Raw genomic sequence first — 57,671 nt, forward strand, 5'->3', positions numbered from 1 at the left:
ACTTTATTTTATCAGATTTTTGCCTATCTCTCTTTTCTTTTTTCTTAATTTTGTCCAATATCTATTGTAGCACTACACATAGGAATATTATTCTTTTCCAAATCAGTTGACAATCTTTTGTTAATATGATATAATTATTTTGTTAATTTTTTGTCGATTTATCAGTTAATCTGAGGTGTATTAATAAATGGATAATCTTTCTAATATAAGTGTGATAAAAGATGTTCTCGCAAGACATAATTTCACTTTCTCCAAGGCTCTCGGTCAGAATTTCTTAGTGAATCCTTCCGTTTGCCCCAAGATAGCCGAAATGGGCAATGCAAAAAAAGGCTTCGGCATAATCGAGATAGGCACAGGCATAGGCGTTCTCACAAACGAGCTTGCCAAACGTGCCGACAAGGTGGTGGCTATCGAAATTGACGACAGGCTTATGCCGGTCCTTGCAGAAACTCTTGCAGAATATGACAATGTGAAGATAATAAACGCCGACGTCATGGAAACTGACCTCCATAAGCTTATTGCCGAGGAATTTCAGGGCATGGACGTTGCCGTTTGTGCAAATCTGCCTTACTATATAACCTCGCCTATATTAATGATGCTCCTTGAAGAACGTCTGCCCATAAAGTCTGTTACTGTCATGGTGCAGAAAGAAGCAGGCACACGTCTTTGTGCCCCTATGGGTACAAGAGATATGGGAGCAGTCACAGTGGCAATAAATTATTTTTCTGTACCGAAACTGCTTTTCAACGTATCACGAGGAAGCTTCATGCCCTCGCCTAACGTTGACAGCTGCGTGGTGCGATTCGATATCCGTGATAAGACCCCCGAGGGCGTGACGGACGAAAAGTTCTTTTTTAAAGTCGCTAGGGGAGCATTTTCACAGCGAAGAAAGACCCTCTCAAATTCCGTATCATCATCAATGGGCATAGATAAATCTATAGTAAATCAGGCGATAGAGCAAAGCGACCTGCCTGCCTCCGTCCGTCCTGAAGCTCTTTCCATGGAACAATTCATAACCTTTTCCGAAGCCCTTAGAAAGCTTGTCTAATTATACATATTTTTGTACAATTAGACTTCGTTACTTGTAGGGGAGCGGCTCAGTTTCTGCAAGCAGAAATGCGACGTCCCGTTTCGTTCGCCAGTTGCTCGGCAACTATCCCGAATTTCAACAGCAGATTTTCATGACGTTGAAAGTTATGAGATCTGTCCGTAAATTTGGTCAGTATTTCAATTTCAAGCCCATATTGCGACACCTTTCGCTTGATAGTCCTGCTAAAATGTAATTATTACATTTTGGAAACATAGGACGTGATAAGCAATGGAAAAAATACGGCATACAGCAAAATTTCATACCTCAGGCAAAACGAATGTACTTATGGCTGTTTTATCGGCGGCAGCAGCGTTTGCGGCAAGCTTCGGAAAAATCTTAGGCTTCCCCTCGTCAATGAACGTGGCGGTGGCGGTGCTTTCGGGAACTAATGTGATACCTGCTTTTTTAGGCTCTGCACTTGCATATTTTGTAAGCGGAACATTCTCAGAGGGTATCGTTCAGCTTTGTGCGATACTTGTTATAGGTGCGGTAAGGCTTGTGATGCCCTCTGCTGACCATAAGGACGACCCTGTTTTTGTGTCGCTCCTCACAACAGGAGCAATGCTTCTTTTCAGCTGTGTAATGTCGGTGGCAATGCCGTCGGATACATATACGGCTTCACTGCGAATGATAAGCTCGCTCATGTGTGGCTGTGTTGTTTTTATTGCATTGACCGTAAAACGTCAAAGAAACCGAAGCGGTGTTTTTGACCTCACAGGAATAAACGGAGTTTTCACAGCTATACTTTATATTATGTTTATCTCGACCATTACTGCCGCACCGCTCCATGTGGTGAACCTGGGCAGGATAGCAGGCACTTTGTTTATGCTTATGGCAGTGCGAAAGTATAGAAATATAGGCGGTGCAGTTGTTGGTGCATTGACCACCTGCGGTGTACTCCTTTGTACTCCGTCACTTGCGAGAAATACACTTTTGCTTGCCACGTCAGGACTTATCTGCGGAGCTTTCCTGCAATTCGGCTCTCTTGTGATAGTGCTTGTTTTCCTTGCAGTTTCACTTGTTAGCCTTGTGGCAATGGGCGTGAACGGTGATACATTTTCAATGTTTGCTGATTTGCTTATAGGCTCTGTGCTTTTTATCGCCCTGCCTGTTCCTGTGATAAAAAGGGTGGCAAAAAAAGTGGTGGGAGTGAAAAATTCCGTTGACCTTGTAGGACAGACCACTTCTTCAAAGCTAAATATGGCTTCGAGAACTCTGGGCGGTATCAGAGGTCAGCTTACAATGGTCACTGCGGCGATAGATAAACGCTCAAAGGAAGCTACACTGTCAAAGCGTGTACGATCTGTTGTTTGTACCGATTGCGATATGTACTCAGTGTGCAGTAAGCGTTGTGTACAGCTTGATGACAGCTTTTCAAAGCTTGAAAGCATAGTTTGTACATATAATAACCTCAGCCTTGACGACGTTGAAAAGCATTTGGGTGGCTGTGTGAGAAAGTCGCTTCTTTGCAAAAGCTTTAATGAATTGTATACCGACTTTGTGGCAGAACGTGCCGACAGCATGAGAGTTCGTGAAATGCGTGAGTTTTTAAGCGAACAGCTTTCCTCCATGGAGGATATCTTATCCGACCTTTCTTTCAGGGCAGGTCAGGTGAGAAGCGTTGATCCTCAGCTTTCAGCAAGAGTAAGGGAGCATTTCTCTAACCTTGGCTATCCAAATGTGAAAGCCTGCGTTTACATAGACGAAAACCTTTGTCAGCGTGTGGACGTTTTTATAACTGCGCAGTTCAGGGGTGATCTTGTAAGGCTCACAGCAACGCTTTCAGAAATGATAGACTATGACCTTGATATGCCTGTGATAGTCAAGGTGGATAATATAACCAGAATGTCCTTTGCGGAAATACCGAAATTCACAGTTGATATAAAAAGCTTTTCAGCTTCGTCAAGCGGAGAATATTCGGGGGACAGCTTTGAAGTCTTCGATTCAAGCGTCAACGAAAAGTATATCGTCCTTTCAGACGGCATGGGAACAGGAAAAAGAGCAAGACTGGATTCATTGTTTTCCGTAAGTCTTGTTACAAGGCTCATACGATCGGGAATGTCTATGCAGACAGCCCATAGGCTTATAAATTCCATGCTCAGAGTTAAGGGCTGGGAGGAATCTTTTGCGACTCTTGATATAATGCGGCTGGAACTTAATGGCGGAACGGTGCAGTTTCTGAAATCGGGTGCGGCGCAAAGCTTTCTTTTCCGTGACGGCGGTCTTAAAGCTATCGGCGGACAGGCTTTTCCTGCTGGGATACTTGCGGAGTGTACTCCTGATGTGAGCGAGCTTAAGCTCTTTGACGGGGACGTTCTGCTTATGACCTCAGACGGTGTCGAGGACGCTACAGCACGAGAGATACTCCGCTGTAACGGAATGAACGCTCAGGAGATAGTCACGGCGCTTGGCACAAAGGCGCTTGCTCAGCGAACAGGAGGCAGGCGTGACGATATAACTATTATTGCCGCAAAAATTTTCCTTCGTGACGAGAATGAAAAATGAATGTAAATGACTTGGCCGACTTTTGCCTGTGATTTTTACTTTTGTATACTTTGACTTTACTTTTTCTATGTTATCATATAAAATCTATTGTGCAAAATATATAAAAACGTCTGTTGAAATATGTGCGAATACGAGAATAACTACTAAAACTATTGCAAATTTGTTCAAAAAAGATTAAAATATAAATATGAAACACCGAAATTATTCAGCGGTTTTCACAAAAAGACAAGGGAGGCTGAATTATGATAGATATTATTCCAAAGGATTATGAACTGCCGCTCTATCTTTTCCACAATGGCACAAACTGCGAAACATATAAGTTTCTTGGCTGCCATAAGGGAGAGAAAGACGGCTTAGAAGGATATTATTTCAGAGTCTGGGCAGCACACGCTGAGGGCATTTCTGTTGTGGGAGATTTCAATGACTGGGACGAAAATGCCACTCCAATGGAGAAGATAGACGACTCAGAGGTGTGGGAGGCTTTTGTTACAGGGCTTCAGACTTATGATACATATAAATACTGTATACACGGCTGTGACGGCAAGACCCATTATAAGGCTGATCCGTACGGCACACACATGGAGGTCGCTCCGAACACCGGCTCAAAGGTTTTCGATATAGACGATTATCTTTGGAGCGATAAAAAGTGGATGACCGAGAAGAAGTCTAAGGATATCTACAATTGTCCTATGAATATCTATGAGGTACACCTCAATTCATGGAAGGCTTGTCCTGACGGAAAATATTTCTCATATGTTAGATTTGCAGATACTATAATCCCTTATATAAAGGAAATGGGCTATACTCATATTGAGCTTATGCCGTTGGCGGAATATCCTTTTGACGGCTCTTGGGGCTATCAGGGTATCGGCTATTTTGCGCCGACTTCACGTTTCGGCACGCCTTATGACTTCATGAAAATGATAGACCTTTTCCATTTGGCGGGAATAGGCGTTATCCTTGATTGGGTGCCTGCGCATTTTCCTAGAGATGAAGCTGGACTGTTCGAGTTTGACGGAGGTCCGTCATATGAATACTCTGACCCGAAAAAGGCAGATCACCTCACTTGGGGAACGAGAGTTTTCGATTATTCAAAGGGCGAGGTAAAGTCATTTCTTATCTCAAACGCTCTTTACTGGATAGAAAAATATCACGTTGACGGTCTGAGAGTTGACGCTGTTGCGTCTATGCTTTATCTTGACTATGACAGACGTGACGGAGAGTGGACGCCTAACAAGTTCGGTGGCAAGGAAAATCTTGAAGCTGTTCAGTTCTTCAAGGATCTCAATACCGCTGTGTTCGGAAGAAACCCTAATACCCTTATGATAGCCGAAGAGTCAACTTCATGGCCTATGGTAACAAAGCCTGCGAGCGACGGCGGTCTTGGCTTCAACTTCAAGTGGAACATGGGCTGGATGAACGATATGCTCAAATATATGGCTCTTGACCCTATTGACAGAGCTTTTCATCATGATATGCTCACGTTCTCATTCTTCTATGCTTTCTCTGAAAACTTTATTTTGCCTATCTCTCATGACGAGGTGGTGCATGGTAAGGCTTCATTGGTAAATAAAATGTATGGTGGAGATATCGACAATAAGTTCAAGCAGTGCAAGCTGTTCATGGCTTATATGATGGCTCACCCAGGTAAGAAGCTTCTGTTCATGGGTGCTGATTTTGCTCAGTTCAGAGAGTGGGATTACGAGAATGGTCTGGAATGGTTCATGGTGGACGAATATGAGAACCACCGCAATTATCTGAACTACTCCAAGAACCTCAATCATTTCTATCTTGACCACCCTCAGTTCTGGGAGAGAGATTTCTCTTGGGAGGGCTTTAGCTGGATATCAAATGACGATTTCAAGCAGAGTATCATCATCTTCAGACGTTTTGACAAAAACGGCGGAGAGGTCATCGTGGTTTGCAACTTCGTTCCTGTGGAAAGAAAGTCATACTGCTTTGGCGTTCCTTACTGGGGCAGCTATACAGAGGTGTTCAACTCGTCTTCTGTTGACGGATCCCCTTGCACTAACGGCACTGTAAAGGCTGTTGATGAGAAGATGCACGGCTTCGATCAGTCTGTTTGTATCGACATTCCTGCGTTCTCCTGTATGTATTTCACGGTGAAGAAAGAGGAAAGACCTGTGCCTGAGAAAAAGGCAGAGAATAAGAAAAAGACAAAGACGGCGGCTAAGAAAACTGCTGTCAAGAAAGCCGCTAAGGCGAAAACAACTAAGAAGTCCACAGCTAAAAAGGCTGAGTAATATAGACTTAATAAAAATTGGTGGGTGAATTAATTATGTTCAACAAAAAAGAATGTGTTGCAATGCTGCTGGCAGGCGGTCAGGGAAGCAGATTGTATGCCCTGACACAGAGCGTTGCAAAACCGGCAGTACCTTTCGGTGCTAAGTATCGTATCATTGATTTCCCTCTCTCGAACTGTATCAATTCAGGTATCGACACAGTGGGCGTGCTGACACAGTATCAGCCATTGGTACTCAATGAGTACATTGGAAACGGTCAGCCTTGGGATCTTGACAGAATACACGGAGGCGTTCATGTGCTTCCTCCTTATCAGACAGCTTCAGGCGCTGACTGGTATTCGGGTACTGCAAACGCTATTTATCAGAATATCGCTTTTGTAGACAGATATGACCCTGAGTATGTTGTTGTTCTTTCAGGCGACCATATCTACAAAATGGATTACAACAAGATGCTGGAATATCACAAGGCTAAGAACGCTGACGCTACTATCGCTGTTCTGGACGTTCCAAAGGAAGAGGCTTCACGTTTCGGCATCATGATAACCGACGAGGACGACAACATCATCGACTTCGAGGAGAAGCCAAAGAACCCTCGTTCAACTCTTGCTTCAATGGGTATTTACATATTCACTTGGAAGAAGCTGAAAGCTTATCTTATCGCTAATGAGAACGACAAGGAAGCTTCAAAGGACTTCGGCAAGAACATTATCCCTGACATGAGAGAAGCAGGCGAGAAGCTTGTGGCTTATCGTTTTGACGGCTACTGGAAGGACGTTGGAACTATCGACTCTCTTTGGGAAGCAAATATGGACCTTATCAATCCTAACATTCCTATCGATCTTTATGACACAAGCTGGAAGATATACTCAAGAAACCCTGTTATGCCTCCGCAGAGCATAGGCAAGAACGCTCAGGTACAGAACTCTATGGTAACAGAGGGCTGTGTTATCGACGGCTCTGTAGAGTTCTCAATGATCTCTGACGGCGTTACTGTTGAGGAAGGCGCTGAGATACTTGACTCTATCCTTATGCCTGGCGCAGTTGTCAAGAAGGGTGCAAAGGTCGAGTATGCTATCGTTGGCGAGAACACTGTTATCGGTGAGAACGCTCAGATCGGTGCAAGACCTGAAACTATCGAGGACAAGGACTCATGGGGCGTTGCTGTAGTGGGCAATAATCTGACCGTTTCTGACGGCAGTGTTGTTGCACCAAAGGCAATAATTTACGAGAATATCTAAGAAAGGACCGAGTAAACATGGATGTAAATATGGGTAACGTACTGGGTCTTGTTTTCGCTAATATGCACGACACGACTCTTGGCGACATGACAAAGAACAGAACTATGGGTTCTGTAATGTTCGGCGGAAGATACCGCCTTATCGACTTCCCACTGTCTAACATGGTAAACAGCGGCATAAGCGAGGTCGGTGTTATAACAAAATCTAACTATCAGTCACTTCTGGATCACCTCGGCTCTGCAAGAGAGTGGGATCTGGCAAGAAAAAAGGGTGGACTTTACATTCTGCCTCCATTCGGCAACGTTGAAAGCACTCTTTACAGAGGCAGGATCGAGGCTCTTTATGGTGCGATGAGCTTTATCAAGCATTCAAGAGCTAAATATGTTATCCTTTCAGACTGCGACGTTGTAACTAATATTGATTACAAGCCTATCGTTGCGGCTCACATCGAGAGCGGTGCTGATATTACTGCTGTTGCACATACTGGCGTTTACAGCTCTGATGATATAAAGACTTCAACAGTATTCAACGTTGACGCTGACAAGAACGTAACCTCTGTTCTTATCAATCCTGACATCAGCGGCACTTGCACGACTAGCCTTAATGTGTTCGTTATGTCAATGGATTTCCTTATTGAAACCGTTAATGACGCAATGGCTAGAGGAAATGTAAGCTTTGAGAGAAATATTCTTCAGGAGAAGTGCAGAGAGCTTAAGATAAAGATCTACGAGTACGATAACTATTTCAGCAAGCTCAACAGCCCTGAAAGCTACTTTAAGTCAAACATGGCTCTGCTTGAACCTGAGAATGCACGCAAGCTGTTCGTTCCAAAGCGTTCTATCTACACAAAGGTAAGCGACAACGCTCCTGTTAAGTACGATCTGGACAGCAAGGTATCAAATTCTCTTATTGCTGACGGCTGTATCATAGAGGGCGAGGTAGAGAACTCTGTACTGTTCAGAGGCGTTAAGGTAGGCAAGGGTGCAAAGGTCAAGAACTGTATCCTTATGCAGGGTACTGTTGTTGGTGACAATGCTGAGCTTAGCTATCTTATCACAGACAAGAACGTTTCTATCTGTGAAAACCATATCCTTACAAGCTCGCCACAGTATCCTATGTATGTAGGAAAGGGAGCTTCTGTATAAAAAGGTCGCAATGACTTAGGAAAGAGGGTTCGGATATGAACATACTTTATACTGCAAGTGAGGCTTTGCCTTTTATTGCTTCAGGTGGATTGGCTGATGTTGCAGGCTCACTGCCTGCGGCTATCAATGCCGAGGGTCACGATTGCAGAGTCGTGATACCTTATTACAGCTCTATCAGGCAGGAGCTTAAGGACAAGCTGACATATGTTACGAATTTCACTGTGCCGGTGGCATGGAGAAATCAATACTGCGGCGTTTTTACAGGCGTTGTGAACGGAGTGACTTATTATCTTTTGGATAATGAGTATTACTTCCAGAGAAACGGCTTGTATGGCTTTTATGATGATGCTGAGAGATTTATATTCTTCTCAAGGGCAGTTCTCGAGCTGCTGAGATACATCGACTTTAAGCCGAATGTTATAAACGCCAATGACTGGCAGACGGCACTTGTTCCTGTTTATTATGATATTTTCTACCGCTATCAGCAGGGTTATGAGGATATCAAGACGGTATTTACCATACACAATATTCAGTATCAGGGACAATATGGCTTAGAACTTATCAACGATATTATGGGCATTCCGCTTTATCATACGGATCTGCTTTCATATGACGGTGATGTGAACTTTATGAAGGCTGCTATTGAAACGGCTGACAAGGTGACGACAGTTTCGCCAAGCTATGCTTGGGAGATACTTGATCCATGGTATTCACATGGTCTTGACAGAGAGCTTGTGAACAAGCAATACAAGCTTTGCGGAATACTTAATGGTATAGATCAGAAGATCTATGATCCTGCAACTGATCCTGTTATTGCTAAGAATTATAGTTTGAATGACAAGACGGGCAAGGCTGTTTGCAAGCACGCTTTGCTCAGCGAGCTTGGCATGGCACATGGAAAAGAGCCTGTTATCGGTATCGTAACGAGATTTGTTTCACACAAGGGTCTTGACCTTATCAAGTATGTGTTTGAGGACATCATCAGACTTGGCTGCAAGTTTGCTATTCTTGGTTCGGGCGAGAAGATATATGAGGACTTTTTCAGCGAAATGCATTATCGTTATCCTGACAGAGTGGGTCTGACCATTGGTTTTGTGCCTGAGCTGTCCAAGAAGATATACGCTGGTGCGGATATGTTCCTTATGCCGTCGCAGAGCGAGCCTTGCGGTTTGGCTCAGATGATCGCTCTGAGATATGGTACTATACCTATCGTAAGAGAGACAGGCGGTTTGAGAGACAGTATCCATGATGCAGGCGACAAGAATGGAAACGGCTTTACTTTCAAGTCCTACAACGCACATGATATGCTTGACGCTGTTGTTAGAGCCAGGGCATACTATGATGACAAGATGAAGTGGGGCAGGCTTGTGAACACTGCGCTCAAGCAGAATTTCAGTTGGACAAAGTCCGCCAAGGATTACATTGCACTTTACAACGACATTCACTAAACACCAATATCCGTTTATTTTGCCTGATAAACGGGAAAGACCGTCCCTTATCTTAGGGGCGGTCTTTTTGCATTTATATAAGTGTACGATCAATTGTACATTTATTTAGGAATTTGTCAACAAACTGAAAGCGGACAGGTGTGTGCCTGTCCGCTTTGGTTTAATGCTGTTTTGTTCGCATTGCTTTCGCTTTTTCTTTCATTTTCTGACCCAAATAAGAGCCTATTTCCAACATTGCGGTGTATTTGTCGATACACACGATAACGTAAGATTCAGCGTATTTAGGGAATTTCAGGGTCAGCGGCCACATATGCTTGACTATCATATCCTCCTCACGTTTGCCTATCTCAAAATGCTGTTTCGCATTGTTGAGTGCGACCTTTGGGTGGGTCATTCCGTGAGGCATTTCGCCTTTTTTCTTCTCACGATCCCGCCAATCATAAAGAAACAGATCGTGAAGCAGACCTGCTCTTGCTGCGGATCTTGAATTTAGTCCCAATTTTCTGCAAACGAGATAGTTATAGTAGGATACATTGATGCAATGCTGATAGCAAGTCGTACTATAGTGATGACGAAAATTTTTCATTTCGTTTACAACATCGCTGTCAAGCAGGTCCTTTACAAACTCAAAATACTCCTTTGCTTCCTCGGAATTTTCAATGGAATATCTTGAACCGAAAGCCTTTGACATTTGCATGACCTCTTTTCGATAACTTATATGCAGGCGGCAATTTTGCTGCCCTTTTTACGGTTGGTGACTAATGTTTACCCCATAAGTTACCCCATTCAAGTTTGTTTTACCAAACTTACATTAACATTATAAACTTTTTTGTTCAAAATGTCAATAGGGAATGTATAACAATTTTATTACAAAAATATCGGGCTGTCTGTGTTAGCATGGCAGTCCGATAAAAAATTGGATATCAGTAGTATTTTTCGTCATAAAATTTGGGGATAAAATCTTTGGCGGCGGATGTGCGGCTTTGGACAAAACCTTCAAAACCGTATTTGTTCACGGCGTCAATGACGGTGTTATACTCGAAAGTTGATGTCTTACGGCAAAGCTCTTTGTAGTCAAAGGCTTTATACACTGGGGTGAACTGGCTCATAAGACTTATCATTATTTCGTTTTTGGCAAAATTTTTGCCTAGCCACTCCATAAGCTTTATGGAGTCTTTACGGTGGGTAGGGAGGACAAGGTGGCGGACTATTGTGCCGCTCTGCATCATGCCCTTTTCGTCAAAGGTTGGCTTGCCTGAAAGCTCTGCCATTTTATGTATTGAAGCAGCGGCGTTTTCAAAATAGTCTGCGGCTTTGGAATATTTATCCGAAAGTGTAGGATCAAAATATTTAAGGTCGGGTAGAAATATCTGCACATAGCCACGAAGAAGCTCCAGCGTTTGGGGCTTTTCATAACCGCCGCTGTTATAGACCACGGGGATAGTGAGCTTATCTTTACAGAGGTCGAGCGCTTTGATTATTTGCGGAACGAAATGGGTGGGATTGACGAGGTTTATGTTGTTTGCGCCCATTGATTGAAGCCGCAGAAAAGTGTCTGCAAGCTCTTGCTCGGTAAGCTCAAAGCCTTTGCTTTGAGCGGATATTTCGTAGTTTTGGCAGAAACAGCATTTCAGACAGCAGCCTGAGAAAAACACTGTGCCTGAGCCTTCTGTGCCACTGATACAAGGTTCTTCCCACATATGAAGCTCGGCTCGGGCTATCCTTACTTTGGCAGTTTCACCGCAGAAGCCTTTATGCTCGTATCTGTTCACTTTGCACTCTCTTGGGCAGAGGGTACAGCTTTTAAGGATATCGTTCATGCCGCTGTGTCAGCTCCGCCTATTTTGGTGTAGGAGTCAGAGGATAGGTCGCCTGATGAGTCTGTGTTTTCGTCAAGGGGGATATTGAACTGGAATGAATCTGTTATAAAATCGTCATTCTGGAAGCAGGCTGTGAACGTGGTGCGCTTTGAATCGGCTGGGACAAGGAACTTGATCGTATAGGTCATATCGTCTTCGTAGTCGCTTTCACCGGGGAAGAAGTTGTTTGAGAAAAACGAATTATCGTTTTCGTCATAGGCGGTGTTGTAGGCAAAGGTGAATTTTACCTGTCTGTTGCTATCGCTGATATTAACATCAAGGTCGAGGTCTATTTCCCATACTGTGTCACCGCTTATAATACCGCCTGAAAGGGAGTTTCTTTCCTCATCGGTCAGGTCGCTTACTTTGCGTTCGGTGAGGGTATAGCCTTGATACTGAACGCTGTAGGTACCGTCCTCAGCGTCTTGCGCTACATAGAGGTTGGAATGGTCGGTGTAGTCATCTTCGGCTTCACTATAGGTATCGTCATAATCGTAGTCATAGTTATAGTCGTCATATTTGCTTGAAATTATTTTTGATGAGACAAAGCCTATGATAGTTGGGAGGATAGCCATAAGGATTATTATGACCACAACGGCGGTGGCACAGCCTTTGCCGCCATTCTTTTTGTTAGAGTGGTTTATGTTAGTGGCGTTGAAGCTATAGGAGCTGTTGTTTGGGCGGTTATAGCTTGTACGCTGTTGGCTGTAGTTATTGAGGGCGGCAAGCTTTTCGGCTCTTGAATTTGAATAGCTTGGGGGAGGGGTCGGGTTTTTAGGTGGGGTATAGGTGCTTTGGAAATTCTCGTCCCTTGCTTCCTCTTTACGTTCCTCGGAAACGAAATCGTTCTTTTCTTCTTTGAAGGTGTCATTTTCAGACTGACCGAACCAGCCGTCCTGCTCGTTATCGGCACGGAGATCATGAGAGTGCAGGTCATCTGAAAGGCTGTTACAGCTTATATCCTCGTCACGGGCTGTGAAGCACTCAGGACAAATTATCTCATCATCGCTTTTAAAGTGGTATCCGCAAATTCTGCATTTATTTCTGCTCAATTATTTCACCTCATTAATATACAAATTCCCAGCCCTGTTTTACAGGCTGACAAACGCACTTATAGCTCCAGCCTGACAGCTTTTCTGCGGCTGTTTGTGCGGAAGCGATATCGGGGAAAATTCCAAAAACGGCTGAGCCGCTTCCTGTCATAAGGGCGGAGAGAGCTCCGCTGTTTTTAAGCTCCTGCACTGCATGAGTTATCTCCTCACGGTCGGCGGCATATTCCAGCACATTGAAAAGGTTTGAGCATATGCCGAAAAGCTTTCCGCCGCCGATATATCTCAGCAGGACGTCCATATTACAGCGTTTTGGGTTTGAAATGCTGTCATATTTTTTGAAAGCTTCGGGGGTGGAGATACCCACGTCTGGTTTTATTATGACGAAAGCGCAGTCGGGTGAGGGCAGGTTGCTCATTATTTCGCCAACGCCCTGACAGAGCCTTGTGCCGCCTGTAATACAGAAAGGCACGTCTGCACCCAGAGCCACGCCTATGGAGCAGAGCTGTTCATCGGTGAGCCTTGTATCAAACATGAAGTCCAAGGCTCTAAGGGTAGCGGCGGCGTCTGCACTTCCTCCGCCCATGCCGGCTTGTGAGGGGAGGTTTTTCTCCACATTCACTGTTATTTTACAGCCGAAGTCAACATGGGTGAAGTCGGCAAAGGCATGGTAGGCTTTTGTGATGATATTATCCTCGCCCTTTGGAAAGCTGTCAAGTTTGCAGGTAAGCTCTATGCCCTCGCCCTCTGAGAGGGTAAAGTCCAGGAGGTCGAAGCAGGACACTGACTGCATGACAGTATTTAGCATATGGTAGCCGTCATCACGTTTACCAACGATATCCAATGCAAGATTTATTTTTCCGTAGGCTTTTATTTTTAAATTACTGCACGTTACCATTTTTGATATCCTCTAAAAATTCTCCGATACGTTTGATAGCCTCTCTCAGGTGGTTAAGGGAATAGGCGTAGGAGACACGCACATAGCCCTCTCCGCACTCGCCGAAAGCATCTCCCGGCACGACGGCTACCTTTTTGGTGTACACAAGTTTTTCGCAGAAGTCGGTGCTTGTCATGCCTGTGCTTTTGATACAAGGGAAAACATAGAATGCGCCTTGTGGTGCAAAGCATTTAAGACCAAGCTTATTGAAAGAATCCACCACAAAGCGACGGCGGATATTATACTCGTTACGCATGGCATCTATATCCTTCTGACAACTGTGCATGGCGACGATAGCGGCATACTGGCTGACAGTAGGGGAGGACATGATAGCATACTGATGAAGCTTGAGCATTTGGGACACTATCTCTTTTGGTCCGCCAAGGAAGCCAAGCCGCCAGCCTGTCATTGCAAAGCTTTTGGAAAAGCCGTTTATGACGATAGTACGCTCACGCATACCCTCTATTTCTGCGATAGAGCAATGCTTGCCTGAATATGTAAGCTCGGAATATATCTCGTCTGAGGCTATCATGATATTGGTATCTTTAAGCACCTTTGCGACAGCTTCGAGATCTTCACGGCGCATTATCGCACCCGTTGGGTTATTAGGATAAGGCAGGACGAGGAGCTTGGTTTTGTCGGTTATTTTTTCACGAAGCTCGTCTGCTGTGAGTCGGAACTCGTTTTCTTCCTTTGTTTCTATGACCACTGGAACGCCGCCGCACAGGGAGACGATAGGACGATAACAGACAAAGGACGGTTCGACTATAAGGACTTCATCGCCGGGTTGGACAAGGCATCTTATGGTAAGGTCGATAGCTTCAGAGCCGCCAACAGTGACGATTATTTCCTTATTAGGGTCATAGCTTGTGTGGATAGTACGCTGAAAATACTTGGCTATCTCTTCACGGAGAGCGATCAGACCTGCGTTTGCGGTATAGCAGGTCTTGCCTTTTTCAAGGGTAGAGATAGCCTCCTGACGTATTAGCCACGGAGTTTTGAAGTCAGGCTCGCCAACGCCAAGGGAGATAACGCCCTCCAGCTGCTGTGCGATATCGAAAAATTTTCTGATACCTGAGGGCTTCATTTCCTTTATGGCAGGGCAAAGCACTTTATTATAATCTATCATGGGGAGATCAAACCTCTTTCGTCTTTATCATCTGAGCTTATCATGATGCCGTTGTCTTTATAGACCTTTAGCACGAAGTGTGTGGCGGTGGACTGGACAGCGTCGATAGTTGCAAGTCTTTGGGAAACAAACTGTGAGATATCCCTGATGTTTGCACCGTTCACGGCAACGATTATATCATAAGCACCTGACATAAGGCGGACGGATTCCACCTGCTCATAGCTTGCGATCTGGTTTGCTATCTCGTCAAAGCCTGACTGTGACTGTGGGGTGACTTTAAGTTCTATAAGAGCGAAAACTGAATTAGGGTCATAGGCACTTTCGTCAACGATCGCGGAATAGCCCTTTATTACGCCGTCTGCTTCAAGCTTGGCGATATCCGCTGCAACCTGCTCTTCCGACTTATCGAGAAGAACGGCAAGCTCGCTGTTTGTGATACGGGCGTTGTTTTTCAGTAATTTTATAAGCTGATCCATAAATAAGCCTCCTTTAGATTTATAAATATACATTATATATTATAACATATTATCTGTATGAACGCAAGTATTGTGATGTAAGAAATGAGTAATTTATCTGTCAGAATAGACAAAGGAGAGGGCGAGAAAGCTTTGGGCGTGGGGGTCGTGGTATATCTGAGATGTTGTGGGGGTGGACAGGCGAATGTTGTTCGCCACTACAGATAAATTGCGGTCATGAGAGATTGTAGGGGCTGGAGTCCTCGACGGCACATTTATCTTGGGTATTTATTCTATGAGCTGTACAGTTATTTGGACTGTGCAGCTTTTTATGTGTGAGGGGTGTGAAAATTGGGGCGGCGGTATTGAAATTATTATTTTGTTGTGATATAATTGTACTAACTAGAACTGTGTAAATTCAGGAAGGATCTTTATGAGTATAAACAGCAATGAGGGCAATGATTTTTGCAACAGATATAATGAGGTGCTGAAAAGCGATAAGAAAAAAATGATCGCTGCGGCTGCAGCTTGCACTATCGTTATGGGAGCAGGCTTTGGCGGATATTTATACTACGGCGCTTATTATGCTTCGGGCTGGCACACCCATGACGGCTCGACTTATTATATTGTCAAGGAGACGGGCGAAAAGGCGCTTGGCTATCAGATAATAGACAACACCTGCTATCTTTTTGACGACAAGGGCAACGCTATGGCTGACGGCTGGCATAAGTATCGTGGGGACACTTACTATGTCAAGGACGGTGTTGTTCAGCGTGGAAAAATGAAAATAAAGGGAGAGGAATACTATTTCTCTGAGGAGTCTGGCATTTTCAGGACGGGCCTTTGCGAGATAAACGGCGGTGAATACTACTTTGACGATCACGGCTTCCCTGACACGGGTTTTGACAGCGACGGCGGTTATTACTATGACGAGAGTGGCAAGCGTGTGACAGGCTGGGCAAAGATAAACAATGTTCAGTATTATTTTCTCAAGAGCGGTGAGATGGCTAAGGGCTTTGTTGAGATAGAGGGCAAGATATACTATTTTGATGATGACGACGGTCACATGGCCACAGGCTGGCAGGACATTGACGGAAAAAAGTATTATTTTTCTGAGAGCGGTGCTGTTCACAAGGGCTGGATGGAGCTTGAAAAGAAGTATTATTATTCTGATGAAGCTACAGGGGCTTGCGCTCAGGGCTTTGCGGAGATAGACGGTGAGAGCTATTATTTCAATGATAGCTGTGAAATGGTCAAGGGCTGGATAACAATTGACAAGAACAGATATCATTTTGCTGATGACGGTAAAATGACTAAGGGCTGGTATGAAGAACCGCCTGAGAAGTATTATTTCAAGGGCGACGGCTCTGCAGGCAAGGGCTTTACCAAGATCAAGGACAAGTATTATTACTTTGATAAGAAAAATAGACTCCTCTCCGGCTGGAACGAGATAGGCGGAAATGTTTATTACTTCGGCAGAGGCGGCGTTGTGGCTGACGGCTGGGAGGATATTGACGAAGATACTTACTATTTTGACAAAACGACCCATGTGGCGGCAACAGGTTGGACGAATACGGATCAGTACACTGATGATGAAAAAAAGAAAATAAAAGAGTTCAAATCCAATGTATCAAAGCTTGTGAAGTTTGAGAAGGACGATTACAAAAAGGACGAGAAGCCTGACGAAAAAGAGACCCAAAAGCTTGAGGAGCTTGCGGACAAATTCGGTGAAAAGACATTCAATGCTTATGACAGAAAGGTTTATGAAAAGTTCGGCGGGGCGGTGTTCTATCAGTATTATTTCTACTCTGATCACACTCTTTGCACTGGATTTCATAAAATAAACGGCTATTACTTCTACTTTGATGAGGAAACCGGCAAGAAGGCTACAGGCTGGAAGACCATTGACGGAAAGAGATATTATTTTGGTCTGACAGGTGCGGCGGCTGTTGGCGAATTTGAGGAGGACGGGGACAAGAAATACACCTTCTCAAACGAGGGCGTACTTGCAGACGGGATCGTTAAAATAGACGCTGAATGGAAGTTCAAGAAAGAGGACGGCTCTTGGGCTAAGTCGGAGTTTGTTACTTCAAAGGGAAAAATTTACTACATTGGTGAGGACGAGGCTGCACTTACAGGTTGGCACACTATTGAAGACAAGCTGTATCATTTTGACAATGACGGCAAGCTTTCAAAGGGGCTGTTCAGTGATGATTCGGGGCTTTACTACATTGACAAGAACGGCGCTCAGAAAGACAAGTGGGTAACAGCCGGTGACAAGACCTATTATTTTGACGGCGATGGCAAGGCAGTTTCAGGCTGGAGAGAAATAGACGGAACGGAGTTTTATTTTGACAGCGATCATGTTTTGCAGAATGAATGGACGACTATTGCAGGAAAGAAATATTTCTTGCAGAATGGTGTTGCGTTGAGAGGTCCTGTGTACATTGACTACAAGTATTACAACTTCGGTGAGGACGGATATCTAAAGTCCGGCTGGGTAAGCTGGCGTGGGCAGAAGTTCTACAACAACAAGAACGGCACTGTTGTGACAGGTTGGAAGAAGATAGGCGGAAAGCGATATTATTTCAATGATTACGGCATGATGCTCATAAACACTACTGTTGACGGATATAACATTGACAATGACGGAGTTGCGCATAAGGCAAAGTAGCAATAAAAAGGACTGCTGTGGTTTAAGACAGCAGTCCTTTTGGTTTTGTATCAAATTTTTTCAAGCAGGCAGACCGCGGTGGCGGATATGCCTAGTTCCTCGCCTGTGAAGCCTAGTTTTTCTTCGGTGGTGGCTTTAACTGATATCTGTGAAATATCGCAGCCGCAGGCTTCTGCTATACGCTCCCGCATGGAGGTGATATAGGTGGCAAGCTTCGGCTTCTGTGCGCAGATGGTGGAGTCTATATTGCCTATTTTCCAGCCTTTTTCGGTCATAACGCTTATGACTTTTTCCATGAGCTTCATACTGTCTGCACCCTCATAGTCGGGGTCATTATCGGGGAAAAGCTTGCCGATATCTCCCAGTGCCAATGCACCAAGTATGGAATCCATTATGGCATGGGCAAGGACGTCTGCATCGGAATGTCCTAAAAGTCCTTTTTCATATGGTATATCCACGCCGCCGAGAATGAGCTTTCTGCCCTCGGTCAGTCTGTGGACGTCATAGCCGTGTCCTATACGCATTTTTGTTCCTCCTGTCCTAAAAATCGTACTGTTATATTTCCTCGTAGTTACCTAAAAATTTGAAATATGAAAGCTCTGAATTAAGCTCGCTCATGAGCTTTGCCACGTCCGGAGAGGTTATTGCTCCCTCAAAATCGAGATAGAAAACAACGTCAAAATCGGTGTTTGCGATAGGGCGGCTCTCTATCATGGAAAGGTTAAGGCCTGCCACGGAGAATTTGGTGAGAAGTCTGTAAAGTGCAGATGAGGTATGTGGCAATGCCAAGGACACTGACACGATGTCAGCATTTTCCGAGCAGAGAGTCTCCTTTGAAATGAGAATAAATTTTGTGTAATTCTCGGCGGCGTTGGCTATATTATGCCTGAGTATCTCAAGATCGTTCTGCTGTGCGCAGGCTTCTGAGCAGATAGCGGCATACGGTTCATTGCTTTCTTTTATGTAGCACGCCGCAAGGGCAGTATTTGCGTATTTATGGCTTTTAAGCCCGTTCTGAGAAAGAAACTCAGAACACTGGCTGAGTGCCTGCTCGTGGGAATAGACTATTTTGATATCCTCAAAGCGTGTGCCTTTTTTTACGGCAAGGCAGTGGGAGATCTTTACCTTAGTTGCTGCGCATATCTTGAAGTCATGCTTTTTCATAAGCTCGTAGGTCTGACCAACTGAGCCTGCGGTGGAATTTGCTATGGGAAGTATGCCGAAATCCGCTGAGCCGTTTTCAACTGATGAAAAAACGTCCTCAAAATCTTCAAAGAACATTGGCTCAAAGTCGCTGAATATCTGCTTGCAGGCTATATGTGAATATGAGCCTGTGGTACCCGGTACAGCGACTTTTTTATGACCTGTCAAGTCCAACTTTTTGTACTCTATCTTATCTGAGTCTGCAAAAAACTCCTGGTACTGACGGCACTTTGAAATATCCATGATGTTTTGGAAGAACACTCTTGACGCACTTTCCAAACCCTTTGGTGAGCTTTCTGTTACATGGTCAAGTATCTCGTTTTCACGCTTGCTCTGAAAAACAGGCATATTGTTTGCTATCTTATACTCAGCCACCTTGAAGCTTATCTGCATACGCTTATTGAAAAGCTCCTGCAGCTGGCTGTCTATATCGTTTATTTCATTCCTTAATTCCTGAAGATCCATTTTTACGCTCCTTAACAGACAGAATGATATTATTTTACCATATTTTCTGCCTTTATTCAAGAACTATTTTGTTAATTAAGGCTTTATCGAGTTTGGAAAACGGGATAACGGGCAGAGGGGTGGTATCGGTCTGGGTGAGTATTTTTTCGAGCCAAACCATATGATAGCACTTGTTGAACTTAAAGGCACATCTATGGAACGTACCCACTATGGCATAGCCCATTTTTTCATGGAACTTTACGCTGTCAAAGGTGAGATACTCGTCTTCTTTTTCGGGATAGGCGACGCAGGCATAGAGGTTTGTTATATGCTGTGCCGCAAGGAGCTTTTCAAGGGCGGAGTAGAGTTTTGCACCTATGCCTTTGTGGTGAAGCCCTTTTTTTACATAAACTGTGACTTCAACCGACCAATCATAGGCGGCTCTGTTTTTGAAAACGCCTGCATAGGCGTAGCCTGCTATTTTGCCGTTTTCTACTGCGGCTATGTAGGGATAATTTGCGGATATGCGGCGGATACGGTCGGAAAACTCCTCCACTGAGGGGACGTCATACTCGAATGTTATGGCGGTGTCTTCAACGTAGGGACGGTATATTTCAAGAAGCTCGTGAGCGTCCTTCTCGGTAACGGTTCTTATTATCATGGCGTTCTCCTTATAGTACCATTAATACTGTGCCTGCAGTGATAAGCACCGCACCTATGGCTGATCTTACTGTGAAGTCTTCATGGAGAAATAACACTGCAAGGATAAGGGTGATGACAACGCTGAGCTTGTCTATGGGGGCGACCTTTGAAACGCTGCCCATTTGGATAGCCTTATAATAGCATAGCCACGAAGCACCTGTTGCAAGTCCTGAAAGGATAAGAAATACCCAGCTTTTTCTGCCTATAGAGCCTATGCCGCTTTGTGTGTGGGTGATGAACACCATGAGCCATGCCATAGCAAGCACAACGCAGGTACGCAGAGCGGTGGCAAGATTTGAGTTTACTCCTTCAATGCCGACCTTTGCAAGGACAGAGGTGAGCGCTGCGAAAACAGCGGAGAGAAGCGCAAACACGAACCACATAATACCACTTTCTTTCGTGAAAAAATTGTTTGCTCATGCTTTATTATAGCACCTAAAGGTGCTTTTTGCAATAGAATGAGCGGCAGGACGTGATATTTTACATCAGACCTGCCACTTATGCTTAGTTATTTGCGGCAAATATTTTTATTGTTCGTGAAAGTGCTGTTACCTGCTGAGGGGTACTGAATGCAGAGGGTGAGAAACGCACTGTGCCTTGCTCTATTGTGCCGAGGGTGGTATGGGTGACGGCGGCACACTGAAGTCCTCCACGGAGGGCGAATCCTTTTTCGCTGAGATAGGAGGCGATCTCAGCGGAAGGGATATCACCGATGTTAAATGAAAGTATGGGGACTTTCTTTTGGTCTGCTTCATAGAACTTTATTTTGTCTATGTCTGAAAGCTGTTCGTAGAGCTGTCGGCAGAGCTTTTCTTCGTGGGCTTTTATTACGGCAGGGGTCTTTTGGCGGACAAACGTTAGCCCCTCGCCAAGACCGATTATGCCCACTGTGTTAATTGTGCCGCTTTCAAGCTTTTCGGGGAGGAAAGGAGTCTGTTCAAGCAGGGCGGAGGTCGCACCTGTGCCACCCTCGATTATGGTAGACAGAGAATACTCGCCGTCTGAGATAAGAAGTCCTGTGCCTGTTGGTCCGTAGAGGGCTTTGTGACCTGCGGTGCAGAGAAAGTTGAAGCCGTCTGAGAGAGGAAGCTCCAAAAGCCCGCAGGCTTGTGCGCCGTCGGCTATAAAGCATATGCCGTGGGCTTTGCAGAGTGCGGCTAATTCACGGTATGGCATGAGCCTGCCTGTGACGTTTGAAGCCACTGTACAGCAGATACACTTAGTTTCGGGGGTTATAAGGCGGCGGAAATTTTCTACTGTTTCGCTGTCTGTTTCCCCTGTTCGGGCAATAGAATATTTCACGCCTCTTGTTTTTGAAAGGGCATAGACGGGTCTTGCTACTGCGTTATGCTCGTGGTCTGAGATTATCATATGACCACCGTACTGCATGACACCTTTTATCGCCATGTTAAGGGCATGGGTACAGTTGGCGGTGAAAGCCACGTTCTCGGTCTGTGCCCCAAACATTTCTGCCGCCTGCTGTCTGACGGTGAATATCTTTTCAGACACTCGCATGGAAAGCTTGTGACCGCTTCTGCCCGGGTTGCCGCCATAGCGTTCTACTGCCTGAGCAACGGCTTTTGCTACGGCAGGGGGCTTGGGATAGGTGGTGGCGGAGTTATCAAAGTTTATTATGCTTCGGGTGTTTATTTTTCTCACCTCTTTTGCTCGAATATCACGTTTCTGAATGGTATGCGCTCTTTTTCAAGTATGGCGGTTATTTCTTCCGGGTGTGCGGTGACGGCTATGGAGTAGCCGCAGCCTGTGCCAAGGTCCTTCGGGGTGCGCTGTATTTCGCAGTAGTATTTTAAACTGTTCAGCAAGTTTTTTGCTTTCATTGCATAGGTTATGGAAGTCATGGCTATAAGACTCTTTTTCATTTTTTGTTGCTCCTTTATGCTGTACTTGTCCGTATACGCTTTTACGAATACACTTCAGTATATGCCGTTCACTGTTTGAGGGTGAACGCTGAAAGTTTTGTGAAAGGTAGGTGAAATTTGATAAAAGTTAATAGTCAGTTTAAATTTCGGGTGTACTATTTATATTATAATATAAAAAAGAAAAGAGGTAAAAGCTTATGAACGGATTTATGTATAAGGTAGCGAGATTTTTTCAGGGCAGATATGGTATAGACAAGCTTTTTTACGGCATTTGCGGTGTGGCTGTGGTGCTTAGTGCGGCGAATTTGTTTGTAAGGTCGCTTATTTTACAGCTTATGGTATACGCTGTGCTGGTGCTGGCGGTAGTGAGGGCGATGTCGAGAAACTGCCAGAAGCGATACGAGGAGAACATGAAGTTTGAGAGGGCTTTCGGGGGAATTGGCAGGAAATTTTCATTCTGGAAGAGAAAGTTCGCTGACAGAAAGACCCATGTTTATATAAAGTGTGGTGTATGCAAAAAGACGTTAAGGCTTCCAAAGGTAAAGGGTGAACATACTGTGAAATGCCCTAACTGTGCAAATAAGTTCAAGGTGAAGATCTGACCTGTTGCGGAATTTGCGGAAATGTGCTATACTATATAATATAGTATGATACTGTAGGGGTGCAGGGACAATGGGAATGGGCTGTCTAGGACGCCAGCCCCTACGGGAGTGTGTCAGACACGATTTTTTTGCGAAAAGGGAGCGGCAGGAATGCAGAAAGTAAATTATCAGAAAATGCTGGAGGGCATTATAAAAAAACACGAGGAAAAGGGCGACGTGCCGACTTTGCTTTTGCATAGCTGTTGTGCGCCGTGTTCGTCTTATGTGCTTGAATATCTGTCGCAGTATTTTAAGATAACTGTGTTTTACTACAATCCGAACATTTATCCCCGTGAGGAGTACGATAAGCGTGTGGCGGAGCTTCAAAGGCTTATTGCACAAATGCCTATGAAAAATCCTGTTACGTTCGTGGAGCGTGGGTATGACGAGGGTGAGTTTTTTCAGGCTGTTAAGGGCTTTGAGGATATACGTGAGGGCGGGGAGAGATGCTTTCGATGTTACAGGCTCAGGCTTGAACGGACGGCTCAGCTTGCCAGGGAGCTTGGCGCAGATTATTTTACCACAACGTTGTCTATTTCACCATACAAGAATGCTCAGAAGCTCAACGAGATATCGGAGGAGCTTGGGGAGATATATGATGTAAAGGCACTTCCTGCGGATTTCAAGAAGCGTGAGGGCTACAAGCGTTCCGTTCAGCTTTCAGCAGAATACGGGCTTTACAGGCAGGATTACTGCGGCTGTATCTTCTCAAAAAGAGAGCGTGAAAGGCTGGATACGATTACAACAAAATCTGAATAAATATAAAAATATTAACATTGCATAGAATGCTTGTACATATTATGATAACATATTTGGCTATATATAGCAAAAATAATATGCAAATTTGTGAAAAATGGCTAAAGATATGTGGTTAATTTGTGAAAAACGTTTATTGAAATACTTGTAAATGTGTGTTACAATATAGGCAAGATGTATGTTGAGGAGATATCGCTCAATATGTATCTAAAAATTATTAACAAAGATGGAGGAAAAACAAATGAAAATCTCTAAGATTCTCGCTGGTATGTCAGCTGCTGCTCTTGCTGCATCAATGATGTCACTCGCAGCATTTGCTGATGAAACAGCTACTGTTAAGGCAGACCTCACTGGAGGTACTGTTTCTCTCATTGATGAGAAGGACGATGACGGTGTTGTTACAAAGACAGGTGTTCTTACAGGAACAAACGTTAAGCTTTCAGATGTTTGCGGTATTGATGTTAATGTAACAGTTGGTGCAGACTCAGCTGCAAAGATCGAGGCTGGAGACTGGATAGGCGGTGGACTTGGTTACAACTCTGAGTCAACTGGTTGGGCTTCAAAAGAGTGGTCATTCCAGGAGGGTGCTAAGGACGTAACAGGCGTTAAGGCTGCTGACGGTTCTTATGATTTTGTTCTGAAGGGAACAGATCCTGTATTTGCTGATACAGATACATATGCTCAGGTATGGCTTCAGAACTGGACTACAGAGGACTTCACATTCAATGCTTTCACACTTCTTGACAAGGACGGCAATCCTCTCCTTGTTGTAGAGTCTGACAAGGAACAGGGCGGAAACTCTGTTGACCTCAGCGAATACAAGAAGCAGACAGAGGTTACACTTAACGGTGAAGGTCTGGCTACATCTGACGGCGGTAAGGTAAGAATCAACATCAAGCACCCATGGTGTGACGATGCACACAAGGCTGATTTCAACCTTGTTGATGATTGGAGCGTATTTGCAGGTGCTGACGCTATTGCTGTTACAGTTGATATCTCAAATGTAACTGACGCTTTCACAGCTTATCCATGCTTCACAAATGGTATTGAGAACGGTATTGGTTATTGGGAAGCCTCTGATAACAACCCTGCTGTTACAGTAAACGCTGACGGCACATACACATTTATCGTTAAGTTCCCTGCAGCTCTTGAAATGGACGCAAATAATATGTTCTTTGACATTGCTACAGACCTCGCTGGTACAGACGGCGAAGATCCTGCTGTTAAGATGGCTGTTAAGAAAGTTGTAGTTCTTAACAAGAGTGAGGCTGAGCCAACAGATTCTTCTGAGTCAACAGCTGATCCTACAGATTCAACAGATTCTGACGATTCAAATGATGTTCTCGTAGATTCTACAGATTCTAAGACTAACTCTGCTGCTACATCTTCTAAGGCTGCTAACAACGCATCTAACACAAACCCAAGCACAGGCGCTGCTGCTCTTGCTGCTGTAGGCGTTGCACTTGCTGGTGCTGCTGTAGTTGCTACTAAGAAGAGAAAGTAATCTGTAATTCAGATAATTCTTACTTAGAATAATTAAAGACCTGTCTTTCGGGACAGGTCTTTTTTTATTGCTTTTTTATCGAGGTAGTGGTATAATTGATTTATAAACTGCGGAGGTGTTTTTTTATGCGTATAGTTTTTGATGATATTAAAGAGAGCCTTGCACCGAATTTCAAGGGCGGCGAGAAAAGCTTTGCAAGCAGGGCTTATTCTGACGGAAAGAACAAGATGATGAAAGGCAGGCTCGTGCCGGGGGCTTCTATCGGTCTGCACAGACATGAGGGCAACTGCGAGATGATATATGTTCTTGAGGGCAGCGGCAAAATGCTTTATGACGGCGGTGAGGAAAGACTGTCGGCAGGAGATTTCCATTACTGTCCCGACGGTCATGAGCATAGCTTTATCAATGACGGCGACAGCGACCTTGTGTTTATTGCAGTTGTGCCAGCTCAGTAGATTTTTGCAGCTTTGTATCTGTGAAATAGTGGGTCAAAATGGCTTTGTAGTCTGAGCCTTTTTCTGCCATGGCGTTTGCACCATACTGGCTCATTCCTACGAGGTGTCCGAAGCCGTGAGAGGTGAAAGTGAATTTTGTATTGGCAAAGGTGAACTCGAAACATGGCGAGGAGATATCAAGGATATCGCAGAATGTGTTGGGCTGTATATCATAGCCACAGACGGTCAGGTTCGTTACATAGCCTATGCCGTCTGTTTTTGTTTTGAGCCAACTATCAGCATTGGCGAGGGGAGTGAAATTAATATCTGGGAAGCGGTCAAGAAGCTTGTCTTGAAAATCCTTGGCGGTGAGTGTCTGGGTACATTCTGTGGCGACAAGGTCTTTGTCAGCGGAGCTGTCTACTGACAGAAGATATGGGATATCTTCTCCCCATGCGTTTTTGGCGGATTGGGTATGACCGTTTGAAGCGGCGTGAAAGGCGACGATTATCGGTTCGCCTTCATAGGTGAGGATATCGTTCTTGACGGAATTGACGGCAGATCTAACTTTTTTGTAGGCTTTTTCATAGTCGTTGCCGTAATATTCTTTGGCGGCTTTCAGGGTGAAAAAGCTTTGGTAGAGGGTGCTGTCATCGCTGATGAGTGCGCCTTTTAAGGCGGGAGTAGGCGACTGGGCTTCGGAGAGCTGTCGGCGGCATATGTAGGTATGGGCGAGGACGGCTTGCGCTTTCAGGGCTTCTTCGTCAAAGTCCGCAGGCATTTGTGCAAGCACTGAGCCTATCATATATTCTTCAAGGGTGAAGTCTTCGGTCTTGCCGCTTTCGGTGAAATATACGGCTATTTTTTCTTTTTCTGAAAATGCAGGTTTCGATGCGGACTCGTTTGGGCGAAGAAATACTATGGTCGGTATTATTATAAGGATAACAGCAAATACTGCCATTATCTGTATCAGGTCTTTCATATGGTTTGTCCTTTCTTTTTTGGGGTACTATATTATATTCATGCAGTGGAGCAAATATTCATACAGGGCAAATTTTTGTACTGCAAATTTTTAAATGGCGGAGATATGCGGTTTTAATTTGACATGTTATCTTAATACTTGACAAAAATCTGAAAAAGGTGTATAATATAACTTATATTTATAATATACTTGAAAGCGAGATGATCTATTCAATGATAAATAATGCAGCAAGGTCGCTTTTATGCGAACAGTTTATAGCAAACAATACTATTGACCCTAAGCTTTATGACAGATATGTGGTAAAAAGAGGCTTGAGAAACTCTGACGGTACAGGTGTTATGGCTGGTCTTACTAATATCTGTAACGTACACGGATATGTGGTAAACGAGGGTGAGAAATCTCCTATTCAAGGTCAGCTTATCTTCCGTGGATACAACATCAATGATCTGGTGTCCAACGCTCAGAAGGAGAACCGTTTTGGTTATGAGGAGATAGTGTATCTGCTGCTCATGGGCGATCTGCCTAACAGGGAGGAGCTTACTGCGTTCAAGGGAATGATGGCTGAAAACAGACCTTTCCCTGACAACTTCTTTGAGGACATGATACTTAAAGCTCCGTCAAAGAACATCATGAATAAGATGGCGAGAGCAATTCTGGCTCTTTACTCTTATGACGATAACCCTGAGAATCGTTCTCCTGAGTATGAAATGGCTACGGCTATCTCTATAATCTCTAAATTGCCTAACATAATGGTTTCGGCTTATCAGGTAAAGAAACGCTGTTATGACGGTGAAAGCTTGTTCATGCACCCTCTGATACCTACACATTCTACTGCGGAGATGATCTTGTCGGCACTGCGTCCGGACAGACAGTTCACTGAGGAAGAGGCTAAGATACTTGATCTGTTACTTATGCTCCACGCTGAGCATGGCGGAGGAAATAACTCAACTTTTGCCTGCCGTGTGCTTACATCTTCCGGAACGGATCCTTATTCTGCATACTCTGCGGCTATCGGTTCACTGAAAGGTCCACGTCATGGTGGCGCTAACCTTAAGGTGGCGGCAATGCACCAGTGCATAAAGGACAACGTTCAGAACTGGGAGGACGAGGGCGAGATCGCTGATTTCCTTACAAAGATACTCAACAAGGAAGCTTTTGACCACACAGGTCTTGTTTATGGCATGGGTCACGCTGTTTACACATTGTCTGACCCTAGAGCTGTCATACTCAGAGAGAATGCCAAGAAAATGGCTGAGAACACTGAGTTTGAGAGAGAATACAAGCTTCTTGAAACGGTGGAAAGACTTACTCCTGAGCTGTTCAAGAAGATCAAGGGCAGTGACAAGGCGATGTGCGCTAACGTTGATATGTACTCTGGCTTTGTTTACAGTATGCTGGGTATTCCTGAGGATCTTTACACGCCTATGTTCGCTGTTTCAAGAATGGCAGGCTGGTGCGCACACAGATTTGAAGAGCTTGTAACAGGCAAGAGGATAATCCGTCCTGCATACAAGGCTATCTCAGGTGAGAAGAAGTATATCCCATTGGACGAAAGATAAGCAAAATAATTTTTACCTGTTCCTATGGACGGAAAAAGGCTTGAAATATTTTTGTATATATGATATAATAGAATCGGGTATATGCCCGGTTCTATTTTTTTGTTTGGTGTATCAGGAGGGATCGCTTGAAAAATCTTAAATTGGCTGCTGTTTGTCTTTCTTGTCTTACTATGACAGGCTGTTCGGCACTGAATTTTTCTGTTGAGGGACTTATAAACGCCCCGAAGCTTACCTCTGAGCAAAGCGAGATACATCAGGCGCTTATCGAGAGCGTGGGCAGTAATATAACTCTGAAATATCCTAAAAACGGTGAATACCGCTCGGCTTATGTTATTGCAAATATCGACGATGAGCCTACGGACGAGGCTATGGTCTTTTATGAGTACACATCAAACGGATCTGAGGAGGACGGCTTGAGGGTGAACATTCTCGACAAGGACGAGGACGGCAAGTGGTATTCTGTGAAAGAGCTTGCAGGCGCAGGCACGGACATAGATCAGGTCATTATCTCGCCTATGGGAAGTAATAACCAGACGGACGTTTTTGTGGGATATCAAAATCTTACTAATGATGAAAAGACTATGGAGATATACAGCTATACCGACGGGGATTTCAAGCGTGTGGCGCTTGATACTTATTCGGTGCTGGAGCCTTTGGATATAAACAATGATGGTTATATAGAGCTTATCACCATTCAGAGAAGCACCAATAATGATACAGGTGCGGTGACGGCAAAGGCTTCTATGCTCAACATGAAAAACAATGAGATAACCCGTGGCGAGAACGTTGATATGTGCGATAATGTGACTTCTTATGTGTCATCAAAGACGGGAATGCTTGACAGCGGCAGGCGTGCTATTTTTATTGACGGACTGACTGCTGACGGAAAATTGCAGACGGAGATAATATACTACAGATATTCGGGACTTCAAAATCCTATGCAGCTTAGAAGCGAAAAGCTGCTGCCTTTATGCACAAGACCAGCAGGCTACTACAGTGAGGACATGGACGGCGACGGTGATGTGGAGATACCGTCAACTTCGCCTATGGTGGGTTATGAAAACGCTGTGGCAGACGAAATGCTCTATATGACTACATGGAGCGTTTACGAGGATTTTTATGATCTGAAAACAAAATACACAGGCTATTATGCCATATCTGACGGATATTTTGTAACGTTCCCAAAACGCTGGAACAGTTCTGTTACGGTGAAAAAGGACAGCGACACAAACGAGCTTGTTTTCTATAAATACACAGGAGATATAAACGAGAGCAACGAGGAGATAATGCGTATCGCTGTGTCTTCAAAGAATGATTCGGAGGATTATATCTCTGACGGATATGAGCTTATCGACAGCAAGGGTCAGCTTGATTATTTTGTGAAGCTTCCTCTTGACAGGCGTGAAAAGCTCATACCGACTATTGACGAAATTCAGAATAATTTTTACATAATAAACTGATCTTGGAGAGGAGTAAATGTAATGAAAAGAGTTTTGGTTTGCGAGGACGAAGATTCAATTAGAGAATTTGTGGTCATAAACCTTGTAAGAAGCGGTTACGAGGTAGTTGACGTAAACTGCGGTGAGGACGCTCTCAAAGCCTATGATGAAAAGGACGGCGGTTTTGACGTTGCTCTGCTTGATATTATGATGCCCGGCATCGACGGAATGCAGGTGTGCAAGAAGATAAGAGAGAAAAGCAACACTATCGGCATTATCATGCTTTCGGCAAAATCACAGGAAATGGATAAGATATCATGCCTTATGAGCGGTGCTGACGATTATATCACAAAGCCGTTCTCTATTTCTGAGCTTATTGCAAGAGTTGACGCTGTTTGCAGGCGTGTAAATCGTTCAGGCTCTAAGCCTGAGGAGGCTTCACAGATAGTTTCAGGTCCATTTACGCTTAATCTTAAGAGCAGAACTGTTTTCAAGAACGGTGAGCAGATAGACCTTACACAGGTGGAGTATCAGATAATGGAGTATTTCTTCAAAAATCAGAATACTGCACTTGACCGTTCAAGTATACTCAATCACATATGGGGCGAGAGCTATTACGGCGACGATAAGATAGTGGACGTGAATATCAGAAGAATAAGAATGAAGATAGAGGACGAGCCTTCTAATCCTAAGTATATCCTTACTATATGGGGCTTTGGCTACAAGTGGGCAGGCGGCTCTAACTGAGCTGTGAAAACATGATGAACGGAGTTTTTATCAGTTGAGCGGAAAAAAAAGAAAAAGCGGCAGACTCAGTATCACACAGCACTGGCTGAGGAACAATCTCGGGGTGGTCGTGGGAATACTTGTGGTGCTTGAAATACTGCTTATTGTGGTGGTGAGAAATTATTACTACAGCTCCACAAGGCAGTATCTTACATCTAAAATGAAGATAGTCACCACAGCGGTAGTGAACGCTTCAGGTGACGAGCAGACTAACTATAATTCTCAGATACGCTCCCTTGTGGAAAGCTATGACGAGAAAGACAAGATAGAGCTTATGGCTATCAAGACCGACGGTGAGGTCGATGTTACATCATCAGGCTTCTCTCCCTCGGAGAATGACAACATGACCGATTATGAAGACGCAAAGAAGTCCGACACGGGAATAGGCACACAGATATATGAGCTGTCAACAGGGGAAAAGGTCATGGCGATAACGTCAGTTATATCTCCGAAGGGAAGCGAATATGAAGCACTGAGAATGTTGTCTTCCATGAAAAATATCGACCATCAGATCTTTATTATGTCTATGATAATCACGGCTATCGTTGTGGCTGTCATAATGCTCATGTTTTTCTCGGGAATGTTTTTTATCAAATCTATTGTTTTGCCTATAAGAAGCATAAACAGCATAACAAGGCGGTATGCTACGGGAGATTTCAGCGAACGTCTTGAAAAGAAACGAAATGACGAGCTTGGCGAGCTTTGCGACTCTATCAACTACATGGCGCAGGAGCTTTCTAATACAGAACAGATGAAGAATGAGTTCATATCCTCTGTATCTCATGAGCTGAGAACTCCGCTTACCGCTATAAGGGGCTGGACGGAAACTGTTACCAGTATGTATGAGGACAAGGAAACCTTCAAGAAGGGTATGAGGGTCATCACAAGTGAGACGGAGAGGCTTTCGCAAATGGTCGAGGAGCTTCTTGACTTTTCGAGGATACAGGACAACAGACTCACGCTTATTATGGATACTATAGATATTCTTGCGGAGCTTGGGGAAACTGTGCTTATCTATCAGGAGAGGGCCAAGGCGCTTGGTATAACACTCAATTACTACGAGCCGAAAATGCTCCCGTTTGTTTACGGCGACAAGAACAGGCTTCGTCAGGTATTCATAAATATTGTGGACAACGCTATCAAATACTCCAACAAGGGCGACACTGTATCGGTGGAGGCTTATGAGGAGGACAATGAGGTATGTATTTCCATTTCCGACACGGGTATGGGAATATCAAAGGATGACCTGCCAAAGGTCAAGACGAAATTCTTTAAGGCAAACCACACAAGACGTGGTTCGGGAATAGGTCTTGCGGTGGCAGACGAGATCATTCAGCGGCATGGCGGTACGCTGGAGATAAACAGTGAGCAGGGAGTAGGTACAACAGTGATGATAACGCTCCCTTGTATCGAGCAGAAGAAAAAGCCTGACAACCAGGCAACTGTAGACGTGGAGCTTATTTCTTCTGAGCCTATCGAAAACAACGACAACGTGCAGTAGACGCACACACCGCCTTGAAAGGAAAGAAAATGAGCAGTAAAGCACAAAGCAAGGAAAAATTCAAGTCAAAGATCGGCGGACAGGCTGTTATCGAGGGCGTTATGATGCGTGGCATTGACAAGGCGGCTATGGCTTGCCGCCTGCCTGACGGCACCATAGACCTGGAGGAGTGGGCGATAAAAGGCGGAAAAGATACGCCTTGGTACAGGAAAACGCCTTTTGTGAGGGGCATTTTCAGCTTCCTTACTTCTCTTATAGACGGCTACAAGTGCCTTACAAGGTCGGCTGAAAAGCAGATGACGGAGGAAGATGAGGAGGAGCAGACCAAGTTTGAACAGTGGCTGGACGATAAGCTGGGGGACAAGCTCGGTCCTATCATCACGGCGATATCTATGGTGCTGGGTGTGGGTCTGGCGATATTGCTGTTTATGTATCTGCCGTCGCTGGTGTCTAAATTCATAAGCAAGTTCATTGACCTGTCGGCTTTTGGAAAGAATCTTATCGAGGGTATTTTGAAGATAGCTATTTTCATTGGCTACACGGCTTTGACTGCTCTTACTAAGGATATCAGGCGTACATATGAATATCACGGTGCTGAACACAAGACTATCGCTTGCTATGAGCATGAAGAAGAGCTGACGGTGGAGAATGTGAAGAAATACACACGTTTTCACCCTCGCTGCGGAACGAGCTTTATTTTCCTTGTGCTGTTCATAAGCATTTTTGTAAACACAATATTCAGAGTATCATGGGCAAGCATTTTGCTGAGAGTTGTTATAAAGATAGCGCTTCTGCCTATCGTTACGGGTATTGCTTACGAGCTTATAAGGCTTGCGGGAAAATATGACAATATTTTCACTAAGATAATCTCTGCACCGGGTCTGTGGATACAGAGGATAACTACAAGCGAGCCTGATGAAAGTCAGATAGAATGTGCTATAGCGGCACTAAAGGCTTGTATACCTGAAAATAAGGAAGATGACAAATGGTAAGGAAAGAACTGTTTGATAAATGTGTGGGACTGCTTGAGGAGAGCGGTCTTGGCGAGAACGCTGCTTGCGAGGTCACATGGGTGTTTGAAGATGTGGCTGAGGGGGATGATATCACTCCTGAGCAGGAAAAACGTATAAGCGACATTGTCACACGTCGCTGTGAGGGCTATCCTTTGCAGTATCTCCTTGGACAGTGGGAGTTTTATGGTCTGCCTTTCAAGGTGGGCGAGGGCGTGCTGATACCACGTCAGGACACGGAAACTATTGTTGACACGGCTTTGAAGATGTTTGCAGGCAAGAAGGATATCACTGTTATAGACCTTTGTTCAGGCTCGGGGTGCATTGGTATCACCCTTGAAAGGAAGCTTGACTGCGGTCGGGCAGTGTGTGTGGAGAAGTCTGAAAAGGCGGCAGAGTATCTCCGTGAGAATATAAGTCTGAACGGCTCGGGGGCTGAGATAGTCATGGGCGACGTTACAGACGAAAAGCTTGTGGAGGATATGCCTGAGGCTGACCTTATAGTGTGCAATCCCCCTTATCTCACAACAGAGGACATGGACGCTTTACAGCGTGAGGTCACTTTTGAGCCTGCGGAAGCTCTTTTCGGCGGTGAGGACGGCTTGGACTTCTATCGTGAGATAGTTCGCAAGTGGAAGAAAAAGCTTAAAAGCGGCGGCGTTATGCTCTTTGAGATCGGTATCGGTCAGGAGGACGAGGTAATGCGGCTGATGATACAGCACGGCTTTAAGAATGTGAGATGCAGGAAAGACTTGTGCGGTGTTTACCGCTGTGTTTCGGGCATTTATGAGAAATAGTACGAAAATTTGTACAGATAGATAAATTGCGGTTACTGTACAGACAAATGGACAGTTAGTATGATATGATATAGATACGGATAAAACACCGATAAGATAGGGAGGTCATATAAAATGGCGATAGACAAGAAGAAAAAAGAAGCCGTTAAGACGGTAGTAAAAATAACAGACGCAGAGGAAAAGAAAAAGGCTCTTGACACAGCGATAGCATATATTGAAAAGCAGTTCGGCAAGGGTGCGATCATGAAGCTTGGCGAGGCTAAGGCTATGGATATTGAGGCTATACCGACAGGCTCAATGACTCTTGATATGGCGCTTGGTATTGGAGGAGTGCCGAGAGGAAGAATTATTGAGATATACGGACCTGAGTCATCAGGTAAGACAACGGTCGCACTTCATGTTATCGCAGAAACACAGAAAATGGGCGGAGAGGTAGCTTTTATCGACGTTGAGCATGCTCTTGACCCTGTTTATGCAGGTCAGCTTGGCGTTGATATCGACAATATGCTTGTTTCTCAGCCTGACAGCGGTGAGCAGGCTTTGGAGATAGCCGAGGCTCTGGCACGTTCCGGTGCTATCGACTGTATCGTTATCGACTCTGTTGCGGCAATGGTAACAAAATCTGAGATAGATGGCGAAATGGGCGACACTCACGTTGGTCAGCTTGCAAGACTTATGTCTCAGGCTATGAGGAAGCTCACATCTGTTATTGCAAAGTCCAATACAACGGCTATATTTATCAATCAGGTCCGTGAGAAGATAGGCGTTATGTATGGAAACCCTGAAACTACTCCAGGCGGACGTGCTTTGAAGTTCTACGCTTCAGTAAGAATAGAGGTCAGACGTGGAGAGCAGATAAAGAACGGCTCTGAGGTCATTGGTAACAGAACAAAGTGCAAGGTGGTAAAGAACAAGGTAGCACCGCCGTTCAAGGAGTGCGAGTTCGATATCATGTACGGCAAGGGTATCTCCCGTGTGGGCGAGGTGCTTGACATGGCGGTCGATCTTGATATCGTTAAGAAGGGCGGAGCTTGGTTCAGCTACAATGATATGAAACTTGGTCAGGGACGTGACAATGCTAAGGAGTTCCTGCTCAACAATCCTGATATCATGAATGAGATAGAAGCCAAGATAAAGGAACATCAGGCGGAGCTTGTGCTTGCGGCGCAGAAAGATAAAAAGGCCAAGAAGCTTGAAGAAAAGGCTAACGCAGGTGCGGCGGCTCAGAGTGCAAATGAGGATATGGCTGCTGACAAGCCTGAGAAGAAGATACGCAAGGCGGCAAGCGACAAGTCTGTTGTGGCAAAGCCTGAGGAGGACTTCGAGGAGTTCGCTCCTGTTGACATAAGCGAGCTTGGTGACTGATAAATGCTTAAAATAACGGGCGTTTCAAAATACAAGGGCAGCACATATATGATAGAGTTTGAGGAGGGCGAAACGGCTTTTCTCAACTACGAGGTAGTGTCTGCCTATGGTCTGAGAGCAGGGCTTGATATGCCTGAGTCTGCTTGGGAGAAGATAGTTTTTGACAACGAGTTCAGAAAGGCTAAGGAAAGAGCTTTGTATCTCCTTGATTACAGGGACTATTCCTATGTGGAGCTTTACAAGAAGCTTGAAAAGAATTACAGCGAGGAGATATGCGACGCTGTAATGGATAAGATGCTGGAGCTTGGGACGGTCAATGACAGGCGGTATGCTCAGGGGCTTGCGAGGACTTATGTGGAAGTGCGCAAATACGGATATTACCGTGCTTATCAGCAGATGAGACAGAAAGGGCTTACGAAGCCTATAATAGAGGAAGCTCTGGAGGAATACAGCGAGGGTACATACGAACGGCTGTATGAGCTTGTGGAGCGAAAGTATCTCAGATATCTTGACGGAGAAAAGGGTGACATAAAGGTGAAAAACGCCCTTGTGCGTTTGGGGTATTCATACGACATAATAAAAGAGGTGCTTGCTGACATAAAACAGGAGTACGGCGACGAATAAAGGAGCAAAGAATGAAAAAGATCATTTTTGCGGCGGCTATACTGAGTGCGGGGATCATGACAGGCTGTTCGCTGAGCTTTGACGGCACAGATAACTCTCAGCCTGCGGAAAATGTTCAGGGCAGTGAGAACGCTGTGACAACGCAGGGAACTGATACGGAAAGCGAAGAAGCCGCTGACCCGCTTGAAGAGGCAAAGGACGTTGCGGCAATGTATCTTAAAGCCGCAAACGCTGAGTTTGACCAATCAATGGTTAAGCTTATGACGGACGATTATGCCGCTGACTATGAATATATGAAAAAGAACATGGGCGGCGACAATGAATACGGTGAGGACGAGCAGATAAGCGGAGTAAGATATAGCTTTGACAAGGATAAGTGCGGCTTTATCGACAAGGTGAACATCTCTGAGGAGTATTCAAAGGCGGCGGAGCTTTATGTGACCATAGCTTATGACAGCTCTGAGGGAGAGGTCACGTCATCACAGTATATTCTTATGGTGCTTGACAAGGACAATGATTGGAAAGTATGCTTTGCAGGCTCAAAGGCGCAGGCATATGCAGACGGAATTATAACTGACGAAAACTCGGAAAAGGCAGAGGCTAACGCTCAGGCGGTATATGAGGCGGCAGAAAAGGCGGTCACGGAGCTTTCAAAAGACAAGAGCTACAAGTTTGAGTACATGAACTACATTTCCACAGAGACGGACAAGTTCATAGAAAAGATAAAGGAACAGCTTCCTGATGAGCTTAAGGATACATATTTCACTGTTTTTATTGATGAAGGAAAGCTTGATTATGTTGTTTGGTCGCAGGAAGCAGGGTCAGAGATAACTGTTACTTACCCTGAGAAGAAAAACTGACGGTGCAAAAGTGCTTGACAAAATAAATTGCGTGGTGTATAATATAAGTAACCACAAAGGATATAATTTTCAGTCGTTTCACGCTGAAAAGCGAAAACCCCGAAAGCTGCAACTTTCGGGGTTTTCTTTTGGGATCATGCCGGACTTACTTTCTGTCGATCCACTTGCTTATGTAGTAACCAACTACGCTTGCCAAGACAGAAAGTACAAAGGATATAATAAAATTCAAGCCGTTTCACCTCCTCCCTAGCGGAAGAAGCCGACATGGCTATATTATACCACACTTTCTGTCTGATTTCAACATATTTTTACTAAAACAGGGCAGGGGAGCTGTTTGAGTCAGCCTTTGTGGAAATTTCATAAATATTTTGATTTTTGTCATACAATAGTGACTAAAAGGGCTTGACAAAACTGTGTAAAAGTGAGATAATAAGATAGATTATTGTGATACTTTATGCCGTCCGTTGGCGGTGTAGGATTGGAGATTTTTTCATGGCAACTAGAGTGGGAATGGTTTCTCTCGGATGTCCTAAAAATCAGGTGGACGCTGAGCATATGCTCTATGATCTGCGCAAAGAGGGTTTTCGGATAGTTTCTGACGCAGCCCTTTCTGATGTGGTCATTATAAATACCTGTGGATTTATCGAGTCGGCTAAACAGGAGGCTATAGACACTATACTTGAGTTCTGTACTCTCAAGCAGGAGGGCAGGATAAAGGCGGTAATAGCTACGGGCTGTCTTGCTGAAAGATACCGTGACGAAATGAAAAAGGAGATCCCTGAGCTTGACGCTGTTGTGGGAATAGGCTCTAACGGAAAAATTTGCGATATTATAAGAGAGATACTGCTGGATAAGCAGGCGGTCTGTTCTTATGGCGCAAAAACTGAACTTTCCATGGAGGGCGGAAGAATTATTTCTACTGAGCCTTTCTATGCGTATATAAAGATAGCCGAGGGTTGCAGCAACAACTGCACTTACTGCGCTATCCCGTCTATAAGAGGAAAATACAGAAGCAGACGCATGGAGGATATCGTCAAGGAAGCCAGATGGCTGGCTGAGAACGGCGTGACGGAGCTTGTAGTTGTGGCCCAGGATACAACACGCTATGGTGAGGATATCTACGGCAAGTCTATGCTCCCTGAATTGCTCACGGCACTTTGTGAGATAGACGGCTTCAAGTGGATAAGAACGCTTTATTGCTATCCTGAGAGGATAACGGACGAATTGCTGGACGTTATCGCTAAAGAGGACAAGCTTGTAAAGTATCTTGATATGCCTATACAGCACTGCAACAAGACCATACTTAAAAGAATGAACCGCCATGGGGACAGAGAGACCCTTACGGCACTTATAAAGAAGATAAGAGAAAAGATACCGAACGTTACGCTGAGGACAACTCTTATCACAGGCTTCCCAGGGGAAACTGAGGAACAGTTCGAGGAGCTTTGTGAGTTTGTAAAGGAAATTCGCTTTGAAAGGCTCGGCTGTTTTGCTTACTCGCCTGAGGAGGGTACGCCTGCGGAGAAGTTTGAAGATCAGGTGCCTTTAAAGGACAGAGAGCGCAGAGCGGAGATAATAATGGAAGAACAGATGATTATTTCCGACAGCCTTAATGAGGCTGCTCTCGACAGCGAAGTCGAGGTGGTTTGCGAGGGCTTTGACAGATATGCCGAGTGTTACTACGGCAGAAGTCAGGCGGACGCACCTGAGATAGACGGAAAGATATTCTTCCTGAGCGAGGATAAAGTTAGAGTCGGCGAGTATGTCAAAGTAAAAATTGACGATACTATGGATTATGACCTTATCGGCTCAAAAATGTAGATGAAAGGAACTTGATATGAACCTGCCAAATAAACTTACAGTGCTTAGAGTAATATTGATACCGTTTTTTCTGCTGTTCGTGCTGCTTTTCAAGATACCGCATCACATGGTGTTTGCACTTATCGTATTCGCAGCTGCGTCTATCACAGACTGGTTTGACGGCAAGATAGCAAGAAAGCACAATCTTGTTACAACATTCGGAAAGTTTCTTGACCCGCTTGCAGACAAGCTTCTTGTTATGACGGCGCTTATCTGCTTCACATTTGAACGTTGGATAGACCCTGTTGCGGTGGTACTGATACTTGCGAGAGAGTTTATGGTAACGGGTCTTAGACTTGTTGTGGCAAGCGAGGGCGTTGTGGTCGCTGCAGGAATATGGGGTAAGCTGAAAACGGCTTTCACTATGGTTGCGCTTATCGCTATAATGGTTTTGCAGATCGTTAATCCTGCGGAAAAAGGCAGCCCTGATTTCACTTGGGGAACACCGATATTCCTTGTAAACGAGATACTCATTTGGATTGCTGTTGTGCTGACAGTCATTTCCGGCGCAGTTTATCTCAAGGGATACTGGAAGTATATAGATTCGGGCAAATAATGTGACTTGCCGACGTGTTGCGGCATATGATAACTTAATATATAAATGCGTATCAGCAAGAGTAGCTGTGAGGTAATTTTCAGAGAGGAGCCGTTTGGTGCAAGGCTTCAAGGACTTTCAGTGAAGTGCGGCTGACAGCAGGGAGCGAACAACGGCAAAAGCTTAGTATTCCTCCACGTAGGGTCTGCGTTAAAGATATTGAGCTGTACAAAATTTTGTACAGGAAATCGGAGTGGGACCGTAGATCATAATCTGCCTCCGGAGTGGTGAAACGCCATTCCGGAGGTTTTTTCTTAGAAAGGGAGAGATAGATATGACGATTTTGGAAAACATAAAGCATGATATTCAGACTATAAAGGACAGAGATCCTGCGGCAACTAGCACGCTGGAGATCCTCACATATTCGGGGCTTCACGCTGTGGCTTTTTACAGGGTGTCGCACTGGTTCTATGTTCACAAGCACAAGGTCATCGCAAGATGTATTTCGCAGTTTGCAAGAATGTTGACAGGTATCGAGATACACCCAGGTGCTAAGATAGGCAAGGGTCTGCTTATCGACCACGGCTCGGGTGTTGTTATAGGTGAGACCGCTGAGATAGGCGATTACTGCCTGCTGTATCAGGGCTGTACCCTTGGAGGAACAGGTAAAGACCACGGTAAAAGACACCCTACTCTTGGTAACAATGTTATGGTAGGGTGCGGTGCAAAGGTGCTTGGACCATTCACTGTGGGGGACAATGCAAAGATAGCCGCAAATGCGGTAGTTCTTGAGCCTGTGCCTGCAAACTCAACGGCTGTGGGCGTGCCTGCAAGGATAGTTAAGCAGAACGGCAAGCGCACCTGCGACCTCGATCAGGTGCATATCCCTGACCCTGTGGCTCAGGAGCTTTGCCAGACAAGAATACAGATAGCTAAGCTGGAAAAGAGAGTGGCTGAGCTTGAAAAGATCGGAAAGAAAGAGCAGTAAAATATAAGGAAAGAGGTAAAGATAAATGAACATTTATAACACGCTTACTCACAAGATCGAAAAATTTGTACCAAACGAGCCGGGCAAGGTGTCAATGTATACCTGCGGTCCTACAGTTTATCACTATGCCCATATCGGCAATCTGAGAAGCTATATAATGGAGGACGTTTTGGAAAAGTATCTCCGCTATGACGGTTATGACGTAAAGAGAGTAATGAACATCACGGACGTTGGTCATCTTACTTCTGACGGCGATACAGGCGATGATAAAATGCTCAAGGGCGCAAAGCGTGAGCATAAGACTGTTATGGAGATCGCAAAATTCTACACTGACGCTTTCTTTGAGGACTGCAAGAAGCTAAATATCAAAAGACCTGACGTTGTTGAGCCTGCAACGGGCTGTATTAGTGATTTTATCAAGGTGATATCTGCTCTTATGGACAAGGGCTATGCTTATGAGGCAGGTGGAAACATCTATTTTGATACTTCAAAGCTGAAGGAGTATTATGTTTTCCACAACTTTAATGAGGAAGATCTTGAGGTCGGCGTTCGTGAGGGCGTTGAGGAGGACACAAACAAGCGCAACAAGGCTGACTTTGTACTGTGGTTCACAAAGTCTAAGTTCGACGATCAGGAGCTTAAGTGGGATTCCCCTTGGGGTGTGGGCTACCCTGGCTGGCATATCGAGTGTTCATGTATCTCCATGAAGCACCTTGGCGAAAGACTTGACATTCACTGCGGCGGTATCGACAACGCTTTCCCACACCACACAAACGAGATAGCACAGTCTGAGGCTTATCTTGGTCATAAGTGGTGCAACTACTGGTTCCATATACTGCACCTTAACACAAACAGCGGAAAGATGTCAAAGTCTAAGGGCGAGTTCCTTACTGTTTCACTGCTGGAGTCAAAGGGCTATGACCCACTGGTATACAGATTTTTCTGCTTGCAGTCACACTACAGAAAGTCACTTGTTTTCACATACGAAAACCTTGACAATGCAAAGACAGCATACAACAAGCTCACTGCAAGGATAGCACAGCTTATGGCTGACAAGAAGCCTGACGAGGTGGTGGAGCTTGTGGATTTTGAGAAGTTCAAGGGTAGCTTCAAGGCGGCACTTGATGACGATATAAACACTTCAAATGCTATCACTGTTCTGTATGACGTTCTTAAAGCTGACACTAACAATGAAACAAAGCTTGCCCTTATCGAGGATTTTGACAAGGTGCTTTCACTTGGTCTGATAGAAGCTGCAAAGAAGCTCAGTGCTGACGGTGAAGAGGATATTCCTGAGGAGGTCAAGGTGCTTGTTGAGGAGCGTAAGGCTGCAAGAAAGGCAAAGGACTTTGCTAAGGCTGACGAGCTGAGAGATAAGATAGGCGAGCTTGGCTATATCGTTGAGGAAACAAGACAGGGCACAAAGATAAAGAAAAAGTAAAGGAGCGTTAAATGAGCAAAAATAAACAGGATCTGGGTCCATACCGCAGAAAACAGTTTCAGACGTATTTTCAGTTTTCACTTATAGCAATTTGCTTTGTTATAATCTTTGTTCTCTTTTACGCCTGTACTGGCAGAAGCAAGAACGATATAGACTATACTGATGCAAAGGTGATACAGATGGACGAACCTGCCGATGACAGCCCTGTGGTGGTTTTTGAAACAAACAAGGGAACTTTCAAGGCTGTGCTTTTCCCTGATGAAGCACCGAACTATTGCAAGTTTTTCACTGGACTTGTGGAAAAGGGCTATTATGACGGCACTTATGTGAGCATGGTGCAGGACGGTGTGTATTTTATAGGTGGAACAAAGCAGGCTGACGGTCAGACAACTTCTGACACTGACACCACCACTATCGAGGCGGAGTATTCAAAAAACCTGTGGCCTTTAAAAGGTGCGCTTTGTGCATACACGCAGGAGCAAGGTCACTTGTTCAGCAAGAAGAAGGTTTCAAACAGCTATCTTCTTTTTGTTGATAACTATGACCTTACCGAGGAGGAGCAGGCGGAGCTTGACAGCAAGCTTGCAGACAGCAACAATATCCCTGAGGATATTACCGATGCTTTTGAGAAATATGGCGGTGTGCTGAATTTCTCTCAGCAGTATACTGTTTTCGGTCAGGTATATGATGGCTTAGATATTTATGACGAGATATGCGGTACTGATGTGGCTGACTCTGAGACGCTCAAGCCTAGGGAGGACATACAATTCACAAAGGTGTATATGTCTACCTACGGAGAGAATAAAAACAGCAATGCTTTTGCAGGCAGTGCGGATAGTTCTGAGGTTTCTGAGAGTGCGGTCGACAGTGCAGACACAAGCTCGGAGATGTAAATTAATCATATCAATTAAAGCGAACGGGTGGATGCCTGTTCGCTTTTTATATTCACTGAAAATTCATTATTTATTTGTTTATTTCACTATAAATTTGTATTAAGCTCTGCTATACTACTCTTTAGAACATAAAGATTTTAACATTGTTTTCGCATGAACCAAGGCTTAAAATCAGAAGATTTTATACTTAATATAAGAATATGAAACACAAATGCTATTATATTAGACATGACGGCTTATATTGTAAATTATATTAATAACGTTAGCCGAGCCACAGTTCTTGACTTTATGAGCTTATTGTGGTAAACTTAAAACCAAGTCCAAGTGTGAAAAAATTCCGGCAGTGCTTAGCTTTTATGTGCGTTGAGCCGAGGGTTGAGCTTGCAAGGGTGTTGGACGATATTAACGAATTTTTTTAGTAACAGAATAGGCAGGAAAGTCCTGTCTTTAAAATAGGAGGAAATTTTATGAGCGAATACAAGATCTACTCATTGCATATGGGTAAGGCAAAATGTGCTGTTGATTTGGGCGATGGCTCTGAGCGTGGAGAGTATGTAAATCAGGATTACATTCTTAACAAAATGGGCAGACCACACAGAAGCATAAGCCTTATGTACTGCTACTATCCGCTGGATAAGGAGTTCCCTGGAAGAATTTCTGAGGTAATGAAAGACGCAGATGTTTCTTTTGCATGGGATTATCCATATGATGATTATTTCACATACAAGGGCGGTCTTGAGGGCAACACAGAGGGCGAGCCTTTTACCTGCATGAGAGATGTAAGACGTCATGGACAGGACGTTACACTCACACTCACAGTTGACCCACACGTTTCAGACGAACAGCTTATCGCTATTGCAAATGACCTTAGACCTTTCGGCAGACTTCTTCTTAGAATAAACCATGAAGCTACAGGCAACTGGTTCTCATTCAACAAGAGATGCACTTATCAGGAAGTTGCTGATTTCTACTGCCGTTTCAATAAGATACTTAAGGAATATGCACCAAACGTTTCTACTATTCTTTGTATCGGTGGCATTGAAGATCTTAACAAGAAAGAGATCGAAAAGGAAGCAGAGTTTTCACAGGCTGTCAAGGAGACAGACATCTGGTCTGTTGACAAGTACATGGCTCTTCACTGGGGTTGGCCTTATGACGTTGCTGAAAGAGGCGGCACAAGCCACAGCAGAAGCAAGGTCAAGGACATATACAATATGACAAAGCGTTCTTTTGAGAGATTCAAGGAGATAAACGGCGGCGTTACAAAGCCAATGGTAATGAGCGAGTTCAACGCTGACGGTGATGTTACAGGTCCATACGATCAGGCAGCAATGGTAAAGGAATTCTGCGATATGCTCAAGGCTGACGGCGAGGACTGGTTCTCAGGCTTTACTTTCTATCAGTTCAGAGACAGAGGACGTCTTGGTCTTGAAATTCAAGACCCTAACTATGCTGACTGCGGTATCGAGCAGCCTGTTATGAAGACATACAAGGAAATTATCCACGATGATTTCTTCAAGCCTGCAATGACAAGAGGCGATGAGGTGACACTGCCATGCACGCTTCGTTGGGGCGGTTCTGAGGACGCTGAGGGTCTTGAGATCCCTCTTCACTTTGAAAAGAATCCACACTTCTGCGAGGTTACATTTGATGATGATTCAAACATCATGATGGAGATAAACGGCAAGTGGTTCTATAAGTCACCTGAGGCAAAGACGATCGACCTTATGGCAGCTTTCTTTGAGAAGCCGCTGGAGGGTGAGGCTGATCTGACTCTCAGACTTTTTGCTCCTCCTGCAAGCGGTGAGAATGACCTGTCTATTGAGGACGGACTTATGAACAGCTACACAGAGATCAAGAAGCTTCCTAATATCCGTATCAGATTCGAGCCAGTTGAGCTTTAATTTCAGACATAATTTAAGGGACGGTTTTGCCGTCCCTTTTTGTGTGATATTTCGGCTTATACAAACGAGTGTAGGTAAACGGGCGAACAGTGTTCGCCCCTACAATAAAAAGCCATTTACTGTACGAGTTTTTGTACAGCAAACGGCTTTTTTTGTTATTTATCACACGGTGCTTGTCTTGCCATTATCTGCATTGCGGCTTTAAGACCGTCAACGGCGGCGGACATTATGCCTCCTGCATAGCCTGCACCCTCGCCGCAGGGATAAAGATTTTCCACTGAGAGAGATACCATATCTGCGTTTCGGGTAATGCGAACAGGGGAGCTTGTACGGGTTTCAGGTGCGGTGAGCATTGCACCTTTATCGCCGAAGCATTTCATTTTTCGTGAGAAATTCTGCAAGCCGCCCTCCAGCATATCAGTTACGAATTTAGGAAATACATCACGAAGCTCTGTCGCCTTACAGCCAAGTGCGTAGGTGGGTGAAACTGTGCCTGCTATTTCAGGCTTGCCATCAAGAAATCCGCCAACTGTCGTGCCTGCGCCTTTATATGAGCCTGTGAGAGTATAAGCTTTTTGCTCTATAGACCGTGCGAAAGTCACTCCGTCAAGCGGGCAGTGACCAAAGTCGTCAGGGGTAACGGCCACGACAACTGCAGCGTTTGCGTTCTCACCGTCACGGGCAAACTCGCTCATGCCATTTGTGACAGTGCCTCCGCTTTCGGAAGCTGACGGCACAACTGTACCGCCTGGACACATACAAAAAGTGTAAACACCTCTGCCGTTTTTATCACGCCATGAAAGCTGATATTCACCTTTTGGAAGCAGTGGATTGCCTGCATGATCACCGTATAAGCTTTCGTCAACAGCCGCCTGCTTATGTTCTATTCTTGCGCCAACAGAGAACGGCTTAGGCTCCAGAAAGATGTTTTTGCACTGCAAAAGCTCAAAAGTATCCCTTGCGGAATGACCAATAGCAAGTATAAGGGCAGACACTTTTTCGTTCTTGTCACCTGCTGATATAGTCTGCACTTTGCCGTTGGCGATAGACAGATCAGTGAGGGCAGTGTCAAATCTTACCTCGCCCCCAAGCTCTATTATCCTTTTTCGGATAGCCGTGACGATATTTCGCAGATTGTCAGTGCCGATATGCGGCTTTGCTTTTGTGAGGATCTCTTTCGGCGCACCGAAATCCACGAAGCGTTCAAGAACATATCTGCAAAGAGGGTCTTTTATTCGTGTGGTGAGCTTGCCATCAGAAAATGTGCCTGCACCACCTTCACCGAATTGCACGTTGCAATTGGTGTTAAGCTCGCCTGTGAGCCAGAATTTCTGTACCGATGCAGTACGTTTTTCCATTGAGCTGCCACGCTCTAAAATAATCGGTCTATATCCCTGCTCGGCAAGGGCAAGCCCTGCGAACATTCCTGCTGGTCCAAAACCTGCAATGACAACTTTGCCCTCTGCTTTTTCTGTGGATATGACAGGCTTGTAAACACTGCGCTCAACATAGGTCAGGGAAGTGTTCTTCTCACAAAGCTTCTTTTCAAGGTCGGCACTGTCAAGTGTCACGAAAACTGAGTGGACAAAGTGAATGTCGTTGCGCTTTCGTGCATCAAGAGAGCTTTTGTGTATCTCGCCGTCTATGGCGTGCTTTGAGGCACTGCCTAGCTTTTTCAGAGCGGTGGAGATAACTTCCTGCTCTGTTGCGTTAAGGGGGAAACTTATTTGATTTACTATTATTGGCATATATCCTCCTGCGTTTTTACCGAAAAATCGGGACGAATAGATCGTCCCGATAAAATTCTATTAGTCTGAAACAACTATCTGTATCTCGTTTTTGCCGAAACCCCAAACGTTGTTATAGGTCGGTGAATAGATTATAGCCTCTCGAGCATAAGAACCAGAGTCAATTATGTCGCTGAGATTGACCTCAGCGTATAAGTCGCTGTCTTTAAGATTGTTTATCACATCTTCAGGACCGTAGACCTTGACGTTTGTGAGCTTTTTTGTTTCTATCTCTGTGGACTTGCCTGACGGCTTGCCCGTTGCGATGATATGGTCTGATGTTATGGTGAACTCCTTCGAGGTGTATCCCTCTGAGTCAAAGGATACACGAACGTTTTCGTCGCCATTCATATTGATCTCACCTGAGTTAAGAGGGATCTTGAAGCTGAACACCTTTGCAAGGTTTATCTCTGAAAGGTTTATGGAGCCTATAGTGAGCGTTTCTGTATCTGAGTCGTCAAGATTTGGCGATACCACAGATATCTCTTCCTCGGAAAGCTTCAGCGGCAGGGAGTTGACATCAAAATTATCCGCACAATTAGAGATATCTACCTTTAGCTTTGCTGTCTTTTTCTTGTAGATAACAAAATTCACATCGACAGACTTCGTATCCTTGACTTCTATTTTAGATGGATCAACAACGTTGTCGTCATCGTCATAGAATACAATATCCTGTGTGTTGATAGTCGTGTCCTCGGATATTTTCTTTGATTTTGAGATCTGTGCCACTGCTTTGCTTATGTTGTCAAGGTCATTTTTCGGACCTTCAACTGTTATCTCGCTTGGCGATGTGGTAGTTTCTTTAAGGATATAGCCCTCCTCAGCGCTTATGAGCGGGGCTTCTGCGGTGAGTGGGATAGTCTTTGTGGTAAGTCTGTCAAACTCCACAGAAACAGTGTCAGGGTTGACAGAAACTACAGTTACCTTGTCGGTGGAATGTGATGACTTGACATCGATGTCAAGGTCGTAGGTACCCTCTTTTGTTACGTCATCAAGATTGACAGTTGCCACAAGATCTGCAGCAGTATAGCTGCCTATCTCATAGTTCATGCCCTTTATCTCAACGTCTACGGAGATATCCTTATAGTTGAGTGCGGAAAGTCCTTTTTCTTTTGCCTGCGTTCCGTCAAGTGAGAACACAACAGGAACGTTTGTTATAGTCTTGTTTATTGTAGGATACTGAGTGATAGAAAGGGCGAACCATATTATTACAGCAATGATTATGGAAAGTATTCTCAGACCAAAGTCTGCACCATGGCGATTTTCTTTTTTAGCCTTTTTTACTTTTTCCATTTTGAAATCACCCTTCCTGCAAAAGAATTTTCTCTAATGGAATTAGCGTCCTTTTCAGGCAAAAGACGATTGTCCAGAAGTCTTTTCAGAGAGTCCTTTGAATATCCTCTGGTAAGCTCTCCGTTTTCGGCAACTGAGATGTTGCCTGTTTCCTCAGATACCACGACGACTATTGCGTCAGAGTTTTCGCTCATTCCGATAGCTGCACGGTGTCTTGAACCGAGTTGTTTGTTTATAAGTTCGTCTTTCTGCGGTCTTGGCAAGAAACAGCCTGCCGCAAGTATTATTCCGTCTCTGATTATTACAGCACCATCATGGAGCGGTGTATTTGGGAAGAATATGTTTCCGAATATCGCTGTTGACGGTATGCAGTTGAGTATCGTTCCTGTAGCTATCTGTTCCCCAAGCTTTGTCTTTCTCTCACAGATTATAAGCGCACCTGTTTTGGTGGAAGAAAGACTTGCGGCAGAATCACATATAGCGTCAATAGCTTTTTTCCAATGTTCGGTGTTGTCGTCAGAGTCACTTGAGCTGAAGAAATTAAAGCCACCCAGACTTGTTCGTCCAACCTTTTCAAGAACACGTCTGAGTTCAGGCTGAAACATTATGATAAGAGCAAGGAAGCCCCACTGGAAGCAGATCCTTAGCAAAAATCTGATAGTTTGCAAATTAAAGAATACTGCAAGCAGGTAGCAACCTATAAGTATAAGGATACCTTTTGTGAGCTGCTGCGCCCTTGTTTCGCGAATAAGCTTTATGCCGTGGAATATCAGAAAGGAGAGGATAGCAATATCGACAATGTCATTAAGACCTATTGATGTAAAAACGCCCCAAATAGCGTTTATAACATAAGCGATACTGTCAAGCATAGTTCACACCCTTTCGATAATTTCTGTAAATGTAATGAAAAAAACAAAACAAATACAGATGATTTTATATATATTAATAGTATATCATATTTTTTCGCAAAGTACAAGGGTTGAACAAGATTTTTTTTAATAAAAAGCGGACCTTTTTCAGTACGCTTCTATATCAGCTCTCTTTTGGAAGATAAAATCTTCCTGAGAGTTTTTGTGTTTTTACTTCGTTTATGAAGGCTTTCGGATCGGCTTCTTTTACAGCGTGTATGACCTTTTTGGTCTGTGCCGCTGATACTACTGAATAGACGATCTGTCTTTCGCAGTGTTCATAAGACCCCTCGCCGTCAAGTATGGTCGCGCCATGCTGGCTCACTGCATAAATAGCGTCTGCTATCTCTTTGGGCTTGTTTGTTACGATAAGCAAGGTGCTTTGCTGGAATTTTTTGTAGAGCATATGCAAAACAGTTGTTGAAGCATATTGAAAGATGATAGAATACAGTGCTTTGTCCCAGCCGAACATAAAGCCTGCAACGCACAATATGACCGCATTGAAGCCAAGTATAACATTGAATGTGTCCATATTGCTTTTCTCTGAAAGATAAATGGATATAAAGTCCGTTCCACCTGATGTTGCACCACGATTAAGGCAGAGGCTAATGGCAACGCCGTTTATCATTCCTCCGAAGATGCTTATGAGAAGCACGTCCTGGGTGATTATGTGATTGGGGATAAGGTCGGTGAAAAAGCTGTTGAGCAGTATCATCACGCAGGAAAAAGCCGTGAACTTTTTGCCGATAAATCTGAAACCGATATACACGGGGATTATGTTCAGAGTTATGTTTATGATGCTGAACGGAAGCATTATGCCTGCAAGCTGTTTCACTGCACGCTGTATGAGTATGGACATTCCTGTCATTCCGCCTGGGTAAAGACCGCCTGTGTTTACAAAGGTCTTTGTGTTTAGCGCCATCAGAAAGGCGGCGACAGTCACGGCGATAATTGTGAAAATGTCTTTTCTGATATCTTTTTTCATGGCTTTGCCACTCCTTTCATATGTCAGCAATTATTCTCCTTTAAGCTCGGCAAATTTTTTCTGCATGGTAGGGTTATTTTTGGTAAGACTCTTGATAGTGAGAGCGTCAGCCTTTTTGTTTGCAAGGCGCAGATTGTTTTCTGATGAAATAAGGTTTTCTTTTATCTTTGTGAGATGTGCTATAGACTTGTCTATTTCTGTGATAGCTTCGCCAAAACGTCTGCTTGCAAGTTCATAGTTTCGGGCAAAGCCCTCCTTGAAAGTGTTGATGTTTTGCTCAAACATTGTGATGTCGATATTCTCGTTGCGCACCTTTTCGAGCTCTTCCTTATAGGAAAGGGTATTCATGGCGGCATTTCTCAGTATGGTGATTATTGGTATAAAACACTGAGGTCTGACTACATACATTTTATCATAAGCATATGAAACATCTGTGATACCTGCGTTATAAAGCTCGCTGTCGCTTTCCAGAAGTGAAACAAGTACAGCGTATTCGCAATTTTTCTGATGTCTGTCCTTGTCCAGCTCCTTGAAGAAATGCTCGTTCTTTTTCTTGGTGGAGGTGGTGTCCTGCTCGTTTTTCATTTCAAACATTATGGATATTATCTCCACACCGTTTTCATCACATTCACGGTAGATAAAGTCACCCTTGCTTCCCGAGCTTGCATCGTTATCCTTGTCAAAATAAGCGTTTCTGAATGCGGTAGCTCTTATCTTGTTGAACTCGTTCATGCAGTGCTGTTCAAGGCTCTCGCCCACCATTTTTGTAGACAGACGGCTTTTTAGGTCTTTGTAGTATGCGATAGCTTCGTCCTTGCTTTTTATCTGTGCATTAAGCTCTGCAATAGTGGAATTTTTCTCACTTTCCACTTTTGAAAGTGCAGTGGTAAGCTCCAAAGCCTTTTCAGTATCCTTATTTTTGATATCTGTTTCAAGACGTGTTATCTCCGCTTTATATTCATTTTCTGACTTTTGCATTTGCAGAGTATGCTCAGAATTGAGTTGCTGTATCTGCATATCACGCTGGGATATTTCCTGCCTGAGCTTATCCTTTTCGCTGTTGAATTGCGATCTTGCTTTCTCCACAGCCATTGATATGGCAAGTTCTTTTTCTGTGGTCATAGATTTGGTCTGAGCGGTAAGCTGTGCAATAAGCTTTTCGTTTTGACTTATCTGCTCTTTTAGCTGCTCAAGCGTTTTTTCATACTCGGCTCTTGTGCTCTCCTGAGCCTTTGTGACTGCAAGTGTCTTTTCACTCTCACCGTTAGCCGCAGCCGCTTTCAGCTTTTGTATCTCCATATCCTTATCATTGACAGCCTTTGTATACTTGCTGTCAAAATCAAGCTTAGCAAGCTTCAAAGCCTTGTCTTTTTCATCAGCCACACGCTTGTCAAGCTCTTTATCAAACTCAGCGGTTTTTACCTGAGCCACGATAGCCGCATAGCCCTGTTCATCAACTTTGAATACCTCTCCGCAGTGGGGACATTTTATTTCAGACATTTTATGTACCTCCGATTTCTTATTTTTTCTTTAATATGATTATACCATATTTTATTCCCTTATACAAGAAATGAAGAAGATTTTTTTACGACAAAAACGCAGGAACGTATTACCACGCTCCTGCGTTTGCGGCTTATCAGCCAAGTATTTTCTTTATATCTTCTTCAGGGGTGCTGATAGGAGTAAGCTGGAACTTATCGACCAAAACGTCAAGCACGCCCTTTGAAACGAATGCAGGGAGGGTCGGTCCGAGGTAGATGTTCTTTATGCCCAATGAAAGCAGGGTGAGAAGTATGCACACTGCCTTTTGCTCATACCATGAAAGCACAAGTGTCAGCGGCAGATCGTTCACACCGCAGTCGAACGCCTCGGCAAGTGCAATGGCTATCTTTATGGCTGAGTATGCGTCATTACACTGTCCGCAGTCAAGTATCCTTGGTATGCCGTCGATAGTGCCGAGATCCATATCGTTTATGCGATATTTTCCGCAGGCAAGAGTGAGGATAAGGCTGTCAGGCGGTGTGAGCCTTGCGAAGTCGGAATAGTAACTTCTGCTCGGTGACGCACCGTCACAGCCACCTATGAGGAAGAAGTGCTTTATCCTGCCCTCTTTCACAAGGCTTATTATCTTTTCGGCATTTGACAGCACTGCGTTGTGTGCAAAGCCTGTCGTTACTGTGTGACCGCCGTTCATGCCTGTCATTTCCTTGTCCTCATCATAGCCGCCGCACTCAATGGCTTTTTCTATAACAGGCGTAAAATCCTTGTCGTCGCCAATGTGCACAAGCTCAGGATATGACACGATAGAGGTGGTGAAAACTCTGTCGCAGTAGCTTTGACGGACAGGCATTATGCAGTTTGTTGTGAAAAGTATCGGTGCAGGGATATTGTGAAATTCCGACTGCTGATTTTGCCAGCCTGTGCCGAAATTGCCCTTTAGCTGCGGATAGGCTTTGAGCTTTGGATAACCATGGGCAGGGAGCATTTCACTGTGAGTGTAGATATTCACCCCTTTATCTTTGGTCTGCTCAAGGAGAAGTTTCATATCGTGCAGGTCATGACCGCTCACGACGATAAAAGGCCCTTTTTCAATGGTCAGTGGAACTTCTGTAGGGACAGGGTCGCCGTATGCGTCAGTGTTTGCGGCGTCGAGAAGTGCCATACATTTCAGGTTCACATTGCCTGTTTCAAGCACCAGCCCCAACAGCTTTTCAGGGTCGTTCTCACTGCCTATGGCACGCAGAGCCTTGTAGAAAAAGCTTGTCACCTCGCTGTCAGTTTTGCCAAGTGCCTGTGCGTGATAAGCATACGCCGCCATACCCTTTATTCCGAAGAGGATAAGTGATTTCAGCGAGCGGATATCCTCATGATCGTTCCACAGTTTTTTCATGTCGTAGTCATCAAACTTCTGAGAGTTGATGCGGTTTCGCTCAATGTGTATCTCCTCTGTGAGCTGTTTTATGGTGACATTATTGAAGTTCACGTTCGTGATAGTCGTAAAAAGCCCTTTGAGTATGAGCATATCTGTTTTTTCAGTTGATGAGCCATTTTCTGCGGCGTTTGCAAGGGCGATAAGTGCACCGATAAGCTCGTCTTGATAAACTGCTGTGTCGGCTTTTTTGCCGCATACGCCTACTTTTCCGTCACAGCCTGTGTTGTGTGCAGTCTGCTGACACTGGAAACAAAACATATCTTTCACTGGTAAGACCTCCGTATATTTGTGATAGGTCTATTATGTACCGATATGTGAAATTTATTCCTGCGTTTTATGAGAAAAACAGCCTTACTGCAAGTGCAGAGAACACAAATCCCATGGCGTCGGAAAGGCACGCCGCAGCAAATACAGAAGGGTAAGCTTTTTGTTTTATGGCTGAAAAATATACTGCTATGGTGTAGAATGTCGTTTCTGTTGACCCCATTAAAACGCTTGCCACACGTCCGCTGTAGCTGTCAGGGGAAACGTTTGAAAGTATGGTTTCAAGGCAGGCGAGTGCGCCGCTCCCTGAAATGGGTCTGACTATGGCAAGGGGTATGCACTCTTCTGGAAAGCCCAGAAAAGTGGTCACAGGTCGGAGCAGTTTTGCTATAATATCAGCCGCACCTGATGATGTGAACATTCCCACTGCTGTCATAAGCAGAATGAGCATTGGTATCAGCCCCAAGGCGATTTTGAGGTTTTCAGTCGCACCCTCGCAGAACACATTCACTATATCCACCTTTTTCACAAGCCCATAGCAAAGTATGAAAACCATAAGCGCAGGCACGAAAATGTCACCGAAATTCATGGCGTTCGTCCTTTCTGAGGTTGAGGGCGTAGACCATAAGACAGCCTGCGGTCACGGAGATAAGGGAGGAGAAAATGATAGCAGGCGTTACGTCAAAGGGGGATACTGCACCGTGTTCAAGGCGCATTGCCGCAATGGTGGAGGGGATAAGCTGAATGGAAGCCGTGTTAAGCACCACAAGCATAGAAATGCACTTCTTTCGTGCCGCAGGCGGAAGCTTCTGCATGGCTTTCACTGTGGCTATGCCTGAGGGTGTGGCGGCATTGCCTAATCCTAAAAGGTTTGCGGTCAGGTTCATTGTCACGGCATTCATGACCTCGGGGCAGTGTGCGGCATCTCTGAATAGTAGCCTAGTGACAGGGGATAGCATACGGGCAATGACCGCTGTTATGCCAGCCTTTTCACATATCTTCATAAGTCCGCCCCAAAGACACATCGAGCCACTCAGGTATATGACAAGCTCCACCGCTTTGTTACATCCTTCAAGAGAAGCCACTGATACTGCTGTCATGTCGCCTTTAAGAAAACCGCATAACAAGGCGGATAGGGACAATATCACAATTATTACGCTTAATATAATTAACACTCCTTTCAGCTAGTATTCATATCAAGTTAATATATAAAAAACTTTGACAATAAGTGTGAAATTTTGGTGATAACGCTTGACAAATGTAATTATGTTTGTTATAATATGTTTATCATAAGATTTATGTTAAATGAAATACTATTTTTGTGTTTCAAATTAATTTAAAGGGGATTGATTTTATGAAATCTACAGGAATTGTAAGAAAAGTTGACGAGCTTGGAAGAATAGTTCTTCCTGTCGAGCTCAGAAGAACCTACGACCTTGCTGTTAAGGACGCTATCGAGATCTACACAGATGATGACAAGATCATTCTGAAGAAGTTCCAGAGAACTTGTATCTTCTGCGGAAGCGGTGAAGAGTGCGTTGAATACAAGGGCAAGACAATTTGTGCAGCTTGTATGGCAGAGCTCAAGGGTGAAGCTAAGTAATTACATATTTGTAGTAATATTATGAAACAGACAGGACGGACATGAAAGTGTTTGTCCTGTTTTTATTTTATGTGATAGAAAAAGCGTGTATGCCAATGACATACACGCTTTTTTTACAATATTAGTTTTTTGAAATCATCTTCGCTGCCATTAAATACCGTCATGTGGAGATATTCGCCGCTTTCATAGAATGAGAATTTTACACGGTTGGTATAAGTCCAAAACGTCCAATCCATATCCTTGTCAGGCTTTGAAAACAGGCTCTCATACCATATCTTGTCCTTGTTAAATCTGCTGTCTGAAGCAACGATGTTTTTGTACGTCCGTTCTGTGCAGTATATGACAGGTCTTACGCCGTATTGCTTTTCTATCCTGTCGCAGAAGTCTGCAAGGTTATCTGCGGCTTCGTAATAGTCAGGTGGCAGAAGTCTGTAAAGTCCTCTCAGTCTTACCTCCACTGCAGGGATAAGCCTGCCGCTTAGATCCTCGCCCACAGCATTTATGAAATGCTCTGCCTGCTTAGTGCCGTCAGTATCAAGCTCAAGCACATGGTATGCTCCCACTGATATATCAGTGTCCTTTGAGCCGTTCCAGTTGTCACGGAACGCACCGTCCTCAAAGGTAGTGCCTTTGGTGGCTCTTATATAGGCGGTCTGGATATTCTGCTTAGCAAAACTCTTCCAGCGTATCTCGCCCATTGACTCCGTTACAACAGGTCCTCTTATTGGATAGTCACGCTTTTTCGGCTCATTGAACCACAGTCTGCCTGTATACAAAAGCACCGCAAGGTTTATCACAAGCACAACTGCACACAGTATTATCAGCCGTTTTACGAGCTTTTTCAGAAATCTGTGACGCGGCTTTTCTTCCTCGTAGACCTCGTAATTTGTGTAGTTTGAAAGGTCACGATCGTCATACTCGCTGTCTATTTTGTTTATAGCTTCATTGTCAAGCTTGAATTTCTTGCTGCGTTTCATTAGCAGTATCCTCTCGGTTAAATTCCTCAGAATTTGCGATAAGCTCCGCAAAGGTATATGTGTCAAGCTTGTTCCTTACCATTTCAGATATCTCGTTAAAAGCCTTCTGATAACAGCAGATACCGTCTGCACCTCTGTTGCAGGTGCAGTCTGGGGAAAGACATCTTGAAAAATAATATGTACCTTCTATGGCTTCAAGAACGTCTTTCAAGGTAAGCTGTGCAGGGTCTTTATTTATGATATAGCCCCCCTGCGTGCCTTTATATGACTTCACTATATCAGCCGCAACAAGCTTTCTCAGTATCTTCAGCGCAAATCGAAGTGTAACGCAGGCATCATTGGAAATGGTCTTTGCGTCCATTTTGTCTCTTTCGCGGCATAGAACGGATACTATTCTTACTGCGTAATCCGCCTCAAGTGTTATAAACATTTATTTCCTCCGAAACTTAGTCAAGATAATCTCTTACCTTGTTGCTCCTGTTAGGGTGACGGAGCTTTCTGAGAGCCTTTGCCTCTATCTGACGTATTCTCTCACGGGTAACATTGAACTGCTGACCTACTTCTTCAAGAGTTCTTGAACGTCCGTCCTCAAGACCGAAACGCAGTCTGAGCACCTTCTCTTCTCTCTCTGTAAGAGTGGAAAGCACCTGATTTATCTGCTCTTTAAGAAGCACAAGTGAAGCGGCTTCTGCCGGAGCCGGAGCGTCATCATCAGGGATAAAGTCGCCAAGATGTGAGTCCTCCTCCTCACCGATAGGTGTTTCAAGAGAAACAGGGTCCTGAGCGATACGCATTATCTCTCTTACTCTTTCAACGCTCATATCAAGCTCTTTTGCTATTTCCTCAGGTGACGGATCATGACCGTTCTTGTGGAGAAGCTGTGAGGATACTTTCTTTACCTTTGTGATAGTTTCTACCATGTGTACAGGTATTCTGATAGTTCTTGCCTGATCGGCGATCGCTCTTGTTATAGCCTGTCTTATCCACCATGTGGCATATGTGGAGAATTTGAAGCCCTTTGTATAGTCGAATTTTTCAACGGCTTTGATAAGACCCATGTTGCCTTCCTGGATAAGGTCAAGGAAGCTCATTCCTCTGCCCACATATTTTTTTGCGATAGAAACAACAAGTCTGAGGTTTGCTTCTGCCAGTCTTTTTCTTGCTTTTTTAGCGTCCTTTTCATTGCCGCTAGACATCTTTTCTGCAAGTTGTATCTCCTCCTCGGAGGTAAGAAGCGGCACTCTGCCTATTTCCTTAAGGTAGATCTTGACCGGGTCGTCGATAGCGATCCCGTCAGTTGAAAGGGAAATATCAACGCCGTCCTGATCCAGATCGTCTTCTGGGTTTACCATGTCAAGGCTGTCGTCAGTGATGATATCATCAATTATCTCAATATTATTTGCGGCACAGCTATCATAGAAGCTGTCCATTTGCTCGACGTCATAGTCGAGCTTTTCAAGAGCGTCAGTTATCTCTTTTGTAGTGAGCTTGCCTGTAGTTTTGCCGTGTTCCATAAGGTTATCAAGTATCTGTTTCTTGTCTGTCATTTCAAACACTCCAATCTCAATTTTTACATCGGTTGATCTTTGCTAATTCTTTTTGCGCATTTCTTCAAACTTTTTGAAGAAGTCATCGTCGGATATATCCTTCTGTTTCTCCTTCGGCTTGTAGTTTAAAAGCACATTTATATAATCCTCAGCGACCTTGGCGTCAATGCCCAGTTCGCTGTATTTTTCCAGTATCTCCGTTATCTTACCCACTTCCTCGGGGGAAAATTCACCATTAAAAGATGATACAGAGCAATCCTGCAAATCGGTTATCTTGCTCGTCAGGCTTTCGTAAACACGCCTATTGAAGCTGGTAACGAATTTGTCGGGCGGAAGCCTTTTGAGAACATCTCCGCAGGCGTCATGATTATTGTAGAGATAATATATGATACCCGCTTCGGCGGCGGATTCTCGTCTGTGTTCATTGGCTTCGGGGTTTATGGTGTCACGCTTGTCAGCGAAGGTTATAGTGCGAGTCCATTCCTTTTTGCTATACTGATAGCGACGGTTTTTAAGTATAGCATTAAGTTCTGCGTTGACAGTTGTGATGCTCACATTCTGTTCAGCCGCCACCTTTTTTGCGTATATCTCACGCTCAGTAGGGGAGCTTATATCCGCAAGGACTTTATAGGCTTTTTTGAGATAATCTATCCTGCCTATATCAGTGTCCATATCAATGCCGTCTTTGCATTTTTCTAGCTCAAACTCTATTGCACCGTCTGATTTTTTCAGCAAATGGCGAAAGTGGTCTGCTCCGAATTTGTTTATGTACTCATCAGGGTCTTTTGCACCGTTCATTTTTATAACGGTGGTCTTAAGGCCAGTTTCACCTAGAATTTTTATTGCTCTCGTTGTGGCTTTCTGACCTGCGCCATCTGCGTCATAGCATATGACAACGTTGTCTGCATAGTTGGATATTATCTTCGCCTGCTCAGGGGTGAGCGCAGTTCCGCAGGAAGCTACGGCATTCTCAAAGCCTGCCTGATTAAGGGAAATTACGTCAAGATTACCCTCGCACAGAAGAATGGTCTTATCTTTCACTGCGGCGTTTTTGGCGAAGTTCATGGAGAAAAGAAATCTGTTTTTTGAATACACAAGGGTATCTTTTGAGTTAAGGTATTTTCTCTTATCGTCAGGTGTGAGCGCTCTTCCGCCAAAGCCCACTATATGACCTGCAAGGTCGATAAAAGGAAACATTGCACGATTTACGAAGAAATCGAACGTATTTCGGGTATTCTTCTGTGAACGTGAGATAAGCGAGCCTTGCTCCAATTCTTCCTCGGTGAAGCCCTCAGAGAGCATATAGCTTTTCAAGGCAGACCAACTGTTTGGAGCATAGCCCATTCCATATTTCTTTATGGTTTCAATACTGAGCTTACGTTTATTTATAAGATAGTCAAGACATTCCTTGCCCTGTGGTGTCTTTAGCTGATGATAGAAAAACCTTGCGGCTGTTTTATTCATTTCATAGAAG

Annotated in this window: 53 protein-coding genes (1 of these 53 running past the window's edge); 28 read left to right on the forward strand and 25 right to left on the reverse strand. The window is 44.4% G+C overall.

The window, feature by feature from the left end:
- The first annotated feature begins 187 nt into the window (after positions 1–187).
- The 6 genes from rsmA to AB5123_RS00860 all read left to right on the forward strand — a co-directional run bounded on the left by rsmA (position 188) and on the right by AB5123_RS00860 (position 9,690).
- The gene (rsmA, locus tag AB5123_RS00835) at positions 188–1,048 is read left to right on the forward strand and encodes a 16S rRNA (adenine(1518)-N(6)/adenine(1519)-N(6))-dimethyltransferase RsmA (protein ID WP_118161714.1); all 861 of its coding nucleotides are present in this window, start codon (positions 188–190) and stop codon (positions 1,046–1,048) included.
- A gap of 270 nt (positions 1,049–1,318) precedes the next feature.
- Positions 1,319–3,595 carry a SpoIIE family protein phosphatase gene (locus AB5123_RS00840; RefSeq protein WP_288162418.1) on the forward strand — a complete coding sequence of 759 codons (2,277 nt, stop codon included), beginning with the start codon at positions 1,319–1,321 and terminating at the stop codon, positions 3,593–3,595.
- Positions 3,596–3,837: 242 nt separating this feature from the next.
- Positions 3,838–5,859, forward strand: a complete 2,022-nt coding sequence (gene glgB / locus AB5123_RS00845) for a 1,4-alpha-glucan branching protein GlgB (protein ID WP_337777512.1) — start codon at positions 3,838–3,840, stop codon at positions 5,857–5,859.
- Positions 5,860–5,894: 35 nt separating this feature from the next.
- On the forward strand, positions 5,895–7,097 hold the full coding sequence (locus AB5123_RS00850; protein ID WP_022287953.1) for a glucose-1-phosphate adenylyltransferase: 1,203 nt from the start codon (positions 5,895–5,897) through the stop codon (positions 7,095–7,097).
- 17 nt (positions 7,098–7,114) lie between these two features.
- Positions 7,115–8,242, forward strand: coding sequence for a glucose-1-phosphate adenylyltransferase subunit GlgD (gene glgD, locus AB5123_RS00855; protein ID WP_046440830.1), 1,128 nt, complete (start codon positions 7,115–7,117; stop codon positions 8,240–8,242).
- Positions 8,243–8,277: 35 nt separating this feature from the next.
- A complete protein-coding gene (locus AB5123_RS00860) occupies positions 8,278–9,690 on the forward strand; it encodes a glycogen synthase (protein WP_022287951.1) in 1,413 nt (470 codons plus the stop codon).
- Between the two features lie 160 nt (positions 9,691–9,850).
- Here the strand turns inward: AB5123_RS00860 and AB5123_RS00865 are convergent, their stop codons facing one another.
- The 6 genes from AB5123_RS00865 to AB5123_RS00890 form a co-directional block, all read right to left on the reverse strand.
- On the reverse strand, positions 9,851–10,381 hold the full coding sequence (locus tag AB5123_RS00865; protein WP_022287950.1) for an HDIG domain-containing metalloprotein: 531 nt from the start codon (positions 10,379–10,381) through the stop codon (positions 9,851–9,853).
- 232 nt (positions 10,382–10,613) lie between these two features.
- The gene (locus AB5123_RS00870; protein ID WP_278634406.1) at positions 10,614–11,510 is read right to left on the reverse strand and encodes a radical SAM protein; all 897 of its coding nucleotides are present in this window, start codon (positions 11,508–11,510) and stop codon (positions 10,614–10,616) included.
- Positions 11,507–12,601, reverse strand: coding sequence for a hypothetical protein (locus AB5123_RS00875; RefSeq protein ID WP_368364450.1), 1,095 nt, complete (start codon positions 12,599–12,601; stop codon positions 11,507–11,509). Before AB5123_RS00875 ends, AB5123_RS00870 begins: the two co-directional genes overlap by 4 nt.
- Positions 12,602–12,614: 13 nt before the next feature.
- Positions 12,615–13,496, reverse strand: coding sequence for a 4-(cytidine 5'-diphospho)-2-C-methyl-D-erythritol kinase (gene ispE / locus AB5123_RS00880; RefSeq protein ID WP_195248919.1), 882 nt, complete (start codon positions 13,494–13,496; stop codon positions 12,615–12,617).
- Positions 13,480–14,664 carry an aminotransferase class I/II-fold pyridoxal phosphate-dependent enzyme gene (locus AB5123_RS00885; protein ID WP_278643061.1) on the reverse strand — a complete coding sequence of 395 codons (1,185 nt, stop codon included), beginning with the start codon at positions 14,662–14,664 and terminating at the stop codon, positions 13,480–13,482. The genes ispE and AB5123_RS00885 overlap by 17 nt, the downstream gene beginning before the upstream one ends.
- Positions 14,661–15,140: an Lrp/AsnC family transcriptional regulator gene (locus tag AB5123_RS00890; protein ID WP_302833243.1), complete on the reverse strand. Its 480-nt coding sequence runs from the start codon at positions 15,138–15,140 to the stop codon at positions 14,661–14,663. Before AB5123_RS00890 ends, AB5123_RS00885 begins: the two co-directional genes overlap by 4 nt.
- A gap of 84 nt (positions 15,141–15,224) precedes the next feature.
- On the opposite strand from AB5123_RS00890, the gene AB5123_RS00895 reads away from it, so the two are divergent.
- Both AB5123_RS00895 and AB5123_RS00900 read left to right on the forward strand, forming a co-directional pair.
- Entirely contained in the window at positions 15,225–15,347 is a 123-nt protein-coding gene (locus AB5123_RS00895) for a hypothetical protein (RefSeq protein WP_279309995.1), read from the forward strand.
- A gap of 205 nt (positions 15,348–15,552) precedes the next feature.
- On the forward strand, positions 15,553–17,793 hold the full coding sequence (locus AB5123_RS00900; RefSeq protein ID WP_278634411.1) for a cell wall-binding protein: 2,241 nt from the start codon (positions 15,553–15,555) through the stop codon (positions 17,791–17,793).
- Between the two features lie 50 nt (positions 17,794–17,843).
- Here the strand turns inward: AB5123_RS00900 and ispF are convergent, their stop codons facing one another.
- From ispF to AB5123_RS00930, 6 genes are all read right to left on the reverse strand, one after another.
- Entirely contained in the window at positions 17,844–18,317 is a 474-nt protein-coding gene (gene ispF / locus AB5123_RS00905) for a 2-C-methyl-D-erythritol 2,4-cyclodiphosphate synthase (protein WP_118123575.1), read from the reverse strand.
- A gap of 31 nt (positions 18,318–18,348) precedes the next feature.
- The gene (locus tag AB5123_RS00910; RefSeq protein ID WP_022287075.1) at positions 18,349–19,461 is read right to left on the reverse strand and encodes a bifunctional chorismate mutase/prephenate dehydratase; all 1,113 of its coding nucleotides are present in this window, start codon (positions 19,459–19,461) and stop codon (positions 18,349–18,351) included.
- 52 nt (positions 19,462–19,513) lie between these two features.
- Complete coding sequence (locus AB5123_RS00915; protein WP_022287074.1) at positions 19,514–20,101, reverse strand: GNAT family N-acetyltransferase; 588 nt, start codon at positions 20,099–20,101, stop codon at positions 19,514–19,516.
- A gap of 10 nt (positions 20,102–20,111) precedes the next feature.
- Positions 20,112–20,525 carry an EamA family transporter gene (locus AB5123_RS00920; RefSeq protein ID WP_022287073.1) on the reverse strand — a complete coding sequence of 138 codons (414 nt, stop codon included), beginning with the start codon at positions 20,523–20,525 and terminating at the stop codon, positions 20,112–20,114.
- 121 nt (positions 20,526–20,646) lie between these two features.
- Positions 20,647–21,801, reverse strand: coding sequence for an aminotransferase class V-fold PLP-dependent enzyme (locus AB5123_RS00925; RefSeq protein WP_278634414.1), 1,155 nt, complete (start codon positions 21,799–21,801; stop codon positions 20,647–20,649).
- On the reverse strand, positions 21,798–22,022 hold the full coding sequence (locus AB5123_RS00930; protein WP_287287009.1) for a DUF3343 domain-containing protein: 225 nt from the start codon (positions 22,020–22,022) through the stop codon (positions 21,798–21,800). The genes AB5123_RS00925 and AB5123_RS00930 overlap by 4 nt, the downstream gene beginning before the upstream one ends.
- A 197-nt stretch (positions 22,023–22,219) precedes the next feature.
- On the opposite strand from AB5123_RS00930, the gene AB5123_RS00935 reads away from it, so the two are divergent.
- The 4 genes from AB5123_RS00935 to AB5123_RS00950 all read left to right on the forward strand — a co-directional run bounded on the left by AB5123_RS00935 (position 22,220) and on the right by AB5123_RS00950 (position 25,378).
- The gene (locus tag AB5123_RS00935; RefSeq protein ID WP_022287070.1) at positions 22,220–22,624 is read left to right on the forward strand and encodes a hypothetical protein; all 405 of its coding nucleotides are present in this window, start codon (positions 22,220–22,222) and stop codon (positions 22,622–22,624) included.
- A 150-nt stretch (positions 22,625–22,774) separates the two neighbouring features.
- Entirely contained in the window at positions 22,775–23,422 is a 648-nt protein-coding gene (locus AB5123_RS00940; RefSeq protein WP_368364451.1) for an epoxyqueuosine reductase QueH, read from the forward strand.
- Positions 23,423–23,660: 238 nt separating this feature from the next.
- On the forward strand, positions 23,661–24,923 hold the full coding sequence (locus AB5123_RS00945) for an NPXTG-anchored protein (RefSeq protein ID WP_368364452.1): 1,263 nt from the start codon (positions 23,661–23,663) through the stop codon (positions 24,921–24,923).
- Positions 24,924–25,048: 125 nt separating this feature from the next.
- Positions 25,049–25,378, forward strand: coding sequence for a cupin domain-containing protein (locus AB5123_RS00950; RefSeq protein WP_117923063.1), 330 nt, complete (start codon positions 25,049–25,051; stop codon positions 25,376–25,378).
- Here the strand turns inward: AB5123_RS00950 and spoIID are convergent.
- Positions 25,353–26,339, reverse strand: coding sequence for a stage II sporulation protein D (gene spoIID, locus AB5123_RS00955; RefSeq protein ID WP_329963439.1), 987 nt, complete (start codon positions 26,337–26,339; stop codon positions 25,353–25,355). The two genes, AB5123_RS00950 and spoIID, sit on opposite strands and share 26 nt — an antisense overlap.
- Before the next feature lie 212 nt (positions 26,340–26,551).
- Here spoIID and AB5123_RS00960 point away from each other — a divergent pair, with 212 nt between their 5' ends.
- The 15 genes from AB5123_RS00960 to AB5123_RS01030 all read left to right on the forward strand — a co-directional run bounded on the left by AB5123_RS00960 (position 26,552) and on the right by AB5123_RS01030 (position 43,901).
- Positions 26,552–27,898: a citrate/2-methylcitrate synthase gene (locus tag AB5123_RS00960; RefSeq protein ID WP_278339795.1), complete on the forward strand. Its 1,347-nt coding sequence runs from the start codon at positions 26,552–26,554 to the stop codon at positions 27,896–27,898.
- 125 nt (positions 27,899–28,023) lie between these two features.
- Positions 28,024–29,358 carry a hypothetical protein gene (locus AB5123_RS00965; protein WP_022287064.1) on the forward strand — a complete coding sequence of 445 codons (1,335 nt, stop codon included), beginning with the start codon at positions 28,024–28,026 and terminating at the stop codon, positions 29,356–29,358.
- Positions 29,359–29,379: 21 nt separating this feature from the next.
- The gene (locus AB5123_RS00970; RefSeq protein WP_022287063.1) at positions 29,380–30,084 is read left to right on the forward strand and encodes a response regulator transcription factor; all 705 of its coding nucleotides are present in this window, start codon (positions 29,380–29,382) and stop codon (positions 30,082–30,084) included.
- A gap of 34 nt (positions 30,085–30,118) precedes the next feature.
- Positions 30,119–31,624 (forward strand): cell wall metabolism sensor histidine kinase WalK, encoded by a 1,506-nt coding sequence (locus AB5123_RS00975; protein ID WP_022287062.1) that lies wholly within the window; start codon positions 30,119–30,121, stop codon positions 31,622–31,624.
- A 29-nt stretch (positions 31,625–31,653) separates the two neighbouring features.
- Entirely contained in the window at positions 31,654–32,616 is a 963-nt protein-coding gene (locus AB5123_RS00980; RefSeq protein ID WP_287209576.1) for a DUF1385 domain-containing protein, read from the forward strand.
- Positions 32,610–33,431, forward strand: coding sequence for a peptide chain release factor N(5)-glutamine methyltransferase (prmC, locus tag AB5123_RS00985; RefSeq protein WP_288162435.1), 822 nt, complete (start codon positions 32,610–32,612; stop codon positions 33,429–33,431). Before AB5123_RS00980 ends, prmC begins: the two co-directional genes overlap by 7 nt.
- A gap of 114 nt (positions 33,432–33,545) precedes the next feature.
- The gene (recA, locus tag AB5123_RS00990) at positions 33,546–34,796 is read left to right on the forward strand and encodes a recombinase RecA (protein ID WP_288162436.1); all 1,251 of its coding nucleotides are present in this window, start codon (positions 33,546–33,548) and stop codon (positions 34,794–34,796) included.
- A 3-nt stretch (positions 34,797–34,799) separates the two neighbouring features.
- On the forward strand, positions 34,800–35,420 hold the full coding sequence (locus tag AB5123_RS00995; protein ID WP_195248893.1) for a regulatory protein RecX: 621 nt from the start codon (positions 34,800–34,802) through the stop codon (positions 35,418–35,420).
- An 11-nt stretch (positions 35,421–35,431) separates the two neighbouring features.
- A complete protein-coding gene (locus AB5123_RS01000; protein ID WP_117893255.1) occupies positions 35,432–36,280 on the forward strand; it encodes a hypothetical protein in 849 nt (282 codons plus the stop codon).
- Between the two features lie 492 nt (positions 36,281–36,772).
- A complete protein-coding gene (gene rimO / locus AB5123_RS01005; RefSeq protein ID WP_288162437.1) occupies positions 36,773–38,101 on the forward strand; it encodes a 30S ribosomal protein S12 methylthiotransferase RimO in 1,329 nt (442 codons plus the stop codon).
- Positions 38,102–38,117: 16 nt separating this feature from the next.
- The gene (pgsA, locus tag AB5123_RS01010) at positions 38,118–38,696 is read left to right on the forward strand and encodes a CDP-diacylglycerol--glycerol-3-phosphate 3-phosphatidyltransferase (protein WP_117863260.1); all 579 of its coding nucleotides are present in this window, start codon (positions 38,118–38,120) and stop codon (positions 38,694–38,696) included.
- Positions 38,697–38,946: 250 nt separating this feature from the next.
- Positions 38,947–39,663: a serine O-acetyltransferase gene (gene cysE, locus AB5123_RS01015; protein ID WP_325206966.1), complete on the forward strand. Its 717-nt coding sequence runs from the start codon at positions 38,947–38,949 to the stop codon at positions 39,661–39,663.
- Between the two features lie 25 nt (positions 39,664–39,688).
- A complete protein-coding gene (gene cysS / locus AB5123_RS01020; RefSeq protein ID WP_337812021.1) occupies positions 39,689–41,104 on the forward strand; it encodes a cysteine--tRNA ligase in 1,416 nt (471 codons plus the stop codon).
- An 11-nt stretch (positions 41,105–41,115) separates the two neighbouring features.
- Positions 41,116–41,997 carry a peptidylprolyl isomerase gene (locus AB5123_RS01025; protein ID WP_117856529.1) on the forward strand — a complete coding sequence of 294 codons (882 nt, stop codon included), beginning with the start codon at positions 41,116–41,118 and terminating at the stop codon, positions 41,995–41,997.
- 467 nt (positions 41,998–42,464) lie between these two features.
- Positions 42,465–43,901 carry a hypothetical protein gene (locus AB5123_RS01030; RefSeq protein WP_337777524.1) on the forward strand — a complete coding sequence of 479 codons (1,437 nt, stop codon included), beginning with the start codon at positions 42,465–42,467 and terminating at the stop codon, positions 43,899–43,901.
- A 155-nt stretch (positions 43,902–44,056) separates the two neighbouring features.
- Here AB5123_RS01030 and AB5123_RS01035 read toward each other — a convergent pair whose 3' ends face one another.
- The 8 genes from AB5123_RS01035 to AB5123_RS01070 form a co-directional block, all read right to left on the reverse strand.
- Positions 44,057–45,649 carry an NAD(P)/FAD-dependent oxidoreductase gene (locus AB5123_RS01035; protein ID WP_289147992.1) on the reverse strand — a complete coding sequence of 531 codons (1,593 nt, stop codon included), beginning with the start codon at positions 45,647–45,649 and terminating at the stop codon, positions 44,057–44,059.
- A 60-nt stretch (positions 45,650–45,709) separates the two neighbouring features.
- Entirely contained in the window at positions 45,710–46,981 is a 1,272-nt protein-coding gene (locus tag AB5123_RS01040) for a YbbR-like domain-containing protein (protein ID WP_117893228.1), read from the reverse strand.
- On the reverse strand, positions 46,969–47,850 hold the full coding sequence (cdaA, locus tag AB5123_RS01045) for a diadenylate cyclase CdaA (RefSeq protein WP_041337229.1): 882 nt from the start codon (positions 47,848–47,850) through the stop codon (positions 46,969–46,971). Before cdaA ends, AB5123_RS01040 begins: the two co-directional genes overlap by 13 nt.
- Before the next feature lie 163 nt (positions 47,851–48,013).
- Positions 48,014–48,874 (reverse strand): YitT family protein, encoded by an 861-nt coding sequence (locus AB5123_RS01050; protein ID WP_117863264.1) that lies wholly within the window; start codon positions 48,872–48,874, stop codon positions 48,014–48,016.
- Between the two features lie 30 nt (positions 48,875–48,904).
- The gene (locus AB5123_RS01055; RefSeq protein ID WP_118123592.1) at positions 48,905–50,374 is read right to left on the reverse strand and encodes a DUF2130 domain-containing protein; all 1,470 of its coding nucleotides are present in this window, start codon (positions 50,372–50,374) and stop codon (positions 48,905–48,907) included.
- A gap of 136 nt (positions 50,375–50,510) precedes the next feature.
- Positions 50,511–52,073 carry a hydroxylamine reductase gene (hcp, locus tag AB5123_RS01060; protein ID WP_117923074.1) on the reverse strand — a complete coding sequence of 521 codons (1,563 nt, stop codon included), beginning with the start codon at positions 52,071–52,073 and terminating at the stop codon, positions 50,511–50,513.
- A 67-nt stretch (positions 52,074–52,140) separates the two neighbouring features.
- Complete coding sequence (locus AB5123_RS01065; RefSeq protein ID WP_337643643.1) at positions 52,141–52,659, reverse strand: nucleoside recognition domain-containing protein; 519 nt, start codon at positions 52,657–52,659, stop codon at positions 52,141–52,143.
- Positions 52,646–53,170, reverse strand: a complete 525-nt coding sequence (locus AB5123_RS01070; RefSeq protein ID WP_117863266.1) for a nucleoside recognition domain-containing protein — start codon at positions 53,168–53,170, stop codon at positions 52,646–52,648. The genes AB5123_RS01065 and AB5123_RS01070 overlap by 14 nt, the downstream gene beginning before the upstream one ends.
- Positions 53,171–53,424: 254 nt before the next feature.
- Here AB5123_RS01070 and AB5123_RS01075 point away from each other — a divergent pair, with 254 nt between their 5' ends.
- On the forward strand, positions 53,425–53,673 hold the full coding sequence (locus AB5123_RS01075) for an AbrB/MazE/SpoVT family DNA-binding domain-containing protein (protein WP_368364455.1): 249 nt from the start codon (positions 53,425–53,427) through the stop codon (positions 53,671–53,673).
- 113 nt (positions 53,674–53,786) lie between these two features.
- Here the strand turns inward: AB5123_RS01075 and AB5123_RS01080 are convergent, their stop codons facing one another.
- The 4 genes in view from AB5123_RS01080 to dnaG are tightly spaced (at most 42 nt apart) and all read right to left on the reverse strand, a layout consistent with a single transcriptional unit that may run on beyond the window.
- Positions 53,787–54,650: a GH25 family lysozyme gene (locus AB5123_RS01080; protein WP_337812004.1), complete on the reverse strand. Its 864-nt coding sequence runs from the start codon at positions 54,648–54,650 to the stop codon at positions 53,787–53,789.
- Positions 54,622–55,080, reverse strand: a complete 459-nt coding sequence (locus tag AB5123_RS01085) for an Rrf2 family transcriptional regulator (RefSeq protein ID WP_041337236.1) — start codon at positions 55,078–55,080, stop codon at positions 54,622–54,624. The genes AB5123_RS01080 and AB5123_RS01085 overlap by 29 nt, the downstream gene beginning before the upstream one ends.
- Positions 55,081–55,096: 16 nt before the next feature.
- Positions 55,097–56,197, reverse strand: a complete 1,101-nt coding sequence (gene rpoD, locus AB5123_RS01090; protein WP_022288278.1) for an RNA polymerase sigma factor RpoD — start codon at positions 56,195–56,197, stop codon at positions 55,097–55,099.
- A gap of 42 nt (positions 56,198–56,239) precedes the next feature.
- Positions 56,240–57,671, reverse strand: the 3' portion of a protein-coding gene (gene dnaG, locus AB5123_RS01095) for a DNA primase (protein WP_337812002.1). The gene runs 332 nt beyond the window's last position; 1,432 of the gene's 1,764 nt are visible here — the last part of the coding sequence; its start codon lies beyond the right edge, outside the window; its stop codon occupies positions 56,240–56,242.

Origin of the sequence: Ruminococcus sp. RTP21204st1_B2_RTP21204_210225 (genome assembly GCF_040914135.1) — a bacterium.
GTDB lineage: Bacteria > Bacillota > Clostridia > Oscillospirales > Ruminococcaceae > Hominimerdicola > Hominimerdicola aceti.

Excerpts from the sequence above, each read along its gene's own strand:
- rsmA (WP_118161714.1), top strand. The coding sequence starts at position 188 with ATGGATAATCTTTCTAATATAAGTGTGATAAAAGATGTTCTCGCAAGA.
- AB5123_RS00840 (WP_288162418.1), top strand. The coding sequence starts at position 1,319 with ATGGAAAAAATACGGCATACAGCAAAATTTCATACCTCAGGCAAAACG.
- glgB (WP_337777512.1), top strand. The coding sequence starts at position 3,838 with ATGATAGATATTATTCCAAAGGATTATGAACTGCCGCTCTATCTTTTC.
- AB5123_RS00850 (WP_022287953.1), top strand. The coding sequence starts at position 5,895 with ATGTTCAACAAAAAAGAATGTGTTGCAATGCTGCTGGCAGGCGGTCAG.
- glgD (WP_046440830.1), top strand. The coding sequence starts at position 7,115 with ATGGATGTAAATATGGGTAACGTACTGGGTCTTGTTTTCGCTAATATG.
- AB5123_RS00860 (WP_022287951.1), top strand. The coding sequence starts at position 8,278 with ATGAACATACTTTATACTGCAAGTGAGGCTTTGCCTTTTATTGCTTCA.
- AB5123_RS00865 (WP_022287950.1), bottom strand. The coding sequence starts at position 10,381 with ATGTCAAAGGCTTTCGGTTCAAGATATTCCATTGAAAATTCCGAGGAA.
- AB5123_RS00870 (WP_278634406.1), bottom strand. The coding sequence starts at position 11,510 with ATGAACGATATCCTTAAAAGCTGTACCCTCTGCCCAAGAGAGTGCAAA.
- ispE (WP_195248919.1), bottom strand. The coding sequence starts at position 13,496 with ATGGTAACGTGCAGTAATTTAAAAATAAAAGCCTACGGAAAAATAAAT.
- AB5123_RS00885 (WP_278643061.1), bottom strand. The coding sequence starts at position 14,664 with ATGATAGATTATAATAAAGTGCTTTGCCCTGCCATAAAGGAAATGAAG.
- AB5123_RS00890 (WP_302833243.1), bottom strand. The coding sequence starts at position 15,140 with ATGGATCAGCTTATAAAATTACTGAAAAACAACGCCCGTATCACAAAC.
- AB5123_RS00895 (WP_279309995.1), top strand. The coding sequence starts at position 15,225 with ATGAGTAATTTATCTGTCAGAATAGACAAAGGAGAGGGCGAGAAAGCT.
- AB5123_RS00900 (WP_278634411.1), top strand. The coding sequence starts at position 15,553 with ATGAGTATAAACAGCAATGAGGGCAATGATTTTTGCAACAGATATAAT.
- ispF (WP_118123575.1), bottom strand. The coding sequence starts at position 18,317 with ATGCGTATAGGACACGGCTATGACGTCCACAGACTGACCGAGGGCAGA.
- AB5123_RS00910 (WP_022287075.1), bottom strand. The coding sequence starts at position 19,461 with ATGGATCTTCAGGAATTAAGGAATGAAATAAACGATATAGACAGCCAG.
- AB5123_RS00915 (WP_022287074.1), bottom strand. The coding sequence starts at position 20,101 with ATGATAATAAGAACCGTTACCGAGAAGGACGCTCACGAGCTTCTTGAA.
- AB5123_RS00920 (WP_022287073.1), bottom strand. The coding sequence starts at position 20,525 with ATGTGGTTCGTGTTTGCGCTTCTCTCCGCTGTTTTCGCAGCGCTCACC.
- AB5123_RS00930 (WP_287287009.1), bottom strand. The coding sequence starts at position 22,022 with ATGAAAAAGAGTCTTATAGCCATGACTTCCATAACCTATGCAATGAAA.
- AB5123_RS00935 (WP_022287070.1), top strand. The coding sequence starts at position 22,220 with ATGAACGGATTTATGTATAAGGTAGCGAGATTTTTTCAGGGCAGATAT.
- AB5123_RS00940 (WP_368364451.1), top strand. The coding sequence starts at position 22,775 with ATGCAGAAAGTAAATTATCAGAAAATGCTGGAGGGCATTATAAAAAAA.
- AB5123_RS00945 (WP_368364452.1), top strand. The coding sequence starts at position 23,661 with ATGAAAATCTCTAAGATTCTCGCTGGTATGTCAGCTGCTGCTCTTGCT.
- AB5123_RS00950 (WP_117923063.1), top strand. The coding sequence starts at position 25,049 with ATGCGTATAGTTTTTGATGATATTAAAGAGAGCCTTGCACCGAATTTC.
- spoIID (WP_329963439.1), bottom strand. The coding sequence starts at position 26,339 with ATGAAAGACCTGATACAGATAATGGCAGTATTTGCTGTTATCCTTATA.
- AB5123_RS00960 (WP_278339795.1), top strand. The coding sequence starts at position 26,552 with ATGATAAATAATGCAGCAAGGTCGCTTTTATGCGAACAGTTTATAGCA.
- AB5123_RS00970 (WP_022287063.1), top strand. The coding sequence starts at position 29,380 with ATGAAAAGAGTTTTGGTTTGCGAGGACGAAGATTCAATTAGAGAATTT.
- AB5123_RS00980 (WP_287209576.1), top strand. The coding sequence starts at position 31,654 with ATGAGCAGTAAAGCACAAAGCAAGGAAAAATTCAAGTCAAAGATCGGC.
- prmC (WP_288162435.1), top strand. The coding sequence starts at position 32,610 with ATGGTAAGGAAAGAACTGTTTGATAAATGTGTGGGACTGCTTGAGGAG.
- recA (WP_288162436.1), top strand. The coding sequence starts at position 33,546 with ATGGCGATAGACAAGAAGAAAAAAGAAGCCGTTAAGACGGTAGTAAAA.
- AB5123_RS00995 (WP_195248893.1), top strand. The coding sequence starts at position 34,800 with ATGCTTAAAATAACGGGCGTTTCAAAATACAAGGGCAGCACATATATG.
- AB5123_RS01000 (WP_117893255.1), top strand. The coding sequence starts at position 35,432 with ATGAAAAAGATCATTTTTGCGGCGGCTATACTGAGTGCGGGGATCATG.
- rimO (WP_288162437.1), top strand. The coding sequence starts at position 36,773 with ATGGCAACTAGAGTGGGAATGGTTTCTCTCGGATGTCCTAAAAATCAG.
- pgsA (WP_117863260.1), top strand. The coding sequence starts at position 38,118 with ATGAACCTGCCAAATAAACTTACAGTGCTTAGAGTAATATTGATACCG.
- cysS (WP_337812021.1), top strand. The coding sequence starts at position 39,689 with ATGAACATTTATAACACGCTTACTCACAAGATCGAAAAATTTGTACCA.
- AB5123_RS01025 (WP_117856529.1), top strand. The coding sequence starts at position 41,116 with ATGAGCAAAAATAAACAGGATCTGGGTCCATACCGCAGAAAACAGTTT.
- AB5123_RS01030 (WP_337777524.1), top strand. The coding sequence starts at position 42,465 with ATGAGCGAATACAAGATCTACTCATTGCATATGGGTAAGGCAAAATGT.
- AB5123_RS01035 (WP_289147992.1), bottom strand. The coding sequence starts at position 45,649 with ATGCCAATAATAGTAAATCAAATAAGTTTCCCCCTTAACGCAACAGAG.
- AB5123_RS01040 (WP_117893228.1), bottom strand. The coding sequence starts at position 46,981 with ATGGAAAAAGTAAAAAAGGCTAAAAAAGAAAATCGCCATGGTGCAGAC.
- cdaA (WP_041337229.1), bottom strand. The coding sequence starts at position 47,850 with ATGCTTGACAGTATCGCTTATGTTATAAACGCTATTTGGGGCGTTTTT.
- AB5123_RS01050 (WP_117863264.1), bottom strand. The coding sequence starts at position 48,874 with ATGAAAAAAGATATCAGAAAAGACATTTTCACAATTATCGCCGTGACT.
- AB5123_RS01055 (WP_118123592.1), bottom strand. The coding sequence starts at position 50,374 with ATGTCTGAAATAAAATGTCCCCACTGCGGAGAGGTATTCAAAGTTGAT.
- AB5123_RS01065 (WP_337643643.1), bottom strand. The coding sequence starts at position 52,659 with ATGAATTTCGGTGACATTTTCGTGCCTGCGCTTATGGTTTTCATACTT.
- AB5123_RS01070 (WP_117863266.1), bottom strand. The coding sequence starts at position 53,170 with ATGACAGCAGTATCAGTGGCTTCTCTTGAAGGATGTAACAAAGCGGTG.
- AB5123_RS01075 (WP_368364455.1), top strand. The coding sequence starts at position 53,425 with ATGAAATCTACAGGAATTGTAAGAAAAGTTGACGAGCTTGGAAGAATA.
- AB5123_RS01080 (WP_337812004.1), bottom strand. The coding sequence starts at position 54,650 with ATGAAACGCAGCAAGAAATTCAAGCTTGACAATGAAGCTATAAACAAA.
- AB5123_RS01085 (WP_041337236.1), bottom strand. The coding sequence starts at position 55,080 with ATGTTTATAACACTTGAGGCGGATTACGCAGTAAGAATAGTATCCGTT.
- rpoD (WP_022288278.1), bottom strand. The coding sequence starts at position 56,197 with ATGACAGACAAGAAACAGATACTTGATAACCTTATGGAACACGGCAAA.